51 protein-coding genes, 2 pseudogenes and 1 riboswitch (1 of these 54 running past the window's edge) are annotated in these 57671 nt (G+C 70.5%); of the genes and pseudogenes, 39 read left to right on the top strand and 14 right to left on the bottom strand.

The genetic code is table 11. From position 1 onward, the window contains the following. The 3 genes from DVH02_RS15660 to DVH02_RS15650 form a co-directional block, all read left to right on the top strand. Positions 1-202 carry the 3' portion of a polysaccharide deacetylase family protein gene (locus DVH02_RS15660; RefSeq protein ID WP_114624426.1) on the top strand. Its footprint begins 605 nt before the window's first position, so only the last 202 of its 807 coding nucleotides appear in the window; the start codon falls outside the window, past its left edge; the stop codon is at positions 200-202. An 8-nt stretch (positions 203-210) separates the two neighbouring features. Next, a complete protein-coding gene (locus DVH02_RS15655) occupies positions 211-1443 on the top strand; it encodes a YncE family protein (protein WP_114624441.1) in 1233 nt (410 codons plus the stop codon). Positions 1444-1540: 97 nt separating this feature from the next. Continuing rightward, positions 1541-2200 (top strand): ADP-ribosyltransferase, encoded by a 660-nt coding sequence (locus DVH02_RS15650; protein ID WP_158575894.1) that lies wholly within the window; start codon positions 1541-1543, stop codon positions 2198-2200. A 275-nt stretch (positions 2201-2475) separates the two neighbouring features. Here DVH02_RS15650 and DVH02_RS15645 read toward each other — a convergent pair whose 3' ends face one another. After that, entirely contained in the window at positions 2476-3609 is a 1134-nt protein-coding gene (locus DVH02_RS15645) for a glycosyltransferase (RefSeq protein ID WP_114624424.1), read from the bottom strand. 221 nt (positions 3610-3830) lie between these two features. On the opposite strand from DVH02_RS15645, the gene DVH02_RS15640 reads away from it, so the two are divergent. Next, complete coding sequence (locus DVH02_RS15640) at positions 3831-4745, top strand: CopD family protein (RefSeq protein WP_114624423.1); 915 nt, start codon at positions 3831-3833, stop codon at positions 4743-4745. A gap of 30 nt (positions 4746-4775) precedes the next feature. Here DVH02_RS15640 and DVH02_RS15635 read toward each other — a convergent pair whose 3' ends face one another. Beyond that, entirely contained in the window at positions 4776-5237 is a 462-nt protein-coding gene (locus DVH02_RS15635) for a MarR family winged helix-turn-helix transcriptional regulator (RefSeq protein WP_233518248.1), read from the bottom strand. Between the two features lie 109 nt (positions 5238-5346). Between DVH02_RS15635 and DVH02_RS15630 the strand changes: the two genes are divergently transcribed. The 4 genes from DVH02_RS15630 (at position 5347) to DVH02_RS37125 (ending at position 11201) form a co-directional block, all read left to right on the top strand. Continuing rightward, complete coding sequence (locus DVH02_RS15630) at positions 5347-6213, top strand: NAD(P)H-binding protein (protein WP_114624421.1); 867 nt, start codon at positions 5347-5349, stop codon at positions 6211-6213. Between the two features lie 67 nt (positions 6214-6280). After that, on the top strand, positions 6281-7234 hold the full coding sequence (locus DVH02_RS15625) for an alpha/beta fold hydrolase (RefSeq protein ID WP_114624420.1): 954 nt from the start codon (positions 6281-6283) through the stop codon (positions 7232-7234). Between the two features lie 53 nt (positions 7235-7287). Then, the gene (locus DVH02_RS15620) at positions 7288-7608 is read left to right on the top strand and encodes a CU044_2847 family protein (protein ID WP_114624419.1); all 321 of its coding nucleotides are present in this window, start codon (positions 7288-7290) and stop codon (positions 7606-7608) included. A gap of 5 nt (positions 7609-7613) precedes the next feature. Then, the gene (locus DVH02_RS37125; RefSeq protein WP_158575893.1) at positions 7614-11201 is read left to right on the top strand and encodes an nSTAND1 domain-containing NTPase; all 3588 of its coding nucleotides are present in this window, start codon (positions 7614-7616) and stop codon (positions 11199-11201) included. Between the two features lie 26 nt (positions 11202-11227). Here DVH02_RS37125 and DVH02_RS15595 read toward each other — a convergent pair whose 3' ends face one another. The 4 genes from DVH02_RS15595 to gcvT form a co-directional block, all read right to left on the bottom strand. Then, positions 11228-12625, bottom strand: coding sequence for an L-serine ammonia-lyase (locus DVH02_RS15595; protein ID WP_114624418.1), 1398 nt, complete (start codon positions 12623-12625; stop codon positions 11228-11230). A gap of 138 nt (positions 12626-12763) precedes the next feature. Beyond that, the gene (gene glyA / locus DVH02_RS15590) at positions 12764-14032 is read right to left on the bottom strand and encodes a serine hydroxymethyltransferase (RefSeq protein WP_114624417.1); all 1269 of its coding nucleotides are present in this window, start codon (positions 14030-14032) and stop codon (positions 12764-12766) included. 15 nt (positions 14033-14047) lie between these two features. Next, positions 14048-14422, bottom strand: coding sequence for a glycine cleavage system protein GcvH (gcvH, locus tag DVH02_RS15585; protein WP_114624416.1), 375 nt, complete (start codon positions 14420-14422; stop codon positions 14048-14050). Positions 14423-14504: 82 nt separating this feature from the next. Further along, positions 14505-15662, bottom strand: coding sequence for a glycine cleavage system aminomethyltransferase GcvT (gcvT, locus tag DVH02_RS15580; RefSeq protein WP_114624415.1), 1158 nt, complete (start codon positions 15660-15662; stop codon positions 14505-14507). Between the two features lie 158 nt (positions 15663-15820). Then, a riboswitch (glycine riboswitch) is annotated at positions 15821-15918 on the bottom strand. Positions 15919-16108: 190 nt separating this feature from the next. Here gcvT and DVH02_RS15575 point away from each other — a divergent pair. The 11 genes from DVH02_RS15575 to DVH02_RS15525 all read left to right on the top strand — a co-directional run bounded on the left by DVH02_RS15575 (position 16109) and on the right by DVH02_RS15525 (position 28557). Then, positions 16109-16921, top strand: coding sequence for an AAA family ATPase (locus DVH02_RS15575; RefSeq protein ID WP_233518247.1), 813 nt, complete (start codon positions 16109-16111; stop codon positions 16919-16921). Between the two features lie 37 nt (positions 16922-16958). Beyond that, positions 16959-17693: an enhanced serine sensitivity protein SseB gene (locus tag DVH02_RS15570; RefSeq protein ID WP_233518246.1), complete on the top strand. Its 735-nt coding sequence runs from the start codon at positions 16959-16961 to the stop codon at positions 17691-17693. Between the two features lie 257 nt (positions 17694-17950). After that, positions 17951-18745: an enhanced serine sensitivity protein SseB C-terminal domain-containing protein gene (locus DVH02_RS15565; protein WP_114624413.1), complete on the top strand. Its 795-nt coding sequence runs from the start codon at positions 17951-17953 to the stop codon at positions 18743-18745. A 457-nt stretch (positions 18746-19202) separates the two neighbouring features. Further along, positions 19203-20195 (top strand): ABC transporter permease, encoded by a 993-nt coding sequence (locus DVH02_RS15560; protein ID WP_114624412.1) that lies wholly within the window; start codon positions 19203-19205, stop codon positions 20193-20195. Positions 20196-20239: 44 nt separating this feature from the next. Next, a complete protein-coding gene (locus tag DVH02_RS15555; protein WP_114624411.1) occupies positions 20240-22000 on the top strand; it encodes an ABC transporter substrate-binding protein in 1761 nt (586 codons plus the stop codon). A 154-nt stretch (positions 22001-22154) separates the two neighbouring features. Next, positions 22155-23165 carry an ABC transporter permease gene (locus DVH02_RS15550; protein ID WP_114624410.1) on the top strand — a complete coding sequence of 337 codons (1011 nt, stop codon included), beginning with the start codon at positions 22155-22157 and terminating at the stop codon, positions 23163-23165. Beyond that, positions 23162-24196 carry an ABC transporter ATP-binding protein gene (locus DVH02_RS15545; protein WP_114624409.1) on the top strand — a complete coding sequence of 345 codons (1035 nt, stop codon included), beginning with the start codon at positions 23162-23164 and terminating at the stop codon, positions 24194-24196. The genes DVH02_RS15550 and DVH02_RS15545 overlap by 4 nt, the downstream gene beginning before the upstream one ends. Continuing rightward, positions 24193-25434, top strand: a complete 1242-nt coding sequence (locus DVH02_RS15540) for an ABC transporter ATP-binding protein (RefSeq protein WP_407697627.1) — start codon at positions 24193-24195, stop codon at positions 25432-25434. Before DVH02_RS15545 ends, DVH02_RS15540 begins: the two co-directional genes overlap by 4 nt. 117 nt (positions 25435-25551) lie before the next feature. Next, on the top strand, positions 25552-26223 hold the full coding sequence (locus DVH02_RS15535; RefSeq protein ID WP_114624408.1) for a trimeric intracellular cation channel family protein: 672 nt from the start codon (positions 25552-25554) through the stop codon (positions 26221-26223). A gap of 71 nt (positions 26224-26294) precedes the next feature. Next, a complete protein-coding gene (locus tag DVH02_RS15530; protein WP_114624407.1) occupies positions 26295-27128 on the top strand; it encodes a thioesterase family protein in 834 nt (277 codons plus the stop codon). A 265-nt stretch (positions 27129-27393) separates the two neighbouring features. Then, positions 27394-28557, top strand: coding sequence for a cysteine desulfurase family protein (locus DVH02_RS15525; RefSeq protein ID WP_114624406.1), 1164 nt, complete (start codon positions 27394-27396; stop codon positions 28555-28557). A 147-nt stretch (positions 28558-28704) separates the two neighbouring features. On the opposite strand, the gene DVH02_RS15520 is transcribed toward DVH02_RS15525, so the two are convergent. Then, the gene (locus DVH02_RS15520) at positions 28705-29421 is read right to left on the bottom strand and encodes an N-acetylmuramoyl-L-alanine amidase (protein ID WP_114624405.1); all 717 of its coding nucleotides are present in this window, start codon (positions 29419-29421) and stop codon (positions 28705-28707) included. A gap of 61 nt (positions 29422-29482) precedes the next feature. On the opposite strand from DVH02_RS15520, the gene mnmA reads away from it, so the two are divergent. Beyond that, a complete protein-coding gene (gene mnmA / locus DVH02_RS15515) occupies positions 29483-30622 on the top strand; it encodes a tRNA 2-thiouridine(34) synthase MnmA (RefSeq protein WP_114624404.1) in 1140 nt (379 codons plus the stop codon). Between the two features lie 271 nt (positions 30623-30893). Then, on the top strand, positions 30894-31583 hold the full coding sequence (locus tag DVH02_RS15510) for a pentapeptide repeat-containing protein (protein WP_114624403.1): 690 nt from the start codon (positions 30894-30896) through the stop codon (positions 31581-31583). Positions 31584-31587: 4 nt separating this feature from the next. On the opposite strand, the gene DVH02_RS15505 is transcribed toward DVH02_RS15510, so the two are convergent. From DVH02_RS15505 to DVH02_RS37120, 3 genes and pseudogenes are all read right to left on the bottom strand, one after another. Beyond that, positions 31588-32445, bottom strand: a complete 858-nt coding sequence (locus DVH02_RS15505) for an aKG-HExxH-type peptide beta-hydroxylase (protein WP_233518249.1) — start codon at positions 32443-32445, stop codon at positions 31588-31590. A gap of 99 nt (positions 32446-32544) precedes the next feature. After that, positions 32545-32706 carry a hypothetical protein gene (locus DVH02_RS35165; protein ID WP_158575892.1) on the bottom strand — a complete coding sequence of 54 codons (162 nt, stop codon included), beginning with the start codon at positions 32704-32706 and terminating at the stop codon, positions 32545-32547. A 189-nt stretch (positions 32707-32895) separates the two neighbouring features. Beyond that, a pseudogene (locus DVH02_RS37120) lies at positions 32896-33076 on the bottom strand (hypothetical protein); the annotation flags it as partial. A 173-nt stretch (positions 33077-33249) separates the two neighbouring features. Here DVH02_RS37120 and DVH02_RS15495 point away from each other — a divergent pair. Then, positions 33250-34002, top strand: a complete 753-nt coding sequence (locus tag DVH02_RS15495) for a DUF6879 family protein (protein WP_114624400.1) — start codon at positions 33250-33252, stop codon at positions 34000-34002. A gap of 12 nt (positions 34003-34014) precedes the next feature. Beyond that, a complete protein-coding gene (locus DVH02_RS15490) occupies positions 34015-34863 on the top strand; it encodes a helix-turn-helix domain-containing protein (protein WP_114624399.1) in 849 nt (282 codons plus the stop codon). Here the strand turns inward: DVH02_RS15490 and DVH02_RS15485 are convergent. The 4 genes and pseudogenes from DVH02_RS15485 to DVH02_RS15465 form a co-directional block, all read right to left on the bottom strand. Continuing rightward, positions 34860-35033: pseudogene (locus DVH02_RS15485) on the bottom strand (DUF397 domain-containing protein); the annotation flags it as partial. The gene DVH02_RS15490 and the pseudogene DVH02_RS15485 overlap by 4 nt on opposite strands. A gap of 58 nt (positions 35034-35091) precedes the next feature. After that, the gene (locus DVH02_RS36135; RefSeq protein WP_233518245.1) at positions 35092-35886 is read right to left on the bottom strand and encodes a DUF5753 domain-containing protein; all 795 of its coding nucleotides are present in this window, start codon (positions 35884-35886) and stop codon (positions 35092-35094) included. A gap of 96 nt (positions 35887-35982) precedes the next feature. Next, positions 35983-36759, bottom strand: coding sequence for an alpha/beta fold hydrolase (locus DVH02_RS15470; protein ID WP_407697629.1), 777 nt, complete (start codon positions 36757-36759; stop codon positions 35983-35985). An 87-nt stretch (positions 36760-36846) separates the two neighbouring features. Further along, complete coding sequence (locus DVH02_RS15465) at positions 36847-37182, bottom strand: DUF427 domain-containing protein (protein WP_114624435.1); 336 nt, start codon at positions 37180-37182, stop codon at positions 36847-36849. Between the two features lie 113 nt (positions 37183-37295). On the opposite strand from DVH02_RS15465, the gene DVH02_RS15460 reads away from it, so the two are divergent. The 16 genes from DVH02_RS15460 (at position 37296) to DVH02_RS15385 (ending at position 57537) form a co-directional block, all read left to right on the top strand. Continuing rightward, on the top strand, positions 37296-37835 hold the full coding sequence (locus DVH02_RS15460) for an LOG family protein (protein ID WP_114624395.1): 540 nt from the start codon (positions 37296-37298) through the stop codon (positions 37833-37835). 41 nt (positions 37836-37876) lie between these two features. Further along, positions 37877-38566, top strand: coding sequence for an SDR family oxidoreductase (locus tag DVH02_RS15455; protein WP_114624394.1), 690 nt, complete (start codon positions 37877-37879; stop codon positions 38564-38566). Positions 38567-38571: 5 nt separating this feature from the next. Beyond that, complete coding sequence (locus tag DVH02_RS15450) at positions 38572-39558, top strand: methionine synthase (RefSeq protein WP_199566291.1); 987 nt, start codon at positions 38572-38574, stop codon at positions 39556-39558. 86 nt (positions 39559-39644) lie between these two features. Continuing rightward, positions 39645-41939: an NAD-dependent DNA ligase LigA gene (ligA, locus tag DVH02_RS15445; protein WP_114624434.1), complete on the top strand. Its 2295-nt coding sequence runs from the start codon at positions 39645-39647 to the stop codon at positions 41937-41939. A gap of 262 nt (positions 41940-42201) precedes the next feature. Beyond that, the gene (locus DVH02_RS15440) at positions 42202-44343 is read left to right on the top strand and encodes a putative bifunctional diguanylate cyclase/phosphodiesterase (protein ID WP_114624392.1); all 2142 of its coding nucleotides are present in this window, start codon (positions 42202-42204) and stop codon (positions 44341-44343) included. 283 nt (positions 44344-44626) lie between these two features. Further along, the gene (gene gatC / locus DVH02_RS15435; RefSeq protein ID WP_014153935.1) at positions 44627-44923 is read left to right on the top strand and encodes an Asp-tRNA(Asn)/Glu-tRNA(Gln) amidotransferase subunit GatC; all 297 of its coding nucleotides are present in this window, start codon (positions 44627-44629) and stop codon (positions 44921-44923) included. Positions 44924-44929: 6 nt separating this feature from the next. After that, positions 44930-46483, top strand: a complete 1554-nt coding sequence (gene gatA, locus DVH02_RS15430; protein ID WP_233518244.1) for an Asp-tRNA(Asn)/Glu-tRNA(Gln) amidotransferase subunit GatA — start codon at positions 44930-44932, stop codon at positions 46481-46483. Beyond that, on the top strand, positions 46480-46722 hold the full coding sequence (locus DVH02_RS15425) for a hypothetical protein (protein ID WP_114624391.1): 243 nt from the start codon (positions 46480-46482) through the stop codon (positions 46720-46722). Before gatA ends, DVH02_RS15425 begins: the two co-directional genes overlap by 4 nt. Positions 46723-46800: 78 nt before the next feature. Beyond that, positions 46801-47988 (top strand): AAA family ATPase, encoded by a 1188-nt coding sequence (locus tag DVH02_RS15420; RefSeq protein WP_114624390.1) that lies wholly within the window; start codon positions 46801-46803, stop codon positions 47986-47988. Beyond that, positions 47985-48578, top strand: a complete 594-nt coding sequence (locus DVH02_RS15415; protein ID WP_158575891.1) for a DUF4276 family protein — start codon at positions 47985-47987, stop codon at positions 48576-48578. Before DVH02_RS15420 ends, DVH02_RS15415 begins: the two co-directional genes overlap by 4 nt. 8 nt (positions 48579-48586) lie before the next feature. Next, positions 48587-50086, top strand: coding sequence for an Asp-tRNA(Asn)/Glu-tRNA(Gln) amidotransferase subunit GatB (gene gatB / locus DVH02_RS15410; RefSeq protein ID WP_199566292.1), 1500 nt, complete (start codon positions 48587-48589; stop codon positions 50084-50086). Between the two features lie 96 nt (positions 50087-50182). Further along, entirely contained in the window at positions 50183-51436 is a 1254-nt protein-coding gene (locus DVH02_RS15405) for an SLC13 family permease (protein ID WP_114624388.1), read from the top strand. Positions 51437-51557: 121 nt separating this feature from the next. Then, entirely contained in the window at positions 51558-52001 is a 444-nt protein-coding gene (locus DVH02_RS15400; protein ID WP_114624431.1) for a universal stress protein, read from the top strand. A gap of 256 nt (positions 52002-52257) precedes the next feature. Beyond that, on the top strand, positions 52258-54420 hold the full coding sequence (locus DVH02_RS15395; RefSeq protein WP_114624387.1) for a phosphocholine-specific phospholipase C: 2163 nt from the start codon (positions 52258-52260) through the stop codon (positions 54418-54420). A gap of 170 nt (positions 54421-54590) precedes the next feature. Next, on the top strand, positions 54591-56822 hold the full coding sequence (locus tag DVH02_RS15390; protein ID WP_114624430.1) for an MMPL family transporter: 2232 nt from the start codon (positions 54591-54593) through the stop codon (positions 56820-56822). 76 nt (positions 56823-56898) lie between these two features. Beyond that, positions 56899-57537, top strand: a complete 639-nt coding sequence (locus tag DVH02_RS15385) for a hypothetical protein (protein WP_325051370.1) — start codon at positions 56899-56901, stop codon at positions 57535-57537. The last annotated feature ends 134 nt before the right edge of the window (positions 57538-57671 follow it).

Raw genomic sequence — 57671 nt, 5'->3', positions numbered from 1 at the left:
CTCGTACGACGTCGACTCCCTCGACTTCACCTCGCCGGGCGCCACCGCCGTCACGCGCGCCGTCACCGACGAGATCCGCAACGGCTCGGTGGTGAGCCTGCACTTCGGCTACGCGGACACGGTCGCCGCGCTGCCCGCCCTCCTCGACGCACTGAAACGCCGCGGCATGCGCGCGGTGACGACCACGGAGCTGTTGACCTGATGCACCGGATGCCTCCCCCCACCGCCCGGCCCGCGCGCCGCGCCCCCCGTACCGCGCGCGCCTTTCCCGCCACCCGTACCACCGCGCTCGCCCTGACCGCCACCCTCGCGCTCCTCGCGGGCTGCGGCGGCGCCGACGACGGCGCGCGTACGGAGACGGCCGCGACCAAGGCCGCCGCCCGCCCGGCCGTTCCCCGGGTGACGGCGCCCCCGGGACTGCCCGGGATGCCGCCGGTGCAGGACCCCAAGGACATCTACGCCGCCGACCGGCCGGGGATGCTGTCCCCCGTCGTCAAGGGCTTCCCCGCACGGGTCTACGTCCCGAACACCAACTCCGACACCGTCTCCGTCATCGACCCGGCGACGTACCAGGTCATCGACACCATCGACGTCGGCCGCCAGCCGCAGCACGTCGTCCCGTCCTGGGACCTCAAGACCCTCTGGGTCAACAACAACCGCGGCCACACGCTCACCCCGATCAACCCCGCCACCGGCGAGGCGGGCGAGCCCGTCGACGTACACGACCCGTACAACCTGTACTTCACGCCCAACGGCAAGTACGCGATCGTCATGGCCTCGCTCGACCGCGAACTGGTCTTCCGGGACCCGCACACCATGGAGATCAAGAAGACGTTGCCGGTCACCTGTGCGGGCGTCAACCACGCGGACTTCTCCGCCGACGGCCGCTACTTCATCGTCTCGTGCGAGTTCTCCGGTGAACTCCTCAAGGTCGACACGGAGAAGATGAAGGTCATCGGACAGCAGGAGCTGCCCTTCGACGGCGCCATGCCGCAGGACGTGAAGATCTCGCCCGACGGCAGGACGTTCTACATCGCCGACATGATGGCGCACGGCATGTGGGTGCTGAACGGCGACACGTTCACCACCCCCAAGCTGCTGCCCACCGGTGAGGGCTGCCACGGGCTGTACGTCAGCCGCGACTCCAAGGAGATGTACATCTCCAACCGGGGCGAGGGCACCATCTCGATCTTCGACTTCCCCAAGAACCGGCTCACCAAGAAGTGGCACCTGCCCGAGGGCGGCAGCCCCGACATGGGCGGCGTCTCGGCCGACGGCAAGGTCCTGTGGCTGGCCGGGCGCTACGACTCCGAGGTGTACGCGATCGACACCGTCACCGGTAAGCAGCTCGCCCGGATCCCGGTCGGCGGCGGACCGCACGGACTGGCGGTCTACCCGCAGCCCGGCCGCTACTCGCTGGGCCACACGGGAGTCTTCCGCTGACCCAACTCGCCGTGCCCCGGGCAGCGTTCCGCCCGACACGCCCCCGAACGGGTGGCGGTCCACGGCCCGCCGCCGTACGACGTGGAGGGTGCATCCCATGATCGCCTCACGCAACCGGCGGCGGGCCGCCGCGCTCGCCCTGTCCGTCAGCGCCGTACTCCTGACGGCCTCCGCCTCCGCCTCCGCCATCGACACCGCCCCGGACCCGACGGCGGACCCCACGCCCGCCTCCGGCACCTCCGGCACGTCCGAGGCCCCCCGGCCCACCGACCTGTGCCCGTCCGTCACCGACCCGCTGTTCGCCGCGGCGGACCGCGGCGTCGAGGCGGACCGCATCAGCCCGGCACCGGTCTGGCGCGCCGACTGCAAGCAGCTCTACCGCGCGGAGAGCCGGGCGCCCGAGATCGTCTTCGAGCAGGGCTTCCTGCCGAAGGCGCCGCTCACCGGCGCGTACGACGTGACGCAGCACGTCCTGGCGGGCCAGGACTCGCCGTACGTCTCGGCGACCTACGACCACGACCTCTACAAGCAGGGGGCCCCGGTCGGCTTCAACTACTACATCGACGCGCCCGGCGGCATCGATGTGAACAGGACGATCGGCGCCACCCACAAGGCGGCCCACCGTGAGGAGGTCGCCTTCCCCGGCGGTGTCTCGCGTGAGCTGATCGTCGGGGTCTGCCCGGTCGACAAGGCGAAGAAGACCGAGATCATGGCCGAGTGCCAGGACAACCCGCACTACAAGCCCTGGCGTGGTTAGGGACTTTCGTTTGGATCAGGCCGGATGAGGGAGCGGGGTCCGGTGCCGTGGATCGCAAGGCGGAGGAGGGAGCCCACGCGGAGCGTAGGCCGACGGACGACAACGCGGCGAGGCGCGGTGCCAGGGCTCGCGAGCCCGGCATGATCCAAACGAGAGGCCCTGAGGCTTCCGGCAACCAGGGCGCCTGAGCGGGATGTCTCCCTTCAGGCGCCCTTCAGGCGCCCTTCGGACGCCCCGTCACGAGCACGGCTCGGACGGGGCGGCCCAGCACCCCGCTACGGACGCGTGATCTCCGCGATCACCGTGGCCGCCGGGGGAAGCGTGGCGATCTCGGCCGCGATCTCCTGGGCCCGGTGGCGGTACTCGCCCCGCTCCAGCACCGCGGCCACGGCCGGAGAGATACCGGCTGCCGAGTCGACGGTGATCGACGTCCCCGACGCGGCGGCGCGTGCGGCGTTGATGGGCTGGTCGGCTCCTTGGGGCCAGAGCACCATCGGGAGGCCGTGCGCGAGGGTGCCGACGACCGAGCCGACACCTCCGGCGCCGACCACCAGGTCGACCTTTTCGAGCAACTGGCCCAGCGGAACGAAGGGGACGTAGCGCACACCCGCCGAGTCGGCTCGGTCCGCCTGGTCCGCGGTGGCGTGCCTCAGCGACGAACCCAGCGTGGCGATCACCTGGGCGCCGGTGTCCGCGACCGCCGCCACGGCCGCGGAGAGGGTGTCCGGGTCGGAGAAGATCGTGCCCAGCGTGACGAGCACCGTCGGCTTGTCGTGGTCGCCGAAGTCGGGCAGGTCGAGCGTGACGTCCTTCGGCCGGCGGTGCGCCTGCGGCCGGACCGCCCGCACCGGTCCGACGGGGGACCACTCCGGGTCCTGCAGCTGCCGCGGGCACGGGTCGAGGTAGCTCAGGGCCGCGACCGGGGAGAGGCTCAGCCGGTCGTACCGGGCCGAGGCCACGCGGTCGATCTCGTCGGTGATCACCGCGGGCAGCGCGGGGCCGATGCCCGCCCTGTGCCAACCGACACCGAGCCGAGCGGCGACGAGCGGGCCGACCGCGTCGAACGGCTCGGCGATCACCAGGTCCGGAGCCCATCGGGTGGCCTGATCCACGCTCTCCTCGACAGCGAGATCGACACGGGAGCCGCCGAAGATCTCACCGATGGTCGTGGGCGTCGGATGGAAGACGTCGGCGCCGGTGCGGACGGCCGCGTCCTCGGAGAACACCTCCGGCATCACCCCCGCGTCGAGGAACTCCACCTCCGGGGGAAGCTCCTCGGCGACCGCGGCCCGGAACCCCGCGCTCGACAGCAGCCCTACGGCATGGCCGTCGTCGACCGCCGCCTGCATGAGCGGGACCAGGGGAAGTATGTGACCAAAGGCGGGGGTTGCGCTGAACAGCAGCTTCATGGACGTCCTCACGCTCTCGTAACTCACTATAGCGACCGTGCTTTACGTACGTTATACCCTGTCACTTTCCGGGTGTCCGGGGGCTCCGGTCTCCTCCGGGCCCGCGTACGGCATTCGCCGTACTCACGTTGCCGAGTGTCCTTTCGGGATATGAGGATCCACGGGTGACAGTCCAGGACCAGTCCGTTGAGGACGCCGGTCGCTCCGTACCCCGCGGGGGCATGCGTGCGGCGGGTCTCGCCGCCGGGGCCGCCCTGCTCGCGCTCCTCGTCGCGCTGTTCGGCGCGGGTCTCGCCGCGCGGGGCACCGGAGAGCTGCGGATACCCGGGGCGGGTGCGACGACCGTCCTGCGCGTCGCCGTCTTCGCCGCCCTCGCGCTCCACCTCGGGGAGCTGACAGGCGTCGCGGTGGCGCGCGGCGGCCCTCTCCCGCGCGGCGGCCCTCTCCCGCGCGGTGGGGCGCTGGCCGCCGCGCTCACCGGAGCGGGCGCCTGCGCCGGACAGATCGTGCTGCTGGCCGCCGTCAGCGGACTCGACCTGACCGAGGTGTACGGCACGGTCGAGGGCCGCCTCCTGCTCGCCATGGCCAACGCCTTCCTGCTGGCCGCCGGATGCGTGGCGCTGAACCGCCCGGCGTGGGCCGTGCTGCCGCTCGCCGTGGTGGTCGGCGCCGAGGCGCTGCGGGCGCACCCCGAGCCGTACACGCCCCTGTTCGGCGCCGCGCTCACCGTCGTCCACCTCGGCGCCGCCGCCGTGTGGACCGGCGGGCTGGCGCACGCCTTGCGCACCATGTGGCTGCGGCGCGCGGACCCGGCCGGTGCGCGGCGGGTGCTGGCGCGTTACGCCCGGCTCGCGGGCCGCCTCTTCGCCGCGCTCGTCGTCACCGGCACGCTCTCCACGCTGCGCAGGCTGCCGGTGGACGTGGTCCTCGGCACGGCCTACGGCCGCGTCCTGATCGCCAAGCTCCTGCTGGTCGCGGTGGTCGCCGGTCTCGCCCTGGCGGCCAGGGCCCGGCTGCGCGGCGGGGCGGACGCCACCGGCCCCGCGCGCGTCGAGCTGGCCGTACTCGTACTGGTCCTGCTGGTCTCCGCGATCCTGACGGTCGTTCCCGACCCGCACTGGCTCAGCGCGCGGTGAACCCCCTGCTCCCGCCGCCGCCGGGGCCCGTCAGCCGCCGGTCAGCCCTTCGGCGGCGTCGCGCCCGGCGTCGGCGATGCGGCGGAGGAAGACGGCGAGCCGCTCCAGCTCGGCGTCGTCGTAGTCGGCGCAGATGCGCTCCACCGAGGAGTTCATCCCGGCGAACAGCTCCAGCAGCTCGGCGTTGCGCTCGCGCAGGGCCCGCACCAGAAAGGCCCTGCGGTCCGCCGGGTCGCGTTCGCGGGCCACCCAACCGGCGCGTTCGAGCCGGTCGAGCACTCCGGTCGTCGTGGCCGCGTGCAGCCCGGCCCGTCGCGCCAGGGCGGTCGGGCTCAGTGGGCCGTGGGCGTTGATGAGGTCGAGGCAGTCCAGGTCGATGTCCTTGAGCCCGAGGCGGGTGCCGACCCGGCGGTTGAGCAGGGCCAGCTCGGCACCCAGCTCACGCAGTCCCTGCTTGACCTCGACCGTGGCCCGCCGTCGCCGCCGCGCCACGTCATCAGGTTCTACGGGAATCATAATGTACGCCTCTCGAATTATTATGCTACGGTTCTCGTATATTACGGCAACGGAATCACCGGGGCCGGAGTGGAAGGGTGTCGGCATGTTCGTGGTGATCGGAGCGACCGGGATCGTCGGACGTGAAGCGCTGGACCTGTTGCTGGCGGCGGGCCACGAGGTGGCGGCGGTCACCCGCGACCCGGGCGCCGCCCTGCCCGGTGGGGTGCGGATCGTGCACGGGGATCCGCGCGCCACCGGGCAGGGCGGCCTCACGGCATTGCCGAACGGGGTTGAGGCCGTCCTGCTCAGCACGCGCGCCGTCGGCGGAGCCGCCGCCGAGGTACTGGCGCTGGCCGAGGCGCGCGGCGCCCGGCGGGTGGTGGTGCTGTCGTCCGCGACAGTGGAGCACCCCGCCGGGCACCGGCGGTTCGCCGACGAGTTCCGGGCGGTGGAGGGGGCCGTCCGGGACTCCGGCCTGCGGTGGACGTTCCTGCGCTGCGCCGACTTCGCCGCCAACGCGCTGGCCTGGGCTCCGCAGATCCGTGCGACCGGTGTCGTACGCGGTGCCCACGGCGCCGCGGTGACCTCGCCGATCCACCAGCGCGACATCGCGGAGGTGGCCGTACGGGCGCTGGTGGACCGCGAGGGCGCGGCGCACGCGGGGCGCGCGCATCTGCTCACCGGACCGCGGCCGCTCGACCAGCGGGACAAGGTCCGCCTGATCGGCGAAGCCGTCGGCCGGGACCTCTCCTTCCAGGAGCTGGATCCCGAACAGGTCCGCCGGGCCATGCTCGCCCAGGGTCTGCCCGAGGACGTTCCCGAGCGGCTCCTCGGCTCCCTGGCCGACTACGCGCGCACGCCGGGCCCGGCCACGGACACCGTGGAGAAGCTCCTCGGCCGCCCCGCCCGCACCTTCGCCGCGTGGGCCGCGGAGAACGCCGCCGCCTTCACGGCCCCGGCCCGCTCATGAGCGCCGGAGGATTCCCCACCGCGCCAACGGGCCCGGGGCCGCGCCAACGGACCTGAGGGAGCTGGACATGAGAGAGATCGAACTGTCCGCCGGGACACTCGCGTACGAGGACACCGGCGGCGACGGCCCCGCGGTCGTGTTGCTGCACGGGCTGATGATGGACGCCTCGCTGTGGGAAGGACCGGTCGCCGACCTCCGCGCCGACCACCGGTGCGTGGCACCGACGCTGCCGCTCGGTGCGCACCCTCACGCGATGCGCGCCGATGCCGACCTGTCGCTGCCCGGGGTGGCACGGCTGGTCACGGAGTTCCTCGACCGCCTCGGCCTCCACGACGTCACCCTCGTCGGCAACGACACCGGCGGAGCACTCGTCCAACTGCTCATGTGCGAGGGCGCCGCCCGCGTGGGACGGGTCGTGCTCGTCTCGTGCGACGCGTTCGACAACGTTCCGCCGGGGCTGACAGGCCGGACGCTCGTGCTCACCGGCAAGCTCCCGCCCCGGATGTTCGGGCTGTTCATGCGGCAGATGCGGCTGCGCCCGCTCCGCCGCCTCCCGATCGCGTTCGGGTGGCTGACCCTGCGCGGGGACGCGGCCACCGCCCGGTGGGCGGAACCGGTCATCAAGCGGCCCGGGATCCGCCGGGACGCCGTCCGCACACTGCGAGCCGTGGCGGCGGACACCGGCCTGCTGCTCGCCGCGGCCGAACACCTGCCGCGCTTCACCCGCCCCGCCCTCGTGGTGTGGGCACGCGGAGACCGCGTGATGCCGCCCGAGCACGGCCGACGCCTCGCCGGACTCCTGCCCCGCGGTCGGCTGGTCGAGGTGGCGGACAGCAACACCCTCGTACCCCTGGACCGACCGGCGGAACTCGCGCGACTCATACGGGAGTTCACCCACGCGTCGGACGCGGCTGCGGATCTCGGCCGTCTGCTCCGTACCGCACGGCGTGACAGCGGCTCGGTACCTCCGGAATGTCTCCTGGATTCACCTGAAATGCCACGACGGGATGGCACAAGATAGGGGGCATTGTCGCTGGCCCCGTGAACGGGGCCTGCCGGGCGCAAGGGGGCACTGTGTCGGAACTCGTCATGATGACGGTGGACGGTGACGGCGAAGGCACCGCCGTCTTCGAAGTCGACAGTGGCTTGGCAGGCTCGGACCTGGAACTCGCGGCGGGCGACGGCATGGTGGCCCGAGCCGAGACCTCTCTCCGTGAAGCGCTCGACCGGGTGAGACCGGCTCTGGCGCAGGTCTCCGAAACGGTCCGGGAGCTGAGGCCGGACGAGACGGAGATCCAGTTCGGGCTGAAGATCGGTGGCGAGAGCGGCGTGATCATCGCCAAGGGGACGGCAGAGGTGAACTTCGCCGTCCGAGTGGTCTGGAAGCGTGACTGATCCACATGCACGCTCGGCGGGAAGGGTTCATCGTCAAGATCCGGTCAGCGGCCTCGGGCGCTCCTGTCGGCCTCGGGTTCGTGGCCGGAGACCGGCACATCGTCACCTGTGCGCATGTCGTCAACGCGGCGCTCGGACATGACAAGCGCCATCGCGAACGCCCCCCTGACGACGCGCGCGTCCAGGTGGAGTTCGTGTTGCTCGGCGGCGTCGACGGTGCACCGCTGCGGGTATGCCGCGTGGCGGCGTGGGATCCGCCCGCGGGACCGGGCGGCCCTGGACGTGATGTGGCCGGCCTGGTCGTTGTGGGTGGAGACACACTGCCCGTCGGGGCCGGGGCGGCGCGACTGGTCGATGCGCGTATCGGCCTGATCCCCGATGCGCAGGTATCGGTGTTCGGCTATCCGAGTACCCCTGACCGAAAGGACAAGGGAGCCTGGACCAGTTGCTCCATACGAGGAGCAGTCGGTGGTGGTTTGATCCAGCTCGACGCCCGCGCCGAGGCCGCCCTGCGAACTCAGCCCGGTTACAGCGGCGCGCCCGTTGTGGCGACGGACCGCTGGGGCGACGCGGCCGTGGGAATGCTCGCGATCGCCGCCAAAGGGGGAGCGGCGCACGATGCGTATGCGGTGCCTCTGTCGGAGGTAGCGGCCGTATGGCCCGAGGCTCTGGGCCGGTCGATACTGCCGCCCTGTCCGTACCGAGGACTCCAGGCGTTCACGGCCGCGGACGCGCAGGCGGGTGTGTTCGTGGGGCGCGAGCGCGAGGTCAAACGGCTCCGGGAGATGGTGCGGGCGCAGCCGCTCGTTGTCGTCACCGGCCCTTCCGGAGTCGGCAAGTCGTCCATCGTCGCGGCCGGTCTGCGGCCCGCTCTCGCGGCCGACGGCTGGATGGTGGCTTCCTTCCGTCCAGGTGTGACCCCTCATGAGTCAGTTGCCCGCGCCCTGCTTGATCTTGAGCATCCAGGAGCGAGCCACTCCCTCGAACAACTGGACCATCGAGCACAGGCGCTGCGCGACGACGGATTCTGGCCGGTGGCCTCGCGGGTCGCGCTGCTGACCGGCAGACGTCTGGCTCTCATCGGGGACCAGTTCGAGGAGGTGCTCAGCGGGAGTTCGGACGCGGAGAAGGCCCTGGAGTTCCTCCAGCATCTGTTGCCGCCGCCGGACACGGTGCAGGACACGAACGTACGTCTGGTCTGCACACTGCGCGCCGACTTCCTTCCCGACCTGCTGGAACTGCCCGATATCGGTTCCCGGCTCCAGGATCGGCAGTTGAACGTCTCCCCACTGGACGAGGCGGCACTGACACGGGTGATCGTGGAACCGGCCCAGCTGGCCGGCGTGGCCTTCAGCCCCGGGCTGGCGGAGAAGATCGCGGGTGAGGCGTCCAGGGCGGCGGGCAGTCTGCCCCTCCTGGAGTTCACCCTGACCGAACTGTGGCCCTTGCAGCGTGAACGCCAGATCAGTTTTGACAGCTATCACGGCCTGGGAGGCGTCGCCGGAGCCCTGAACCAGCATGCCGAGAAGGCCTACTACTGGCTGCACGACCAGCTCCGACTGGATGAGCAACGCATCCGCCGCGCGCTGCTCTCCATGATCCGCGCCCGCGGTGGGGCGGCCAGCGCCGTCCGCGTCACCGCCGACCGTTCTCATCTCGGGAGTGACTGGTACATCGGCCAATTGCTGGCCGAACCAGATCGCCGCCTGGTCATCCTGGGCTCTGACGGGCCCGAGACGGCCGAGATCGCACATGAGGCATTGATCCGGGAATGGGGCAGGCTCTCCGCCTGGGTCGAGGAGGACGCCGATTTCCAGCAGTGGCTGACCGTCATGGAGGAACGCGCCCGCGACGAGGACCTGCTCTCCGCCGCCCGGGTGGCGGAGGCACAGAGCTGGCTGGGGGAACGGCTCCCCGATATCCCTCAGAAAGTCGCCCATCTGATCCAGCTCAGCAGCGAGGCAATCCTGGAACAACAGCAAACTCAGCAACTGTTGAGTCAGTCTCAGAGAATTGCCGAGCAATTACGCTACCAAACAAGGCAGTTGGAGGAGCGGCAAGGTGCTCTCCAGGCGTCCAACGCCCAACTGGAGAAGAGGGCCGAGCTGCTGGCCGAACGGAACCGCGACATCGAGATCAAGAGCGCCGAGACCGAGGAGGCCCGGCAGGTCCTGGAGGAGCGCGCCGAGCACCTCGGGCTCTCCATGCGTTACAAGACCGAGTTCCTGGCGAACATGTCGCATGAGCTGCGCACGCCGCTCAACTCGCTGCTGATCCTGGCCAAGCTGCTTGCCGACAATGCGGAAAAGAACCTCTCCCCGCGGCAGGTCGAGTTCGCCGAGACCATCCACGGCGCCGGCTCCGACCTGCTTCAGCTGATCAACGACATTCTCGACCTGTCGGAGGTCGAGGCGGGCAGGATGGCCGTCTTCGCCACCCCTGCCGCGCTCGTACCGCTCGCCGACTATGTGGAGGCCCTCTTCAGGCCGTTGGCAGCGGAAAAAGGGCTCGATCTCTCCGTACGCGTGTCGCCCGAACTGCCTCCCACGCTGTTCACAGACGAACAGCGGCTGCTGCAAGTGCTGCGCAACCTGCTGTCCAACGCGCTCAAGTTCACCGACTCGGGAGAGGTCGAGCTGTACATTCACCGCGCCGGCATGGAGGTGCCGTCGGCCGTCCGGCTGCAACTTCTCGGAGCCGGGGCGCCGCCGGATCCGGCGGCCGACGTCATCGCGTTCGCCGTGGCGGACACCGGGATCGGTATCGAGGCCGGCAAGATGGGAGGCATCTTCGAGGCGTTCAGGCAAGGGGAATGGGTCACGAGCCGCAAGTACGGCGGTACGGGCCTCGGACTCAGTATTTCGCGAGAGATCGCGCGGCTGCTCGGCGGTGAGATCCATGCGCGGAGCGAATCAGGGCACGGCTCGACATTCACGCTGTACCTGCCACTGCGTCCCAGCGAGTCATCGCAGGACGACGAGAGGGCGGCAAAGGAGCGGGATGAACTCGCCGCGCCCTTCGGCCGCCCCCACGGAGCCGCACCCCTGCCTCAGCCGCGGAACGCCCTGCCCGGTCTGCCCGGTGCCCAGGCGCAGCCGGCGAACGCGGATCCGTACCGGGCGTCGGCGGAATCAGAACGCGGCACCCGCTTCGTCGGCGAGAAGGTGCTGCTCGTCGATGACGACATCCGCAGCGCCTTCGCGCTCACCAGCGTCTTGGAACGGCACGGTCTGGACGTGTGTTACGCCGAGAACGGCGACGAGGCCATCGATATTCTGGAGCGCCGTGACGACATCGAGGTCCTCGTGATCGACGTCATGCTGCCGGCGGCGGAGGGCCCTACGACCATCGCGCGGATTCGCAGGACGTCCAAGTGCGGTGCGGTGCCCATCATCGCCCTGGTTCCGCCGGGTGTGCTCGGCAGCCGGCAGCTGGCTGCCGAGGCGGGCGCGTCCGACTGTGTGACCAAGCCCGTCAACCCTGATGTCCTGCTGCCGTTGCTGCGCCGATGGATCGAGGAATCCGCGGACGCCCCGGGCACTTTCCAGGGACAGTCCGTGGACGGGAAAGGCCGCGACAGCGTTGAAAGATGAGAACTACCCGGTCGGAGCAGGTCTCCTCAGCACTCGATGATGTTCACCGCGAGCCCGCCGCGGGCCGTCTCCTTGTACTTCACGGACATGTCCGCGCCGGTCTCCTTCATCGTCTTGATGACCTTGTCGAGGGAGACCTTGTGGCTGCCGTCGCCGCGCAGCGCCATCTTCGCCGCCGTGACCGCCTTGACCGCCGCCATGCCGTTGCGTTCGATGCAGGGGATCTGGACGAGGCCGCCGACCGGGTCGCAGGTGAGGCCGAGGTTGTGTTCCATGCCGATCTCGGCGGCGTTCTCGACCTGTTCCGCCGAGCCGCCGAGGACCTCGGCGAGGGCGCCGGCGGCCATGGAGCAGGCGGAGCCCACCTCGCCCTGGCAGCCGACCTCGGCGCCGGAGATGGAGGCGTTCTCCTTGAAGAGCATGCCGATGGCGCCGGCCGCGAGGAGGAAGCGGACGACGTTGTCGTCCTTCTCGGTCTCGGTGGCGCCGCCCGCCGCGAAGTTCATGTAGTAGTGCAGGACGGCCGGGATGATGCCGGCCGCGCCGTTGGTGGGGGCCGTGACGACCCGGCCGCCCGCCGCGTTCTCCTCGTTGACGGCCATCGCGTAGAGCGTGATCCACTCCATGGCGTGGGCCTGCTGGTCGCCCTCCGCGCGCAGCTGGCGGGCCGAGTGGGCGGCGCGGCGGCGGACCTTGAGGCCGCCGGGCAGGATGCCCTCGCGGGACATGCCGCGCGTGACGCACTCCCGCATGACGCGCCAGATCTCCAGCAGCCCGGCGCGGATCTCCTCCTCCGTGCGCCACGCCTTCTCGTTCTCCAGCATCAGCGCGGAGATCGAAAGACCGGTGTCGGAGGAGAGCCGCAGCAGCTCGTCACCGGTCCGGAAGGGGTGCCTCAGCACGGTGTCGTCGGGCACGATGCGGTCCTTGGCCGAGCCGTCCGCGTCGAGCACGGTCTCGTCCACGACGAAACCGCCGCCCACCGAGTAGTACGTCTTCTCCAGGAGCGCTCCGCCATCCGCGTCGTACGCGGCGAGCGTCATACCGTTCGCGTGGTACGGCAGGGCCTTGCGGCGGTGCAGGACCAGGTCCTCGTCCGCGTCGAAGGCGATCTCGTGCATGCCGAGCAGCTGGAGCCGGCCGCTGGTGCGGATACGTTCCGCCTCGGCGTCGGCGTTCTCCACGTCGACCGTGCGCGGGGAGTGGCCCTCCAGGCCCAGCAGGACGGCCTTGGGGGTGCCGTGGCCGTGGCCGGTCGCGCCGAGGGAGCCGTACAGCTCGGCCCGGACCGAGGCCGTGTGGGCGATCAGCCCCTCGTTCTTGAGGCGGCGGGCGAACATCCCGGCCGCGCGCATCGGGCCGACCGTGTGCGAGCTGGACGGGCCGATACCGATCGAGAACAGGTCGAAGACCGAGATGGCCACGGTGGGACTCCTTGTCGCCGGTTGGCGGACGCCGTTGTCCGCCGGGGTGGTGCGCAGAGGACGGAAGACACGGGGCGGGGCACCGCGCGCACTGTTCCAGTCTGCGCGGTGCCCCGGTCACGCGGGTGGTACGGGTGATTACAGGCCCGGGTACAGCGGGTGCCGCGCGGCCAGCGCGGAGACCCGGCCCGCCAGCTCCTCGCGGTCGAAGCCGGGCTTCAGCGCCGCCGCGATGATCTCCGCGACCTCGGTGAAGTCCTCGGTCGTGAAGCCGCGGGTGGCCAGCGCCGGGGTGCCGATGCGCAGACCCGAGGTGACCATCGGGGGGCGCGGGTCGTTCGGGACGGCGTTGCGGTTGACCGTGATGCCGACCTCGTGCAGCCGGTCCTCGGCCTGCTGGCCGTCCAGCTCGGAGTCGCGCAGGTCGACCAGGACCAGATGGACGTCCGTACCGCCGGAGAGCACGGAGACACCGGCCTCGGCGACGTCCGGCAGGCTCAGCCGCTCGGCGAGGATCCGGGCGCCGTCGAGGGTGCGCTGCTGGCGCTCCTTGAACTCCTCGGTGGCCGCGACCTTGAAGGAGACCGCCTTGCCCGCGATCACATGCTCCAGCGGGCCACCCTGCTGACCGGGGAAGACCGCCGAGTTGATCTTCTTCGCCAGTTCCTTGGTGGAGAGGATCACCCCGCCGCGCGGACCGCCGAGGGTCTTGTGCGTGGTGGTGGTCACGACATGGGCGTGCGGCACCGGGTTGGGGTGCAGCCCCGCGGCGACCAGACCGGCGAAGTGCGCCATGTCGACCATCAGGTACGCGCCGACCTCGTCGGCGATCCGGCGGAACGCGGCGAAGTCCAGCTGCCGGGGGTAGGCGGACCAGCCGGCCACGATCAGCTTCGGCCGGGACTCCTTGGCCAGCCGCTCGACCTCGCCCATGTCGATCTGTCCGGTCGCGTCGTCCACGTGGTACGCGACGACGTTGTAGAGCTTGCCGGAGAAGTTGATCTTCATGCCGTGGGTCAGGTGCCCGCCGTGGGCGAGGTTCAGACCCATGATCGTGTCGCCGGGGGAGAGCAGCGCGAACATCGCGGCGGCGTTCGCCTGGGCGCCCGAGTGCGGCTGTACGTTCGCGTGCTCGGCGCCGAAGAGGGCCTTCACCCGGTCGATGGCGATCTGCTCGATCACGTCGACGTGCTCACAGCCGCCGTAGTAGCGGCGGCCCGGGTAGCCCTCGGCGTACTTGTTGGTCAGTACCGAGCCCTGCGCCTCCATCACCGCGACCGGAGCGAAGTTCTCCGAGGCGATCATTTCGAGGGTGGACTGCTGACGGTGGAGTTCGGCGTCGACCGCGGCGGCGACGTCGGGGTCGAGTTCGTGGAGCGAGGCGTTCAGAAGCGGATTCGAAGACATCACAGTCCCTGGGTGTCAGTTGCCGGAGAACTCTTTGTACTCGTCGGCGGAGAGCAGTTCGTCCTCCGCCTCGACGCGCACCTTGAACAGCCAGCCGCCCTCGTAGGGGGCGGAGTTCACCAACGAGGGGTCGTCCACGACGTCCTGGTTCGTCTCGGTGACCTCGCCGGTCACAGGGGAGTAGAGGTCGCTGACGGACTTGGTGGACTCCAGCTCTCCACAGGTCTCGCCCGCGGTCACGGTCTCACCGACCTCGGGGAGCTGGGCGAACACGACGTCGCCGAGGGCGTTCGCCGCGTACTCCGTGATGCCCACCGTCGACACACCGTTGTCGGCGGCCGACAGCCACTCGTGTTCCTTGCTGTACCGCAGCTGCTGGGGGTAGCTCATGACCTGAATTCTCCTGTACGCGGGGGTGTGGTGTGGAACAAGCGTCTTACGGACCGAGACGGGCGTCGCCGGTCCGTCCGGATTACTTCTGGCGCTTGTAGAACGGGAGCGCCACGACCTCGTACGGCTCGTGTGAGCCCCGGATGTCCACGCCGACGCCCGCGGCGCCCGGTTCGGCGTGGACCGCGTCGACGTACGCCATCGCGATCGGCCGGCCCAGGGTCGGTGACGGGGCGCCCGAGGTGACCTCGCCCACCGTCGTCCCTCCGGCGACCACCGGGTATCCGGCGCGCGGCACCCGGCGGCCCTCGGCGATCAGGCCGACCAGCCTGCGCGGCGGGGCGCTCGCGGCGCGCTCGGCCGCCGCCTCCAGCGCCGTACGCCCGACGAAGTCGCCGTCGTTCGACGTCTTCTCGAACTTCACGACCCGGCCGAGGCCCGCGTCGAACGGGGTGAGAGCGGTGGACAGCTCGTGCCCGTACAGCGGCATGCCCGCCTCCAGGCGCAGCGTGTCGCGGCAGGACAGCCCGCAGGGCACCAGGCCGACGCCCTCGCCCGCCTCGGTCAGCGCCTGCCACAGCCGCTCGGCGTACCGGGGTTCGACGAACAGCTCGAAGCCGTCCTCGCCCGTGTAGCCGGTGCGGGCGATCAGCGCGGGGACCCCGGCGACCGTGCCCGGCAGCCCCGCGTAGTACTTGAGCCCGTCCAGATCGGCGTCCGTCACGGCCTTCAGGACGCCGGCGGCCTCCGGGCCCTGGACGGCCAGCAGCGCGTACGCGTCACGGTCGTCGCGCACATCGGCGTCGAACCCCTCGGAGCGCACGTTCAGCGCGTCCAGCACCACCTGGGCGTTGGAGGCGTTGGCGACGATCATGTACTCGTCGTCCTGGAGGCGGTAGACGATCAGGTCGTCGAGGATCCCGCCGTCCTCCCGGCAGATCATGGTGTAGCGGGCCCGGCCCACGGCGAGCGCGCCGATGTTGCCGACCAGCGCGTAGTCCAGGAGCGCCCCCGCGGCCGGGCCTGACACGGTGATCTCGCCCATGTGGGAGAGGTCGAAGAGACCGACCCCGGTCCGTACGGCCTGGTGCTCGTCGCGCTCGCTGCCGTAGCGCAGCGGCATGTCCCAGCCCGCGAAGTCGGTCATGGTCGCGCCGAGCGCGCGGTGCACCGCGTCGAGGGCGGTGGTACGGGGGCCGACGGGCGCGGCGGAGGTGCTGCTCGGGGGGACAGGGCTCATCGGTGTGGCTCCCAGGGCATGACGGCGAGGACGGTCCTCCCCATCTGTCATCGGAACCTGAGAGGTTCACCACGGCCACCCGTACGCACGCGTACGGCGGGCCATGACTTGCACCTTGGGTGGAGCCGCTGTCGGTGCGGCCCGCTTTTCAGATCTGCCTCATCCACGCGGTACGGGGCCTGAGAGATTCAAGGGAGGAACTTGCTCCTTCGGCGCCCGGCGCACACGGTGGCCGGGACTCTCCCGCGCGGATTCAAACGGCCGGTATGCAGTTGGCGGGCACATCATCGCACGCATCGGCCCGGATCGGGGCCGCGGGTCCCCGACTCGCCCGCTCGGGTGACAAGCTTGTGCGACATTGCCATTTCTTTACACTTCTTGGGCAAGGGTCGTGCACACGTACAGGGACCAGGCCCTGTAGGGGCGGGCTGACAGGGGGACGTCGGATGATGTCGCAGGGATCCGGAACATGTCCGGCGGCCGGCGCGACGGCGCGCGTGCCCGCCCAGCAGGGAGCACCGGCCGGTGGCGCGCTCGCGGCAGCGGGCCCGGGAGACGCGGGCCCGGGAGGGGCCGGTCCCGGAGACGCGGGCCCGGGTGCGGGTACGGGGCCGGGGCCGGGGCCGGGCGTACGGGACTTACGCGGCCGGCCCGGCCTGGTGCCGCACACCCTCGGCTTCGCCGCCGGGGACGTGGTGGTCGTCTCCGGGCTGCCCGGCAGCGGCAAGTCCACCCTCATCCGGCGCACCGCGCGGGGCGCCGGGATCGACTCCCAGGACGCCAGGGAGCGCTGGGCGCGGCTGCTGCCGCCCTCGCTCCCCTATCCGCTCTACCGCCCGCTCGTCCGGCTCACCCACTACGCAGGCGTGTGGCGCGCGCTGCGCTCCGGCACGGGCATCGTCGTCCACGACTGCGGCACGCAGCGCTGGGTGCGGAGCTGGCTGGCCCACGAGAGCGGCCGACGCGGCCGGCTGCTCCACCTCCTCCTGCTGGACGTGGCGCCCGAGACCGCCCGCGCCGGACAGCGCGAACGGGGGCGAGGCGTCTCCCGGTACGCCTTCGCCCGGCACCGCCGAGCGGTCGGCCGCCTCCTCGCCGCGGCCGAGAGCGGGCTGCTCCCCGCCGGGTGCGCCTCCGCGGTGCTCCTGGACCGGGAGGCCGCCGGGGCACTGGAGCGGATCGCGTTCTCGGCCGTCATGACCGGGACCGGCGTCACCGGGGCCGTCATGACCGGGACCGGCGCGGCCGTCACGCCGTAAGGTGCTGCCGCAGGGTCGAGGCGGAGGAATGAGGACAGTGAACACAGCATGGCCGGGCAATGAGCTGGAAGAGGCGCTCGCCGCCTCGCTCGGTGTCGAGGGGGCGGGCGCGCGGCTGATCGAGGTGCTCGGGCGCAGCGAGGTCTGGGTGCCCCTGCCCAACGGCGGCGGACCCGACAGCCCCGCGCTCGATCTGCCGACGATGGAGATCGAGGGCGGCGCCTACGTCCCGGTGTTCAGCTCGGCGGAACAGTTCCGCAGCTGCGTCGGCGCCCACATGGCCTTCACGGTCGCCCCCGCCCGCGACTTCGCCAGGGGGCTGCCGCCGCAGCTCGGCGTGGTGGTCAACCCGGGCGGGCTGGTCGGCATGCCGCTGCCGCCGCTCGCCGTCGCCGAGCTGTGCCGGACGGGCCGTACCCCGCTCGACGGTCCGGCCAGCGGCGGCCGGGCCCGGCTCTTCGAGCCGGACTGGCAGGAGGACCCGGTGGACTTCCTCACCGCCGCGGCGGCCGAGTTCGAGGCCGCGGGCGTCGTCCTGTCCGCCCGCCGCGCGCTCGCCAGCGTCGAGGGCGAGCCGCCGGTGCTCTTCATAGGCGTCCAGCTCTCGTCCTGGGAGGCCGCGGAACGCAACGCCCCGATGGACGCGTTGGGCCGGGCGCTGGGCCGGGTACAGGTCGGCTGGCCGGTCAACCTGCTGCTGCTGGACGTGGCCCAGGACCCGGTCGCCGACTGGCTGCTGGCGAAGGTGCGCCCGTTCTACCAGCGTGGTTGACGTACGTCCCTTCCAACGAAATCCACCGACATCCACCGGCTTCCACATACATCCACCGGCTTCCACCGACATCCACCGGCACGGACAACGCCGTCGGCGGCCACCTCGGTGGCCGTCGCGGAAGCGTGTCCTTTCGGCCAGGCGGGATATTCACCACACCGCCTAAGCTGTTTCCCGGCCGCGCCGTCGCACCGCGCGCCCGAACAGTGCCCGGGGGAGCTGGGCGAATGGTGGATCGACGAGGGGCGGAACCCACAGTGAGCGCGTCAGGCACCGCGGCGGCCGGACAGGTCGAGCACATGCTGCGTCAGGTGACGCCCGGACGGTACGACGCGTACGAGGCGCTCCTGCAGGCCCTGGCCGACGACAGCGTCTGGATGCTGCTCTGGCACGGCGGGGCCGGATCGCCCGACGCCCAGTACGGGAACATGGAGATCGACGGGCTCGGCTACGCCCCCTGCGTCACCTCCGCCCAGGAGCTGGCCGTCAGCGGCTGGACCCGGGCCCACGAGGTGGTCACCGGCCGGGACGTCGCCCGTGCCCTCTACCCCGACCGCTGGGGAATCTGGCTCAATCCGCACGCTCCCGGCGGCGGTGTCGGCATCCCCTGGCTCGATCTGCGCCGCATCGCCACCGGCCTGGACCGGATGCCCGCCGGACCGCTGCGCCTGTCCGAACCGGCCGTACCGCTGCCGCAGTTCTACGCCCTGCTCACGCAGAACGCGCACCGCACGCCCGCCGTCCGCTCGCTGCGCCGCACCTGGGTACAGCCCGCGGTCGGGGTGCCGTACCTCGCGATCGGCCTCGATCTGTACGACACGAGCCCGGCTTCCGTCGAATCCGTACACACGATGATGCGCCAGTCGATCGCCGCCGTACCGGACGGGCTGCCGGTCTCCACCGTCGCGATGTCCGACGAATACGACCCGGTAACAATGTGGCTGCGCTCCAACTCCCGCCCGTTCTACGACCGGGAGGCGCACGCGGCGCCCGCGGGACCGGGCCCCGCGCCCGGATACGGCTACCCGCCTCCCGCGCCCGGCGGCTACTGAGCGGAGCGCGCGCGGGACGGGCGGGGCGCGGCGACCCGGCCGCGCACAAGGTCTGGACCTGCGGTCTTGCCGGGTGTCGAACACCGGGTGGACACGGGCTCCCCGGCAGCCGGATCGGTTAGTTCCGCAGGACATGCGGGTAGTTGGGCGGCATGACCGATCTGACGGTTTAGTGACCCACATCGTCCGTTGACCCGAAATCCATGTCCGGATAACGGTAACCCTCTTATCGCATCACGGTTGAGCAACCATTCCCCGTGAGGGCTGGCGGGTGATCGCTTCGTGGTTGAAGACTCCGTGCAGCAGGTGGCCTCGGCACGTACTAGTGTGCGATGCGCTCCAAGAAGCAGTCCCCCGGGATCTCCAGGGGGACCAGTGTGCGAAATCTGAAGTGAACGAGCCGCTACAGCGGCGGTCATGGGCCGGCCACCGTCGGCCGAGAGGGGTCTCCAGCGCAATGACGGCACCTATCGAGACCACCGGGTCGGCGGCGCCGCCGGAAGCGGTCCTGGAGGGCGCCGGGGGCAAGCAGATCGAGGGCCGCTCGCTCGGCCGGATCGCGTGGACGCGTTTCAAGCGGGACAAAGTCGCCGTGGTCGGCGCGATCGTCGTGATCCTTCTGGTCCTTGTCGCCGTACTGTCCAAGCCGCTTCAGTCGGTCTTCGGGCTCGACCCCAACGCCTTCAACCAGGACCTGGTGGACCCCACCCTGCTGGCGCCCAAGGGCAGCTTCGGCGGGATCAGCTGGGACCACCCGCTCGGTGTCGAGCCGCAGACCGGACGCGACATCCTGGCCCGCATCATCGAGGGCTCCTGGGTCTCCCTGGTCGTCGCGGCCGGATCCACGATGCTCTCCGTCGTCATCGGCGTCGTGATGGGCGTGGTGGCGGGCTTCTACGGCGGCTGGGTCGACGGCGTGATCAGCCGCATGATGGACACCTTCCTCGCCTTCCCGCTGCTCCTCTTCGCGATCTCCATCTCGGCGTCGCTCCAGGGCACCGTCTTCGGGCTGGAGGGCCTGTCGCTCCGGATCGCCGTACTGATCTTCGTCATCGGCTTCTTCAGCTGGCCGTACATCGGACGCATCGTGCGGGCGCAGACCATGAGCCTGCGGGAACGGGAGTTCGTGGAGGCGGCCAGATCGCTCGGCGCCCGCGGCCCGTTCATCCTCTTCCGGGAGCTGCTGCCGAACCTGATCGCGCCGATCCTCGTCTACGCGACGCTGCTGATCCCGACCAACATCCTCTTCGAGGCTTCCCTGAGCTTCCTCGGCGTGGGCATCGCCCCGCCGCAGTCCTCATGGGGCGGCATGCTGTCCACCGCGGTCGACCTCTACCAGGTCGACCCGATGTTCATGATCATTCCTGGCATGGCGATCTTCATCACCGTGCTGGCCTTCAATCTGCTGGGGGACGGGCTGCGTGACGCACTCGACCCCCGTGGCAAGTAATCGCGGCCCTGCCGCACCGGTCAATCGAGGGGGCTTTCCTCAGGATGAACAGCAGAAAGACAGCTTCGGCCATCGCGGTCACGCTGGCGGTGGCGCTGGGTGCGACCGCTTGCGGCAGCAGCGACAGCAAGGACGGTGAAGGCAAGGGGGGCGGCAACGCGAAGGCCGACGCCGGGCTGAGCAGCATCGTCAACGCCAGCACCAAGAAGGGGGGGACGGTCACGTACGAGCACGCCAGTGGTCCTGACTCCCTGGACCCGGGCAACACGTACTACGGCTGGGTGCAGAACTTCTCCCGCCTGTACGGCCGTTCGCTCGTGACGTTCAAGCCGGCCGCCGGCAAGGAGGGCCTCACGGTCGTTCCCGACCTGGCCACCTCCCTCGGCAAGGCCAGCGCGGACGCCAAGACCTGGACCTACACGCTCCGCAAGGGCATCAAGTTCCAGGACGGCACCGAGATCACCTCCGCGGACGTCAAGTACGCCGTCGAGCGCTCCAACTTCGCGCCCGAGGCCATCTCCAACGGCCCGACGTACTTCAAGTCGTACCTGGAGGGCGGTGAGAAGTACAAGGGTCCGTACAAGGACAAGTCCAAGGACGGCCTCAAGTCCATCGAGACGCCGGACAAGTACACGATCACCTTCAAGCTGAACAAGCCGTTCGCGGACATGGACTACCTGGCCGCGTTCTCGCAGACGGCTCCGGTCCCGCAGAAGGCCGACACGGGCGCCGACTACGTCCAGAAGATCGTGTCCTCGGGCCCGTACAAGTTCGACTCGTACAGCGAGAGCCGCGGCGCGACCCTGGTCCGCAACCCCGAGTGGGACCCGGCGACCGACCCGATCCGCAAGGCGCTGCCCGACAAGATCGAGCTGAAGTTCAACATCAACGCCTCGACGATCGACGAGCACCTGCTCAGCGACTCGATCACCGCCGGTATCGAGGGCACGGGACTGCAGTCCAAGACGCAGCCGAAGGTGCTCGTCAAGGCCGCCGAGAAGGCCAAGACGGACAACCCCTACGCGGGCGCGCTCCAGTACCTGGCGATCAACGTCAACGTGAAGCCGTTCGACAACATCGAGTGCCGCAAGGCCGTGCAGTACGCGGTGAACAAGGCCGGAGTGGTCGACTCCATCGGCGGCTCGGTCAAGGGTGAGCCCGCCTCCACGATGATCCCGCCGTCGGTCGCCGGGTACAAGAAGTTCGACCTGTACCCGACCGAGGGCAGCAAGGGCGACGCCGACAAGGCGAAGGAGGCCCTGACCGCGTGCAAGCAGCCGAAGGGCTTCAAGACCTCGCTGACCGCGCGCTCCGACCGTCCCGACGAGGTTCTGGCCGCGACGCAGATCCAGCAGAGCCTGAAGACCATCGGCATCACCGCCGAGATCAAGCAGTTCCCGGCCGACAAGTACTTCACCGACTTCGCGGGCTCCCCCAAGTGGGTCCACGACAACAAGGCCGGCCTCATGATGATGGCCTGGGGTGCTGACTGGCCGACCGGCTACGGCTTCCTCGACCAGATCGTGAACGGTTCGGCCATCAAGCCGTCCGGTGGCACGAACCTGATGGAGCTGAACGACCCGAAGATCAACAAGGCGCTCACCGACGGCATCGGCACCCTCGACACCGCCGCCCGCGGCGAGAAGTGGGCCGAGGTCGACAAGCTCGTCATGGAGAACGCCTCCGCGGTGCCGCTCTTCTACCGCAAGAACCTGCTCTACCGCCCGGAGTCGGCGACCAACGTCACGGTCGCCGAGGCATACCTCGGCATGTACGACTACACGCTGATGGGCTCGTCGAAGTAGCAGGCAACGCCTCGGGGCCCCGCTCCTCGGGGCCTCGTAACACCTCGTAACGCCTCGTAACACCTGTACATCAAAACAGCACCCCCCGAAAGGCAGGTGAAGGTGCCGGGTCGTACGGGCGCACCCCGCCCGTACGACCCGGCACCGCACGGCTGTGGCTGCGTACATCATCCGACGCGTCTTCGCCGCGGTGTTGCTGCTGCTGGTGGTCAGCGCAGTCACGTTCGCGATCTTCTTCCTGGTGCCCCGCCTCGGCGGGCAGACGACCGACTCGCTGGCCGCCCAGTACGTCGGTAAGGGGGCCGACCCCGCCGCAGTCGCCGCGATCAAGGCGAACCTGGGGCTGGACGATCCCATCTACCTCCAGTACTGGCACTTCATCAAGGCCATCGTGGTCGGCGCCGAGTACAACTTCGGCCCCAACCCCTCGGTCTGCAACGCGCCGTGCTTCGGCTACTCCTTCAAGACCCATGTCGAGGTCTGGCCCGAGATCCTCCAGCGCATCCCGGTCACCTTCTCGCTGGCCATCGGCGCGGCGGTCATCTGGGTCATCTCCGGTGTCGCCATCGGCGTGCTCTCCGCGCTCAAGCGGGGCTCGATCTTCGACCGGCTGACGATGGGCATCGCCCTCGCCGGCGTCTCCCTGCCGATGTTCTTCACCGGCCTGGTCTCCCTCGCGCTGTTCAGCTTCCACTGGACGATCTGGGAAGACCTCCAGTTCGTGCCCTTCACCGACAACCCGGGTGAATGGGCGTGGAACCTGGTCCTTCCCTGGTGCACCCTCGCCTTCCTGTACTCCGCCCTCTACGCGCGGCTCACCCGCGCCGGAATGCTGGAGACCATGGGCGAGGACTACATCAGAACCGCGCGGGCCAAGGGCCTGCGGGAGCGCAACGTGGTCGTCAAGCACGGTCTGCGCGCCGCGCTCACCCCGCTCGTCACCATCTTCGGCATGGACTTCGCCCTGCTGCTGGGCGGCGCGGTCATCACCGAGCGCGTCTTCTCCTTCCAGGGCATGGGCGCGTACGCCATCCAGGGTGTGACCAAGAGCGACCTGCCCGTCGTGATGGGCGTGACACTGGTGGCCGCCTTCTTCATCGTCTTCTGCAATCTGCTGGTGGACCTCGTGTACGCCGCGATCGACCCCCGGGTGAGGCTCTCATGAGCGACGTGAGCAAGAAGTTCCTCTCCGTACGGGACCTGCGCATCCACTTCGACACCGACGACGGCCTGGTCAAGTCCGTCGACGGCGTCAGCTTCGACCTCGAAGCGGGCAAGACCCTCGGCATCGTCGGCGAGTCCGGCTCCGGCAAGTCCGTGACCTCGCTCGGGATCATGGGCCTGCACAACTCCGAGCGGGCCAGGATCTCCGGTGAGATCTGGCTGGACGGCGAGGAGCTGATCGGCGCCGGGCCCGAGCGGGTGCGCCGGCTGCGCGGCCACAAGATGTCGATGATCTTCCAGGACCCGCTGTCCGCGCTGCACCCGTACTACAGCATCGGCGCGCAGATCGTGGAGGCGTACCGCGTCCACAACAAGGTCGACAAGAAGACCGCCAAGAAGCGCGCCGTCGAGATGCTGGACCGGGTCGGCATCCCCGAGCCGGCGCGGCGCTACAACGACTACCCGCACCAGTTCTCCGGCGGTATGCGCCAGCGCGCGATGATCGCGATGTCCCTGGTCAACAACCCCGAGCTGCTGATCGCCGACGAGCCGACGACCGCGCTGGACGTGACCGTCCAGGCGCAGATCCTCGACCTCATCCGGGACCTCCAGAAGGAGTTCCACTCGGCGGTCGTCATCATCACCCACGACCTGGGCGTCGTCGCCGAGATCGCGGACGAGCTGCTGGTGATGTACGCGGGCCGCTGCATCGAGCGGGGCAGCGCCCAGAAGGTCTTCTACCAGCCGCAGCACCCCTACACCTGGGGCCTGCTCGGCTCGATGCCCCGGATCGACCGCGAGCAGACCGAGCGGCTCATTCCGGTCAAGGGAACCCCGCCCAGTCTGATCAACGTCCCGTCCGGCTGCGCCTTCCATCCGCGCTGCCCGTACGCCGACGTCCCCAAGGACGACCTCACCCGTACCGAGCGTCCCCATCTGCGGGAGATCACCGACGGGCACTTCTCCGCCTGCCACATGTCGAAGGCGGAGCGGGAACAGATCTGGACCGAAGAGATTGCGCCGAAGCTGTGACTGAGCTGACGAAGAAGATTCCGGAGCAGGTCGCGACGGGTGGGGCCGCGGCGGGCGGTGCGTCGGACGGGCCCGAGCCGATCCTCAAGGTCACCGGCCTGGTGAAGCACTTCCCGATCACCAAAGGGGTGCTGAAACGCAAGGTCGGCGCCGTCCAGGCGGTCGACGGGCTGTCCTTCGACGTCCGCCCGGGGGAGACCCTCGGTGTGGTGGGTGAGTCGGGCTGCGGCAAGTCGACCATGGGCCGGCTGATCACCCGGCTGCTCGAACCGACCGGTGGCAAGGTCGAGTTCGAGGGCAAGGACATCACCCACATGTCCGCAGGGGCGCTGCGTCCGCTGCGGCGCGACATCCAGATGATCTTCCAGGACCCGTACGGGTCGCTGAACCCGCGCCACACCATCGGCGGGATCGTCTCCACCCCCTTCAAGCTCCAGGGCATCGAGCCCGAGGGCGGCCTGAAGAAGGAGGTGCAGCGGCTGCTGGAGCTGGTGGGCCTCAGCCCCGAGCACTACAACCGCTACCCGCACGAGTTCTCCGGCGGTCAGCGCCAGCGCATCGGCATCGCGCGGGCGCTGGCGCTCAACCCGAAGCTGGTCGTCGCGGACGAGCCGGTCTCGGCGCTGGACGTGTCGATCCAGGCGCAGGTGGTGAACCTGCTGGACGACCTCCAGGACGAGCTGGGCCTGACGTACGTGATCATCGCGCACGACCTGTCGGTCATCCGCCATGTCTCGGACCGGATCGCCGTGATGTACCTCGGCAAGATCGTCGAGCTGGCCGACCGGAAGTCGCTGTACGAGTCGCCCAAGCACCCGTACACGAAGGCGCTGCTGTCGGCGGTGCCGGTGCCCGACCCGAGCCGGCGCGGCGGCAAGAGCGACCGGATCCTGCTCAAGGGCGATGTGCCGTCGCCGATCTCGCCGCCGAGCGGCTGCCGGTTCCACACCCGGTGCTGGAAGGCGACGGAGATCTGCAAGACGACCGACCCGCCGCTGATCCAGCTCGCGCCCGGTCACCAGGCGGCCTGCCACCACCCGGAGAACGCGCCGGACCAGCGTCCCCAGGACACGGTCTCGGTGGCGTCGCGCGAGACGGTGGAGCTGGCCGAGCCGGGCGCGGGTGCCGGCGCGGGCGCCGGTGCGGGCGCCGGTGCCGGTGCCGGGAAGCAGGAGGCTCCGGAGACCGGCGCCGCGCGGTCCGTTGCCCCGGATGCCGAGGCCCCCGGCAAGGAGTAGCCGCTCCGACGTACGGAATCACGGGACCAGGGACGCACGAGACCGGCCGCGCAGGCCGATCTCGTGCGTCCCTGGTCCCGTTCTGCGCCGTCCGGGGCGCGCCTGCACAATGTCCGGGTGTTCCACGACTTTTTCACCCCCTCCGTCCAGCACGCGCTCGACCTCGTCGGCATCTTCGTCTTCGCGATCTCCGGTGCGCTGCTCGCCGTACGCAAGAACTTCGACGTCTTCGGCATGGCGGTGCTGGCCGAGATCACGGCGCTGGGCGGAGGGCTGCTGCGGGATCTGATCATCGGCGCGGTGCCGCCCGCCGCCTTCACCGACCTCGGCTACTTCTCCATGCCGCTGGTGGCGACGGCCCTGGTCTTCTTCCTGCATCCGCACGTCGAACGGATCCAGGGCGCGGTCAACGTCTTCGACGCCGCCGGGCTCGGCCTCTTCTGTGTCACGGGCACGACCAAGGCGTACGAGTACGGTCTCGGCCTCACCTCCTCCGCCGTCCTCGGTCTGGCCACGGCGGTGGGCGGCGGAGTCCTGCGCGACGTGTTCGCCAACGAGGTGCCCTCGCTGCTGCGTTGGGACCGGGATCTGTACGCCGTACCGGCCATCGTCGGTGCCTCGATGGTGGCGCTCTGCCTGCGCTTCGACTCCCTGAACGCGCTGACCAGCACCCTCGCCGTACTCACCGCGTTCGTTCTGCGGCTGCTCGCGATGCGGTTCCACTGGCGGGCGCCGCGGGCCTGGAACCGGCGCTCGGCGGCGGCCGAGGAGGAGGGGGCGGGAGCGTGAGCGACGGTGAGCCGCTGCTGGGCGCCCACTAAGTTACCGATAGGTAGTGGCGTGTTGTAGCGTGACGTCCCATGGCACAGGTATCCATCGGAGACAGCGAGTTCGACCGGGAAACCGCCGTCGTCCCCCGTGAACCGGGCGTCTACGACGTCACCCTCTCGCCCGGCTGGACGGTGATGCGGGTCGTCAACGGCGGCTATCTGCTCGCGGTCGTCGGCCGCGCACTCGGGGACGCGCTGCCGCACCCCGACCCCATCGCGGTCTCGGCGCACTACCTGAGCCCGTCGGTGCCGGGCCCGGCCGTGATCCGCACCGAGACCGTACGGTCCGGCCGTACGCTCTCCACCGGGCAGGCGTCCGTCTTCCAGCCCGCCGAGGACGGCGGCGAGGTGGAGCGGATCCGGGTCCTCGCCTCGTACGGAGACCTGGACGCGCTGCCCGACGACACGCGCACCACGGCCAAGCCGCCCGCGATTCCGCCCCGGGAGAGGTGCCTCGATGCGGCCGAGGGGCCGGTGCCGCCCGGTGACTTCTCGCTGATGGACCGGCTCGACCTGCGGATGGACCCGGACACGGTCGGCTGGGCCGTCGGCGAGCCCTCGGGGCGGGGCTCGATGCGCGCCTGGTTCGACCTCGCGGACGGGCGCGCCGCCGATCCGCTCTCGCTGCTGCTCACGGTGGACGCGCTGCCGCCGGCCGCGTTCGACCTCGGGCTCACGGGGTGGACGCCGACGGTCGAGCTGACCGCGCACGTCCGCTGCCGCCCGGCACCGGGTCCGCTGCGGGTCGCCCTCGCCACCCGTAACCTGGCGGGCGGCTTCCTGGAGGAGGACGCGGAGGTCTGGGACAGCGCCGACCGCCTCGTCGCCCAGTCCCGCCAACTGGCCCGCGCGCCGCGCGGCTGAAATCCCGCGTGGCTGAAACGGGGCGCGGCGGGGGCATGGGTGGCCGGGGCATGGGTGGCAGGGGCGCGTGCGGTCGGGTCGTGCGCGGCGGGGACATGCGCGGTCGGGTCGTGCGTGGTCAGGTCACGTGCGGTCGGGGCATGCGCGGCGGGGGCATACGCGGGGCGATCGGCCGCGGCGGGCCGCGGCCGTCGTCGTCCGCTCTCGGCCGCCGCGGGGCCTGCTGCGAGTGATCCGGGTCCGCGCTCGTAGAATCGTGCGCACCATGGCTTATCTCGACCACGCCGCGACCACTCCGATGCTGCCGGAGGCGATCGAGGCGATGACCGCCCAGCTCCGCCTCACCGGCAACGCCTCCTCGCTGCACGCCGCCGGGCGCCGGGCGCGCCGTACCGTCGAGGAGGCCCGTGAGACCCTCGCGGAGGCCCTCGGCGCGCGGCCCAGCGAGGTGGTCCTCACCTCGGGCGGCACGGAGGCCGACAACCTCGCCGTGAAGGGCCTGTACTGGGCCCGACGCGCCGCCGACCCCGCCAGGACCAGGGTGCTGGCCAGCCCCGTGGAGCACCACGCCGTCCTCGACGCCGTGCACTGGCTCGCCGAGCACGAGGGCGCGAACGTCGAATACCTGCCGGTCGACGCGTACGGCAGGGTGGCGCCCGAGGCGCTGCGGGCGGCCGTCGAGCGCGATCCCGGTGATGTCGCCCTCGCCACCGTCATGTGGGCCAACAACGAGATCGGCACGATCCTGCCGATCGGGGAACTCGCGGAGGTGGCGGCGGAGTTCCGCATTCCGCTGCACTCCGACGCCGTTCAGGCGTTCGGGCAGACGGAGCTGGACTTCGGCGCGTCCGGGCTCGCCGCGATGACCGTCAGCAGCCACAAGATCGGCGGCCCCTACGGGATCGGCGCCCTGCTGCTGGGCCGCGAGTACACCCCCGTACCCGTCCTGCACGGCGGCGGCCAGGAGCGCCAGGTGCGCTCGGGCACGCTCGACGTGCCCGCGGTCGCCGCCTTCGCGGTCGCCGGACGGCTCGCCGCCGAGCGGCGCGAGGAGTTCGCGCGGGAGGTCGGCGCGCTGCGGGACCAGCTGGTGGCCGCCGTACGGGACGCGGTGCCCGACGCGGTGCTGGGCGGTGACCCGGACCACCGGCTGCCCGCCAACGCGCACTTCAGCTTCCCCGGCTGCGAGGGCGACTCGCTGCTCCTGCTGCTCGACGCCCAGGGCATCGAGTGCTCCACGGGCTCCGCGTGCACGGCGGGCGTGGCGCAGCCCAGCCATGTCCTGCTGGCCACCGGCAGCGACCCCGAGCTGGCCAGGGGCACCCTGCGGTTCTCCCTCGGCCACACCTCCACGCGGGCGGACGTCGAGGCGGTCGCGAAGGCGATCGGCCCGGCGGTTGCGCGCGCCAGGAGCGCGGGGCTGAGCTAGCGCCTTTCGTCCGGATCGTGCGGGACCATGCCAGACCGGGCCGGATCGTGCCGGATCAGGCTGGATCGAGCCGGATCGGGACGGATCATGCCTGATCATGCCGGATCGGGCCGGGCCCGGCGTCGTGGGGGCGCGGCGGCGCGGCGGTCACTCCGCCCGTGCCCGTGCCGTCTTCTGCCGTGCGGACTCCTCCCGTACGAACCTCATGTACCGGTCCCAGTTCCAGTTCTTCCCCGGGTCCGTGTGGTCCGTGCCCGGGACCTCGACATGGCCGACGATGTGCTCACGGTCCACCGGTATCCCGTACCGGTGGCATATGTCGGCGGTGAGCCGCGCGGAGGAGCGGTACATCGTGTCCGTGAAATCCTCCGGTTTCTCCACGAACCCCTCGTGCTCGATGCCGATCGACCGCTCGTTGTACCCGCGGTTGCCCGCGTGGTACGCCACGTCCAGCTCGCGGATCATCTGCGCCACATGACCGTCCTTGCGCACCACGTAGTGCGCGGCGGCGCCGTGGCCCGGGTCCTTGAAGACCTGGAGCGCCACCGCGTAGCTCCCCTGGACGACATGGATCACGACGCGGTCGATCCGGTAGTCGTCGGGGCGGTCGGCCATCCGCCAGTTCGCCGACGAGGCGGCCACCCACTGGGCGGGCAGGTAGTCCAGCTCACCGTCCTTGCGCGGCTTGTGCCCCACGGACACCTTCCGCCACACCCACGACAGCTCCTCGCGCGCCAGCACACCGCCGCCGAGCACCGCGGCGGCGCCGCCGATCAGCACCGCCCTGCGGGTGGCCTTCGGGCCGTCGGCGGACGCGCTCCCGTGCGCGCCGCCGCCGCCCGTACCCCGTGATTTCTCGCCCATATGATCGTCAACGCATTCTCGCGCGCATGTGGTTCCCCCCGGGCCGTACCCTGGTTGGGCTATGACTCAGAATTCCCAGCACACCCGCCCGCTCCGCGTCCTCGCCGCCATGTCCGGCGGCGTCGACTCCGCCGTCGCCGCCGCCCGCGCGGCCGAGGCGGGCCACGACGTCACCGGAGTGCATCTGGCGCTCTCCGCGAATCCGCAGTCCTTCCGCACCGGCGCGCGCGGCTGCTGCACCATCGAGGACTCCCGCGACGCGCGCCGGGCCGCCGATGTGATCGGCATCCCGTTCTACGTGTGGGATCTCGCCGAGCGGTTCCGCGAGGACGTCGTCGAGGACTTCGTCGCGGAGTACGAGGCGGGCCGTACGCCCAACCCGTGTCTGCGCTGCAACGAGAAGATCAAGTTCGCCGCGCTGCTCGACAAGGCCCTCGCCCTCGGCTTCGACGCGGTGTGCACGGGCCACTACGCCACGGTCGTCACGGCCCCCGACGGCAGCCGCGAGCTGCACCGGGCCAGCGACATGGCCAAGGACCAGTCCTACGTCCTCGGCGTGCTGGACGAGCGCCAGCTCGCCCACGCGATGTTCCCCCTGGGCGACACCCTGACCACCAAGGACGAGATCCGGGCCGAGGCCGAGCGCCGGGGCCTGGCCGTGGCGAAGAAGCCCGACAGCCACGACATCTGCTTCATCGCCGACGGCGACACCCAGGGCTTCCTGGCGAACCGCCTCGGCGGCCCGGCCGAGGGCGACATCCTCGACGAGTCCGGTACGAAGCTGGGCACCCACGACGGCGCCTTCGGCTTCACCATCGGCCAGCGCAAGGGCCTGCGCATCGGCCATCCGGCCGCCGACGGCAAGCCGCGCTACGTGCTGGACATCTCGCCCGTCGACAACACCGTCACGGTCGGCCCCGCCGCCGCCCTCGACGTCACCGCCCTGACGGCGCTCAAGCCGCGCTGGTGCGGTACCGCCCCGGCCGGCCCCGGCGGCTACACCGCCCAGCTGCGCGCCCACGGCGACGAGACCCCGGTCACCGCCGAACTCACCGACGGCACCCTCCACGTCCGCTTCGACGAGCCGGTCCGCGGCGTCGCCCCCGGCCAGGCGATCGTCCTGTACGACGGCACGCGCGTCGTCGGCTCGGCGACGATCGCGACGACCCGACGGCGCACAGACGCGCTCGCGGCGGGCTGACACCCGCCGGTGGGCGTCAGCCCGCCGCGCGAGGGCATTACGCCGACCACGAGGCGGCCCTCCCCGTGGTCGACGTCTTCGCCCAGTGGCTCGGGGCCACACGGGAGGCTCAACGGTTGCGCAGCGGCAGAACGGGGCCGATGCCCACGAGCCAGATCCGTATTTCTGAGCAATGATTCATTCACCCCGAAGTGGTTTGACTGGCAAGGGAGAACAGTCATTTCCCCTAGACTGATCCACCTCTCAGGAACCCCGAGAATGGATTAACCGAATGGCTCGGATCGCTTCACAGCAGGGCACGAGGAATGCGCGAATCAAGAACCCCGCACCGCCCAAGTTGTCGGCGAATCTGCGATTGGCGGAGATGCCTCATGACAACTTCGAACACGACGCGGTCATCAGAGGGGTGCGGTACGACGGGGCCAGCTTCGCCGGCCTCTCGGTCGAAGCCCTCGAAGCCGACGGATGCAGCTTCGAGAGCGTGCGCTTCACCGGTACTGACCTGCGGCAAGCCCAGTTCAGCGACTCACGGTTCGAGACCTGCGACTTCGCTCAACTGGTTACGCAGGATGTCTCACTCATTCGCTGTCACGTCACTGGCAGCCGCATCACCGGGGCTTCATGGAAATCTGGAACATTCCGCGATGTGCGCATCGAAGAAAGTCAAAGCAGCCCGGCAATGTACCGGCACATGAAGCTCTACAGTGTCGTATTCAGCGATTGCAGAATGATCGGCGCCGACTTTCAGGCAGCAGAAATGCACAACGTGCGATTCGAGAACTGCGACCTCACCGGAGCCCAGTTCGCAAACGCTGTGATGGGTGTCGTCCGGTTCGAGAATTGCACCCTCATCGATGTGGGCGGCGCCGTCGGCCTCAAGGGGGCCACGGTGCAAGGGCCAGGGTCGATGGAGCTGGCCCTGAGCCTTGCCCGAGAAGCGGGAATCCTGTTCGAGCCGTAGACCGTCAGACGGCGACCGGAACGTAGCCCGCGTACTCCCTGCCGGAGGTCGCGCGGGCTACCGAGTCGAAGTTGATGCTCTCACCGAAGGCACATAGCTCGTCGAGCAACATCCGCCCGTACGCGGTGAAGTGCTCGCGCTGCTTCTTCAAGTCCGCGCACGCTTGGCGGAGCGAGACCGTGTAGAGGTCGACGAGGGTTGTCTTGCCCTGGTGGTGCTCCATGAACATCAGAGGTACGGTCACGACGGCGGCATGGAACGCCTTGTCAAGTGGCCGCCGTCGGCCGATCTTCACCGCCGACAGGGCGCGGTACCGGTCCGCGCCGAGTTCGCGAGAGGACAGGGTGAAGGTCCCGTAGACCGTGTCGCCGACGAAGAGGTTCAGGTGCATTGCCTCGTGGACGAGACACATCGCGTAGTCGAGGACGCCCCACTTCGCGCCAGGGCTCATGACCACGACGCCGGGGAGTCGCGAAGCCGAGCCGCCACCGTCCGCCCCGCTGTTGAGGATGATGAGGTCTGTGACGAGCAGATCGACCATCAGACGGAGACCGGGGTTGATCTCCTGGATCAGGGTGAGGGCTTCGGCGACTCTGCTGTCCCATGCCTCCCGGCTCGGCCCGTTTGTGGGGCCGGCCCCCTTGAAAATGTGCTCGAAGACGCCATTGGTCGTGCAGAACTCTGCCCAGGCCCCGTCCTCGTACGTGATGTCGAGACCTGCGGAGGCGGCTGCCATGGGGCGCATAGTCGGGTTGGAGATGGCCGCCCGGTAGGCCCCGGACATGCCCTTGGCGGTGGGGTACTTCCCCGTCTGCGCGTGGACGAGCCGGGCCATGTTCTCGTAGGTGTGGCCGATATTCATGAAGTGCACGAGGATCGCTCCTTCTTCGCGTCCGGCGTGGGCCCGGAGCGAGGCGCTCCGGGCCCACTGAGAGGGAACTGCTTCGGCGCGTCAGGAGAGTCAGGCGGTCCAGCCGCCCATCATGCAGCTGTTCTCGTCCTCCTGAGACCGCTGGACGTTCGCCGCCACGGTGGCTACGACTGCCGGCGAGTCCTGGGCGACCGCGGCGACCACTCCGTTGAGTACGCGCGGGTTGGCGATCTGGTCATCCGGCTTGATCATGGTGCTCCTCCATCTTCTGGGCTGGTGTGCACTTGCTGACCGGTCCGTCTGCCGAACGTGTCAGGTTGGGCAGACGAACGGGGGCTGAGGGGCGCGGTCAACCGCGCAGATCCAGGAAGCAGGACCTGGTCGTTGCCGTCGGAACGACCGCTGTGGTTCCTCTGGCCGCGTCACTCGCGGCCTTCTTGCTTGCAGTGCTCGCGCCAGTTGGTTGGCCACGTCGGCGCACACGCCCCAGCTCAATGAGCCGCAGCTGAGGGGATGCGGGGTCGCGCCTCAGGGACGGCAACACGATTCCGACCTCGGCCAGTGCTGCTCTCAGGGACTCCGCAGCCGTGTGCGGATCGACATCCAGTCTCTTCGAAGTCACGAACGGGACACTAGGAGCCGCGGGTTGGCGGGCGATATGCTGATTTCTCGAATTTGCTCGACCAGTGATTCGGATTGCTGGTGTTTTCTCATATGCCCTGCCTCACCCCGTAGTGCCGAGGTGGAGCCCCGTGCATGCTGATTGGATCGACATGCTTGGAAGGGAGAACGTCTATGGCTCGTCAGTTGCGCTTCACGGGGACGGACAGCAAGGTTGACGGTTGCCCCGCACTGCACGCGGACGAGGGCACCGGGGAGATCATCGTTCAGGGCACACCCGTCACCGACCCCGAAGACCTCGACCAGCTTCAGCACTTCGGGCCGAACGAAGCCGCGGTGGCCGTGCCGCGCGAGCTGCTTGTGAACTGGGGACCGAAAGAGATGGAGCGGGTGCCGGAACTGGTCGACCGGGGAACCTTTCGGCGTCTCTTCGAGAACTTCAAGCACACCGCCTGGCGACTGGAGACGCGTCGGGGTTACGCGTCGGACCGACAGGACCCCGACTTTCAGGCATTCCTGGCCACCGGCTCGTCGCCTTGCGACCCCAACGAGCCCTGGTTCGTGAACATCCGGGCCCGGACGAACGCCGGCAAGACGGTCAGCCGCGTCCGCATCACTGACAACCCGCCCACCAAGGAACAGCTGTTCCTGCTCGACTACGCCCGGCACAACGCGTCCGTCGGCGAGGACATCCGCTACATGTGGCGCGAGGATGCCGACCGGGGGGCTCTGCCCGCCGAAGACTTCTGGATCTTCGACTCGCGGCTTGTGGCCCTGCTGCACTTCGACGACGAGGACAACCTGCTCAACATCGAACTGGTCACTGAACCCGCGGAGGTCGTGCGGTACGCGGTCGCGCGTGACGCGGCAATGTACGACGCCTTGCCGTTCGACCAGTTCGCCGCGCAGGTGTGTGCGACCGAATAGCGCACGCGACCGGTGAGCACTGACTATCAACAGGCACGGGCGGCATTGGGGACGCGGCTGCGTGAACTCCGCTTCTCGTGCCCCGGTGGTCGGCTCACCGGTCAGCAACTCGCGCATCGGCTCGGCTGGCCGGGCTCCAAGGTCAGCAAGCTGGAGAACGGTAGGCAGACAGCCAGCCCAGAGGATCTGAGGGCATGGGCCGACGCGACCGAGCAGCCGGACGCGTATCCCGAACTCGCCGCCCGGCTTTCGGGGTTCGAGTCCCACATCAAGTCTTGGCGCAGGGCCCTGGCGAACGGCTTCAAGCCGCTGCACGAGGGACTGAGCGCGGAGATCGAGCACACCTCGGAGATATGGGTCTGGGAAGAGTCGGTCATCCCCGGGCTGCTACAGACACCCGGGTACGCCCGGCACGTCATCCAGCGCTATTCGGAGCTGCTGGGCGGAGTCCGCGACGTCGAGGACGCCGTGCGGTCCCGGATGCGGCGGCAAGAGTGGTTGTACCGGCCAGGTCGCAAGCTGCACGTGCTGATGTGGGAAGCCGCGTTGCGGTCGCTGATCTGCCCTCCCTCGGTGCTGGCCGCGCAGTTCGACCGCCTGGCCGGCGTGATCGGGATGGACACGGTCGAGCTTGGCGTCATCCCCTTCACCGCCTCGGTGAAAATCGTGCCTGCCAACGGCTTCTGGGTCCTTGATGACCGGAAGGTCGTCGCCGAGGACTGGCACGCCGAGCTGTGGCTGGACGACGCCGACAACATCGCCTTGTACGTGAAGGTCTGGAAGACCCTTCGCGAGTCGGCCGTGTACGGGGCCGATGCCCACAACGTCATCAACGCGGCCAGGCGCGCGCTGAACTCCTAAGATCCCAGGTCGTCGAACTCGCCTGCTTTGGCGCCCTTGAGCCAGGCCGCCCTCTCGATGCGCGTGAAGAAGACCGTGCCCGCTTCGGGGTGGTTGCTGTTGCGTACGGCTATCCGGCCGTCCTGTAGTGGGGCGGCCTCCACGCAAGCACCTTGGTCTCCGCTGAAACTGGACTTGCGCCAGGGGCGGAGTCGAGTTCAGCCTGGTGGGGGGCGTGCTCAGGGCTGGTCATGTGTACTCCTCGGCGATGTCGCGCACCATCTTGACCGACTCGTCCGGACTCAGGGCGAGTGCCACCAGGTGCTCGAAGGCCACGGTATGTGCCTCGATCTCGTGGGGAGCTTCGAGGTAGAAGGCTCCCGCGCGGTGTTCAACGTAAGCCACACCAGGATCCGCCGGCCACGGGAAGCCGAGGATCTGGAAGGGGCCTGCGGCCATGCCCGGATGCGCGCCGTTGGCGTAGGGGAGTACCTGGACGGTGATTTTTGGGTGGCGCGCCATCTCGGCCATGTGCAGAAGCTGGTTCTTCATAATGGCTGGGTCGCCGACGACCCGGCAGAGTACCGCTTCGTTGAGAACTGTCCACAGGCGGAGCGGGGCGGTGGCGCGGCTGAGGGCGTCCTGTCGAGTCAGGCGTAGCTTGATCTGACGCTCGATCTCGGCTTCTGCGCGCTCGGCGGTTCCTCGGCGAGTGATGGCGTCGGTGTAGGAAGTCGGTTCGGAGCGTGGCCCGTTGCTCCCGTTGGGGCATGACGAGTACGCGGCCCTGCTGGCGGAGGTGGTGGCGGACTCCGCGCCTCGGCTCTTCGCTGTGGTGCAGGAAGTAGGAGACCGGGAAGACGGGTGGGTGGCCGCCTGGGGCCTGGCCTTTGAGGGGCGAGCCGAGGTGGTCGCGGGCGGGGGAGACGTTCGTATGAGCCTGTCGTCGGCAGAGGGCGCGCTCCGGTACTTCGGGCGGGGCGAAGAGGCCAGGGCGAGTCTGTACTGGGTCGGTTCCTGACGCCGACGGTCGGTTCCTGGCACCGGCAGTCGGTCCCGGACAGCGCCTGCGGTCCGGCGGCAAGCCCGCCGGACCCGGCGTTCGTTCGCGTTGTGTGTGCGGGGCACCGGTAAGACCCCTCACGCCGCGAAGAACTCCTCCAGCACCGGCGCCAGCACATGCGGCGCCACCTCGTGCGTCTGGCCCGTCAGGGTGCGGTGGCGCCCCCGGGGCAGGGACTTCGCCGTCGCGCGGGCCGCGTCGCGCAGCGCGGCCGGGGAGGCGCCGCCGTCCACGACCATCGCGCGGGTCCGCACCGCCGACAGCCGCTTCGCCGGGACCGCTCCCCGGCCCAGCACGGCGTCGTCGTACGCCAGGGTGTGGGCCACCGCCGTCAGCCCCGGCCACATCGGCGAGCGCCGCATCGCGGCGATCATCGCGGGCGTCGCGTCCACCGCCGACAGGAACAGCTCGACCGCCTCGTCCCGCAGCCCCAGCTCCAGCAGCCGGGCCAGCCGCTCACGGTAGGCCGCCGTACCGCGCGGATCGGCGGGGCCGGTGACGTACGGCGGCTCGTACAGGGCCAGTTGAGTGATCGGCAGCCCGGCGATCGCCGCCTCCAGCACCAGCGCGGCGCCCGAGGCCATGCCGTACACCGAGGCGTTTCCGCCCGCCTCCTCAAGGAGGACGGCGAGATCCTCGATCTCCCGCTCCACCGCGTACGGAGCGGTGTCCCCGCTGGCACCCCGCCCGCGCCGGTCGTACGTGATGACGCTGAAGACCGGAGAGAGCAGCCTCGCCAACGGAGCCTCCGACTCCGCCGTACTGAACGCCCCACCCACCAGAATGACCGGCGGCCCCTCGCCCGACCGCCGGTACGCGATCGGGGTGGCGTCCCCCGACTTCACCATGCACACGTTGTCCATGGAGAGTCAGACCCCGCCGCCCCGGCCAACTCATCGCTCGGCGAAGAAGTTTTCCGCGTCTTCTTACAGAAGGCCCCGTCAGTCGGTGACGACCTCCGTGTCGTAGAAGCAGAAGTGGTCCTTGACCTGCGCGACCTCCTCCTTCGGCGCCGGGTACGCCCAGACGAGATCGGGCGCGTCCGGCAGCGACCAGTAGGACGCGTCGCCCTTGAACGGGCAGTGCGTGGTGGTCTCCGAGGACGTCAGCAGCTCGGTGCGCACGTCGCCCGGCGGAAGGTAGTAGCGCACCGGGCAGCCGGTCTCCCGCAGCAGCAGCGGACTGCGGCTCTCCGCGAGGAGCTGTCCGTCGCGTACGACGCGCACGTGCTCGGTGCCCTGTTCGATGGTGATGCGATGTCCCGTGGCCATCGTGATCGTTTCCTTTCGACCGGTGTGGATGTCTCTCGGTACCGCGACCGTACTCACGTCAGCAACAAGGAGCGGCGCGCTCTTCCCTCGGCCTTCCCTCGGCGCTCTACCGTGGTCCCATGAATATCTGTGTCTTCCTCTCCGCCGCCGACCTCGACGAGCGCTACACCCGCCCCGCACGAGAATTCGCCGAGCTGATCGGCAAGGGCGGCCACACCCTCGTCTGGGGCGGCTCGGACAAGGGGCTGATGAAGGTCGTCGCCGACGGCGTACAGCAGGGCGGCGGCCGGCTGGTCGGGATCTCGGTGGACTTCCTCCAGGCCGTGGCCAGGCCGAACGCCGACGAGATGGTCATCGCCAAGGACCTCGCGGAGCGCAAGGCGCTGCTGCTCGCCAAGTCCGACGCCGTCGTCATCATGGTCGGCGGCACCGGCACCCTGGACGAGGCCACCGAGATCCTGGAGCTGAAGAAGCACGCCCTCCACACCAAGCCCGTGGTGCTGCTCAACACGGCGGGCTTCTACGACGGTCTCAAGCAGCAGTTCCACCGCATGGAGCAGGAGGGATTCCTGCCGCTGCCCCTCGCCGACCTGGTGTTCTTCGCCGAGGACGGCGTGGGCGCCCTCGCCTACCTGGAGGAGTCGCTCGGCGTACGGTGACGGTGTCATGACCGGCCCGGGGGTGATGCGACGATGACCGCATGGCTACCCATCTGATCACCGGTGCAGGCTCCGGCATCGGCGCCGCCGTCGCGCGCCGGCTCCACGAGCGCGGCGACGACCTGGTTCTCTTCGCCCGTGACGCCGCCCGCGCCAAGGAACTCGCCGCGGACTTCCCCGGCGCCCGCACCCTCGTCGGCGACCTCTCCACCCCCGACCGGCTCTCCTGGGCCCTCGGCCAGCAGTCCCCGCCCGACCGGCTGGACTCGCTCCTGCACATCGCGGGCGTCGTGGAGCTGGGACCGGTCGGGGAGCTGACCCCCAAGGCATGGCACGGCCAGCTCGCGGTGAACCTCGTGGCACCGGCTGAGCTGACCCGGCTGCTGCTGCCCCAACTGCGCGTCGCCCGCGGCCAGGTGATCTTCGTCAACTCGGGCGCCGGGCTCGGCGCGCACGCCGAGTGGAGCGCGTACGCCGCCTCCAAACACGGCCTGAAGGCACTGGCCGACGCCCTGCGCGAGGAGGAGCGCCCCAACGGGCTGCGGGTCACCTCCGTCTACCCCGGCCGTACGGCGAGCCCCATGCAGGCCAAAGTCCACCGGCAGGAGGGCAAGGAGTACGACCCGGCCCGCTGGATCGCCCCCGAATCCGTGGCCACCACGATCCTCGCCGCGCTCGATCTGCCGCGCGACGCCCGGATCGACGACGTCACCGTCAAGCCGGGCCGGTGAGCGCGATGACCTACGGACCCGCCACGGGCGTCGGCTCCATGCCGGGCGGCGACGCGCGGGAGACCGCCAAGGCCGTCACCGGCACCTTCGAAGAACTCCCGTACCTGCCGGAACTGCCCGCGCGCGGGCCCGGCGCCGACATGATCGGCCGCACGGCCGGACTCCTCGCCGAGGTCTACGCGCGCGTGGAGCCCAGCGGCTGGCGGATCAGCGACCGGCCCGGCCGGGACACCAGACGGGCCAGGTCCTGGCTGGGGGAGGACCTGGACGCGCTGGAGGAGTTCACCCAGGGATACGAGGGGCCGCTCAAGATCCAGGTCGTCGGCCCCTGGACCCTCGCCGCCGCGCTGGAGCTGCGCGGCGGCGAGGCGGCGCTCAGCGACCCCGGAGCCTGCCGGGACCTGACCGCGTCGCTGGTGGAGGGGGTCACCGAGCACCTAGCCGAGGTACGGCGCCGGGTGCCGGGAGCCGTACCGGTGCTCCAGATCGACGAGCCCTCCCTCACCGCCGTCCTGCGCGGACACGTCAGATCCGCCAGCGGCTACCGCACCCACCGCGCGATCGACCGCCAAGTCGTCGAGAGCGCGCTGCGGGAGGTGACCGCGCTCGGCGCCGGGAGAGCGGTGGTGCACTCGTGCGCGCCGGACGTGCCCTTCGCGCTGCTGCGCCGGGCCGGAGCCGCGGCCGTTTCGTTCGATTTCGCTCTGCTCACCGAGCGTGATGAGGAGACGATCGGGGAGGCGGTGGAGGGCGGTACGAAACTCTTCGCCGGAATCGTGCCGGGTACCGACGGCCCATTGTCAGACCCTGCCGGTAGCGTCAGTGGGGTCAGAACGCTGTGGCGCAGGCTGGGGCTGAATCCGGGGACTCTCGCGGAGTCCGTGGTGCTCACTCCCGCGTGCGGGCTCGCGGGTGCCTCACCCGCGTACGCGCACGCCGCGCAGGCCCACTGCGTCAGGGCCGCGAGATCCCTCGCGGACAACCCTGAGTGACGATCCCGGCGACGGGTGACGGCCGGATCATGGTGAATCGGGAGGACGAGACGGTGGCAGGCGAACAGCGGGACGTGGTGTCTGCGATGCCCGAGGTGCCCACGGAGGCGCGGGAGCGGCACGCCCTGCTCGCGGAGCAGATCGAGGAGCACCGCTTCCGGTACTACGTGAAGGACCAGCCGGTCGTCAGCGACGGCGAGTTCGACCGACTGCTGAGGTCGCTGGAGGAGCTGGAGGAGACCCATCCGGAGCTGCGCACCCCGGACTCCCCGACCCAGAAGGTCGCCGGTCAGTACGAGACGGAGTTCACCGCGGTCCTGCACCGCGAGCGGATGCTCTCCCTTGACAACGCCTTCGACGACGAGGAGCTGGCGGCCTGGGCGGAGCGCGTCGCCAAGGACGTGGGCACCCCCGACCACCACTTCCTGTGCGAGCTGAAGGTGGACGGACTCGCCGTCAACCTCACCTACGAGCACGGCCTGCTGACCCGCGCGGCGACCCGGGGCGACGGCCGTACCGGCGAGGACATCACGCCCAACGTCCGTACGATCGCCGAGATCCCGCACCGGCTGCGCGGCGAGCGCGTCCCGGATCTCGTCGAGATCCGCGGCGAGGTCTACTTCCCCATGGAGGCGTTCCAGGAGCTGAACGCGCGTCTGGTGGAGGCCGGTGACAAGCCCTTCGCCAACCCGCGCAACGCGGCGGCGGGTTCGCTGCGCCAGAAGGACCCCAAGGTCACCGCGACCCGCCCGCTGCACATGGTGGTGCACGGCATCGGGGCGCGCGAGGGCTTCGACATCGACTGCCTCTCGCACGCCTACGAGCTGCTGCGCGCATGGGGCCTGCCCACCGCCCAGCACAACAAGGTGGTCGGATCCGTCCAGGAGGTGCGGGAGTTCATCGCCCACTTCGGGGAGAACCGGCACTCCGTCGAGCACGAGATCGACGGAGTCGTCGTCAAGCTCGACGAGATCCCGCTCCAGGGACGGCTGGGCTCCACCTCGCGGGCGCCGCGCTGGGCGATCGCCTGGAAGTACGCGCCGGAGGAGGTCAACACCAAGCTGGTCAACATCCGGGTGGGCGTCGGCCGCACCGGGCGGGTCACCCCGTACGCGCAGGTGGAGCCGGTGACGGTGGCCGGCTCCGAGGTCGAGTTCGCCACCCTGCACAACCAGGAGGTGGTGAAGGCCAAGGGCGTGTGGATCGGGGACACGGTCGTGCTGCGCAAGGCGGGCGATGTCATCCCGGAGATCCTCGGCCCGGTCGTCGATCTGCGGCCGGAGGACGCGTACGAGTTCGTGATGCCGGAGCGCTGCCCCGAGTGCGGGACGCCGCTGCGCGCGATGAAGGAGGGCGACATCGACCTCCGCTGCCCCAACGCGCGCAGCTGCCCGGCCCAGTTGCGGGAGCGGCTGTTCTACCTCGCGGGCCGCAAGTGCCTGGACATCGAGAACTTCGGCTATGTCGCCGCCGCGGCCCTGACCAAGCCGCTGGAGCCCGACACCCCGCCGCTGACGGACGAGGGCGACCTCTTCGACCTCACCATCGAGCGGCTGCTGCCCATCAAGGCGTATGTCCTGGACCAGGACAGCGGACTGCCCAAGCGCGACCCGAAGACGGGTGAGGACAAGAAGGCGATGGTCTTCGCCACCAAGGAGGGCGAGCCCAAGCGGAACGCCGAGAAGATGCTGGAGAACATCGCGAAGGCCAAGGACCGTCCGCTGGCCCGCATCATCACCGGCCTCTCCGTCCGTCATGTGGGACCGGTCGCCGCCGAGGCGCTGGCCAGGGAGTTCCGCTCCATCGACCGGATCGAGGAGGCCACCGAGGAGGAGCTGGCGGCCGTCGAGGGCGTCGGCCCGGTCATCGCGGCCTCGCTCAAGGAGTGGTTCGCGGACGAGTGGCACCGCGAGATCCTGCGCAAGTGGCGGGCGGCCGGGGTCCGTACGGAGGACGAGCGCGCGGGCGAGGACGAGGGCCCGCGCCCGCTGGAGGGCCTCACGGTGGTGGTCACCGGCACGCTGGAGCGGTACACGAGAGATGGCGCGAAAGAGGCGCTTCAGTCGCGTGGCGCCAAGGTGACCGGCTCCGTGTCGAAGAAGACCGCCTTCGTCGTGGTCGGCGAGAACCCCGGCTCGAAGCACGACAAGGCCCTGCAGCTGAAGGTGCCCGTGCTCGACGAAGCGGGCTTCACCGTCCTGCTGGAGCAGGGGCCGGACGCGGCCAGGGCGGTGGCCACCGGCCCCGAGGAGCCCCCGGCGGCCGCCGCGGAAGGCGCGGACGCGCCGGAGAGTGCGACGGATCCGGCCGAGAAGGGCACGCCGACGGGTAGGACGGGCGAGGAGATGGGTAAGGAGACGGAAATCACTCCCCAGGAGTAATCGCGGTCAACGCCCTGAAGAGCAGGGCCCGCACCGTCGAATTCGGGCCGCCAAGGTCACCCGTTCGGCGCATACCAGACGGATACGGATGGGCGGGTCGCATTCGGGCAACAGCTGTAGAGCGCTGCCCGTTGGGGCCTTCGGCGGCCTACTGTTGGGATGTGCGCCTGTCGTGCACGGCTGAGGAGTCGATTCCAGCCGTGTTGGCATGACAACGTGCCATCGCGTGGCATCGGCTCCGCCGGCTGTGAGAGGGACGGGAATGAAACCGACCGAGAGCGCCGCCCCGGCCTCACCCCCGCGCGGAATCGCGGGGTTTGTGGCGGGACGCGCCGGTATCGCGGCCTGGACCCCCGCTCTTGTGGTGGGACTCGCCGTGGCCGTCCTGGCGACGGGACTGGTCCGCAGGCTGCTGGACGGGCTCGCGCTCTTCCCCGGCTCCACGGCCGGCTGGGCGCTGGCCGTGCTCACCGGCATCATCGTCGGACACCTGGTCGCGCTCGGCCGCGACCGCTGGTGGGGCGGTACGGGCTCCGGCGCGGCCCTCACCCTGGCGGTGCTGCTGCTCTACGGCTGGGTGGCGGCCGGGCTGGTCAGTCTGGCCGTCGTCGTCCTGGTCGGCGTGGCCCGCCGGCACCGCTGGCGGCAGGGCGTCCTGCACGGGGCGGCCGACATGCTGGGCATCGGCGCCGCCGCGCTCGTCCTCGCCTTGTTCGGCGTGGTCCCGACGGTCGAGCGGCCCTGGCAGCCGCTCGACTGGTCGATCGGCAGCGTCCCGCAGATCGTGCTCGCCGCCGCCGCCCATCTCGCCGTCACCCGGCTGCTGTTGTGGTACGCGCTGTCCCCGCAGCACAGCGGGGAGCCGGCCGGCGCCCGTACCGCCCTCTACCGACAGGGGCTGGTCGCGGTCGCGCTGCTCGGCATCGCCCCGCTGATCTGTGTCGTCGCGGTCTCCCTGCCGGTGCTCCTGCCCCTGTTCGCCATTCCGCTGATCGCTCTCGACTCGACGCTCTGGATCGCCAGGGCGCGGGCCGAGGAGCAGCTGCGCGACCCGCTGACCAAGCTGCCCAACAGGCAGTGGCTGCTGGAGCGCACCTGGTCGGCGCTGGAGGAGGCGGAGGGCATGGGGGCCAGGTCCGCCCTGGTCCTGATCGATCTCGACCGTTTCCGTTCCGTCAATGACACCCTCGGCCACCTGGCGGGGGACCGGCTGCTGCTGCAGATAGCCGACCGGCTCAGGCTGGCGCTGCCGCGCGGCGCCGAGGTCGCCCGGCTCGGCGGCGACGAGTTCGCGGTGCTGCTGCCGACCTGCGACTCCACCACCAGCGCCCAGCGCGTCGCCCGCCATCTGGTGGCCGAGCTGTCCTCGCCGCTGGATCTCGACGGCCTCACGCTCGTCCTGGAGGCGAGCGCGGGAGTGGCGGTCTACCCCGAGCACGCGACGGACGCGGAGGGTCTGCTGCGGCGCGCGGACGTCGCGATGTACCAGGCGAAGCGGGACCGCACGGGCGTCGAGGTGTACGAGTCCAAGCGTGACTCCAACACCCCCGACCGGCTCGGGCTGCTGGGAGACCTGCGGCGCGCGCTGGACGCGGGCGAGGTGGAGCTGCACTACCAGCCGAAGGTCCGCTTCGACGGGCAGGTGGCCGGGCTGGAGGCGCTGGTGCGCTGGGTGCACCCGGAGCGCGGCCGGGTGCCTCCCGACGACTTCATCGCCATCGCCGAGTCCTCCGGTCTCATGCCTCACCTCACCGAATACGTACTGGAGAAGGCTCTCGCTCAAGTCGCGCGCTGGCGATCCCAGGGACTGATGGTCCCGGTCGCCGTCAACGTCTCGCCGCGCGATGTGCACACCCCCGGATTCGCCGGTGCGGTGGCCGCGCGACTGGCGCGGCACGGCGTCCCGGCCGGCTCCCTCCAGCTGGAGATAACCGAACACGTCCTGCTGGAGGACCCCCAGCGCGCGGCCGACACCCTCGCGGGACTGACCGGCCACGGAGTGAAGATGTCCCTGGACGACTTCGGCACCGGATACTCCTCGCTGGTGCATCTGCGCCGCCTGCCGGTCAGCGAGCTGAAGATCGACCGCTCCTTCGTGGCCAGGCTCGCGGTCGACGCGGAGGACGCGGAGATCGTGCGCTGCACGGTCGACCTGGCGCACTCTCTTGGCCTGCTGGTCGTCGCGGAGGGCGTCGAGGACGACGAGACCTGGGAGCGGCTGCGCGACCTGGGCTGCGACGCGGTACAGGGCTGGCTGGTGGCCGCCGCGATGCCGCCGCACGAGGCGACGGCCTGGCTGCTGGCCAGGGGCGAGCGCGGCTGGCAGCGCCCGGCCGAGCTGGAGGCGGCGCGCGCCCAGGAGGGCACGCAGGTGGTGCAGCAGTCGGACCACGTCGTGCGCTAGCCGAGTAAGTCCGAAGTAGCGTCGTCCGCCCCTCGGGCGGCGCTGTTCGTCGGACAGGGACTGGCGACGGTCATGTGCCGAGACGCGCGGGCGCCAGCACTCCAGGACGTCAGCACTCCAGGGGGCGGCCGGGCGCCAGGGTGCCAGGGGGGCACGATGTCCTGCTGACGCCTCGCCCGATGTCCGTCCGTGAGGATCCGAGGGGCAAGCGTTTCGTGGCGGTGGGACCGGGCCCATAGGATTGGGGCCACAATCCATCACACTCACCCCAGAGGATCGCTGCATGCCTGGCATCACGCGCGAGGAGGTCGCCCACCTCGCCCGGCTGGCGCGTCTGGAGCTGAAGGGCGAAGAGCTAGAGCACTTCGCCGGACAGCTCGACGACATCATCGGCGCGGTCGCCCGCGTATCCGAGGTAGCCGACCAAGACGTACCGCCGACCTCCCACCCGCTGCCGCTGACCAATGTCATGCGCGCGGACGAGGTCCGTCCGTCGCTCACCCCCGAGCAGGCGCTCTCCGGCGCCCCGGCCCAGGAGCAGCAGCGTTTCAAGGTGCCGCAGATCCTGGGGGAGGACTAAACAGTTATGACGGACCACAGCAAGTCGGACCACAGCGCGTCGGACCACAGCGCGTCGGACATCAGCACGTCGGACATCACCAGGCTCACCGCCGCCGGGATCGCCGAGCGGATCGCCTCCGGCGACCTCACGGCCGTCGAGGTCACCGAGGCCCATCTCGCCCGGATCGAGGCCGTCGACGAGAAGATCAACGCGTTCCTGCACGTCGACCGCGAGGGGGCGCTCGCCCAGGCCCGCGCCGTGGACGAGAAGCGGGCGGCGGGTGAGCCGCTCGGACCGCTGGCCGGTGTGCCCGTCGCGCTCAAGGACATCTTCACCACCGAGGGCGTGCCGACCACCGTCGGCTCCAAGATCCTCGAAGGCTGGCTGCCGCCCTACGACGCGACGCTCACCAAGAGGCTCAAGGCCGCCGACGTCGTCATCCTCGGCAAGACCAACATGGACGAGTTCGCCATGGGGTCCTCCACCGAGAACAGCGCGTACGGCCCCACCGCCAACCCCTGGGACCTGACCCGGGTTCCCGGCGGCTCCGGCGGCGGCTCGTCCGCCTCCCTCGCCTCGTACCAGGCGCCGCTGGCCATCGGCACGGACACCGGCGGTTCCATCCGCCAGCCCGCCGCGCTCACCGGCACCGTCGGCGTCAAGCCCACCTACGGCGGCGTCTCCCGCTACGGCATGGTCGCCTTCTCGTCCTCCCTCGACCAGGGCGGCCCCTGCGCCCGTACGGTCCTGGACGCGGCCCTGCTGCACGAGGCGATCGCCGGGCACGACCCGCTCGACTCGACGTCCATCGACGCCCCGGTCCCGCCGGTCGTCGAGGCGGCCCGCAACGGCTCGGTCGCCGGGATGCGGGTCGGCGTCGTCAAGCAGTTCCGCGGCGAGGGCTACCAGGCCGGTGTCGTGCAGCGCTTCGACGAGTCGGTCGAGCTGCTGCGCGGGCTCGGCGCCGAGATCGTCGAGCTGGACTGCCCGTCCTTCGACCTCGGCCTGGCCGCGTACTACCTGATCGCGCCGTCCGAGTGCTCCTCGAACCTCGCCCGCTTCGACGCCATGCGCTACGGCCTGCGCGTCGGCGACGACGGCACGAGGTCCGCCGAGGACGTCACGGCGCTCACCCGCGAGGCGGGCTTCGGCGACGAGGTCAAGCGCCGGATCATCCTCGGCACGTACGCGCTCAGCTCCGGCTACTACGACGCGTACTACGGCTCGGCGCAGAAGGTCCGCACCCTCATCACCCGGGACTTCGAGAAGGCGTTCGAGCAGGTCGACGTGATCGTCTCCCCGACGACCCCGACCACCGCCTTCCCGATCGGCGAGCGCGCCGACGACCCGATGGCGATGTACCTCGCGGACCTGTGCACCATCCCCACCAACCTGGCGGGCAACGCCGCGATGTCGCTGCCCTGCGGCCTCGCGCCCGAGGACGGCCTCCCGGTCGGACTCCAGATCATCGCCCCGGCCATGAAGGACGACCGGCTGTACAAGGTCGGTGCCGCTGTCGAAGCGGCCTTCGTGGAAAAGTGGGGCCACCCGTTGCTGGAGGAGGCACCGTCGCTATGAGTAATGCGCTGAGCAAGGCCAAGGGCTTCAAGAAGTCCAAGGCAGGGACGTACCTGTCGATCGGGAGCACCGCTCTCGGCGCCCTGAGCGTCGCCAAGCAGGCCAAGCTGGCCCGCCAGGAGCACGACACGCTCCGGCTGGTCGACGCCGCGGTCTCCGCCGTGGCGATCGTGACGGGCCTGGCGATCCTGTACCGCGAGCTGAAGCGGCTGGGCGACGACGACGTCCTGCTGGGCTGACGCCCATGTCCGGGGCCGTCCGCACGGCCCCGGACCGTTCGCCCATCCGACCGCACACCTGCGAAGGGAGTGACACGAATGATCACCCGCATTGAGCTGGAAGGGTTCCGATCCTTCCGCGACTGCGCCGTCGACCTGTCCCCCTTCACGGTGCTCGTCGGGCAGAACGGGTCGGGCAAGACCAATCTGCTAGAGGCCGTGGACCTTGCCGCGCAGCTGATCGGCGAGACGGTCGTGCAACTTCGGCGAGTGTCGGACACCGCGGTCCGGTGGGTCATGCCGCTGGGGCCCGGCGGCGACCGGAGGGGCCGCACCATCGACCTCTTCCACCGTTTCGGTGACGGCACGGCCGGCAACCGGATCCATATCGCCGTGTGCTTCCTGCACTCCGATCCGCGGCGGGGAATGTCCCATCTACGGCTCGACCTGGACATCACCCGCAAGCAGGCGACGGACCGGCCCTTGGCCGACGTGAGACTGTCCACGGCTCCGGAAGTTCTCGGCCGATGGGCACTGAACGAAAAGCAGCAAGCGGAGATCCGGGAGAACACCGAGATCATGGCTTGTTTCGAGCACTCCAACCCCGGTGCCCGGTGGTACCGCCTCGTTCCGAACGCCGATGCCGCCCGTCAGGACACGGATCTCCACGACGACCAGAGCATGGCCCGGGACGCGCACAACCTCTCCGCCGTGCTCGGCCGGTTGCTCGGCTCGGGAGAGGCGGTCCACCCGGGCGCCCTGCTACTGAAGGCCGACGCCGTCGCCGTACTCCCCGGGCTGACCGATGTGCGCTCGGCCGCCGACGCGGACAGGGGCGTCTGGGAGCTGGACCTCGTCTACAGGGACGCGGCCCCGACCCCTGCCCGGCTGGCCTCGGATGGAACTCTGCACGTCCTGTCCGTACTGACCGCGGCCCACGACAGAGACGGCCGCGGCTGCTCCACCCTGATGGTCGAGGATGTCGAGAACGGTCTGCATCCCGGTCAGGTCAAGGAGTTGGTACGGCGGCTGCGCCGCTGTACAGGGCCCGAGACCCGCCAGCAGATCATCGTCACCACGCACTCACCGGTCGTGCTCGCCGCCGTCTATCCCGCGCACCCCGGAGACGTACTCTTCGTCGACACCGTGACCCGTGTCGGCGGCGGCGAACGTCCTTCCCGGCACAGCAGGGTCCGCCCGCTGGCCGAATCGGGGGAGCGGGGCACCTACGTCCCTGCCCGGGAGGCGCGCCAGTATCTGGAGACCGTCCAGGCAGGCAGTCGTTGAGCCGGTATCTGACGGTCGGTCTGCTCGCGGAGGGCCCGGAGGACGAGATCTTCCTGAGCGCCGTCGCTGTACGCCAGCTCAAGGAACTCGCCGCCCGGCACCCGGAGCCGTTCGATGTGGGCGACACCCCGCTGCGGGGTCGGTGCAGTACCGCGCGCACCGCGCACGGACCGCTCTGCGCGGAAGCGGTCGACCTCGCCTCTGACTGTGACCTGCTCCTGATCCACAATGACCACCGGGAGCGGAACAAGATCGAGAAGATCTGCCAGGACATCGCGCTGCCGTCCCATTGCCGTATCGTCGGAGTGGTCCCCGTACGGGAGACGGAGGCGTGGCTGCTTGCCGACGGTCCACTGCTCGGCTCGCTGCCGGGAGCGGTGTCCGCACTCATTCCGTCCAGCCCGCGGGATGTGGAGAGGACGGCCGACCCCAAGGCCCTGCTCTCCCGCATCCTGCCCGGCGGCGACACCCGTGAACTGGCCGAATTTCTCGGCGAACGTGTTGATCTGGACCGCCTCCGAAACCTCCCCGCGTACCAGCTGTGGTGCGCCGAACTGACAGCTGCCTTGAAGGAGTTGCGTTTTCTGTGACCGCCACGATGAGCTTGGTGCCCTTTGAGGACGCCCTCGCGACCTACGACCCCGTCATGGGCCTGGAAGTCCATGTCGAGCTGGGTACCAAGACCAAGATGTTCTGCGGCTGCTCGACCGAGCTGGGCGCCGAGCCCAACTCGCAGACCTGCCCGACCTGTCTTGGCATGCCGGGATCGCTGCCCGTCGTCAACGCGATCGGCGTCGAGTCGGCGATCAAGATCGGGCTCGCGCTGAACTGCGAGATCGCCGAGTGGTGCCGCTTCGCCCGGAAGAACTACTTCTATCCGGACATGCCGAAGAACTTCCAGACCTCCCAGTACGACGAGCCGATCGCCTTCAACGGCCATCTGGACGTCCAGATGGAGGACGGCGAGATCTTCCGCGTGGAGATCGAGCGCGCCCACATGGAGGAGGACACCGGCAAGTCGCTGCACGTCGGCGGCGCCACCGGGCGGATCCACGGGGCGTCCCACTCGCTGCTGGACTACAACCGCGCCGGCATCCCGCTCATCGAGATCGTCACCAAGCCCATCGAGGGAGCCGGTGCGCGCGCCCCCGAGGTCGCCAAGGCGTACGTCGCCGAGCTGCGCGAGCTGATCAAGGCACTGGGCGTCTCCGAGGCCCGGATGGAGATGGGCCAGATGCGGTGCGACGTGAACCTGTCGCTGCGCCCGCACGGCCGCGCCGAGTTCGGGACGCGCTCCGAGACGAAGAACGTCAACTCGCTGCGCAGTGTGGAGCGCGCCGCGCGCTTCGAGATCCAGCGCCACGCGGCGGTGCTCGACGGCGGGGGCACGATCCTCCAGGAGACCCGGCACTTCCACGAGGAGGACGGCTCCACGACCTCCGGCCGGATCAAGGACAACGCCGAGGACTACCGGTACTTCCCGGAGCCCGACCTCGTGCCCGTCGCCCCGGCGCGCGAGTGGGTCGAGGAGCTGCGGGCCGGGCTTCCCGAGCTGCCGCGGGTGCGCCGCAACCGGCTCCGCGAGGAGTGGGGCGTCTCCGAGCACGACATGCAGTCGATCCTCAACGCGGGCGCGATCGACCTCATCGTCGCCACGATCGAGGCCGGTGCCCCGGCCGACCAGGCCCGCAAGTGGTGGATGGGCGAGCTGGCCCGGCACGCCAACGAGTCCGGCCGCGCGCTGGACGAGCAGCCGATCACCCCGGCGCAGGTCGCCAGGATCGCCGCGCTCGTCGCCGCCGGTGACCTCAACGACAAGCTGGCCCGGCAGGTCATCGAGGGCGTGCTCGCGGGCGAGGGCGACCCCGACACCGTCGTGGACAAGCGCGGTCTCAAGGTCGTCTCCGACGAGGGCGCGCTCGGCACCGCCGTGGACGAGGCCATCGCGGCCAACGCGGCCGTCGCCGACAAGATCCGCGCGGGCAAGGTCGCCGCGGCCGGCGCGCTCGTCGGCGCGGTCATGAAGGCCACGCGCGGGCAGGCCGACGCGGCGCGGGTGCGCGAGCTGATCCTGGAGAAGCTGGGCGCCGAGGGCTGACGCGGGCGGCGCGAACGATGTGTTTCGGGGGCGGCGTGCCGGTGGGCGCGCCGCCCCCGGCTCGTCCGGCCCGGCGGAGGCTGATATTCCTGTCGAGTGAATACCATCGCCGCCGAGATCGTCTCCGTCGGGCTGCTGCTCGGCGTGCTGGCGTTCGCGGTCGTCAGGCCGCGCGGCCTGCCCGAGGCCGTCGCCGCCGTACCCGCCGCGCTGCTGGTCATCGTCCTCGGCGCGGTCTCGCCCGCCGACGCCTGGGAGCAGACCCGCACGCTGCTGCCGGTCGTCGTCTTCCTGGCGGCCGTGCTGGTGCTGGCGCAGCTCTGCGCCGAGGAGGGGCTGTTCGACGCCGCCGGTGACCTGGTGGCCCGGGTCTGCGGCGGCAGACCCCGCACGCTGCTCGGCGGGGTGTTCGCGGTCGCCGCCGCCATCACCGCCGTGCTGAGCCTGGACGCCACGGTCGTGCTGCTCACCCCGGTGGTCTTCGCGACCGCCGCCCGGGTGGGCGCGCGGCCCCGGCCGCACGTCTACGCCTGTACGCACCTGGCGAACTCGGCGTCCCTGCTGCTGCCCGTCTCCAACCTCACCAATCTGCTGGCGTTCACCGCGAGCGGGCTCACCTTCACCCGGTTCGCCGCGCTGATGGCGCTGCCGTGGCTGGCGGCGATCGCCGTCGAGTACGTCGTCTTCCGCCGGTTCTTCGCCGCGGATCTGGCGGCCGGCGCGCACCCGCCGCGGACGGCGGAGCGGCGACCGCTGCCCCTGTTCACGCTCGTCGTGCTCGCGCTGACCCTGGTGGGGTTCGCGGTCACCTCGTTCGCCGGGATCGAGCCGCTGTGGGCGGCCGTCGCCGGGGCCGCCGTCCTGGCCGCGCGGGCGCTGCGCCGACGCCGTACGACCGTCAAGGGGCTGGTCCTGGCCACCTCCCCGCTGTTCTGCCTGTTCGTCCTGGCGCTCGGCGTCGTCGTCAAGGCGGTCGTCGACAACGGTCTGGACACCGCGATCGGGCGGGTGCTGCCGGAGGGCTCCTCGCTGCTCTCCCTGCTGGCGATCGCCGCGATCGCCGCCGTGCTGGCCAACGTGATCAACAACCTCCCGGCGATCCTGGCGCTGCTGCCGGTGGTCGCCCCGGCCGGTCCAGGACCGGTGCTCGCGGCGCTGATCGGCGTCAACCTCGGCCCCAACCTGACCTACGTCGGCTCGCTGGCCACCCTGCTGTGGCGGCGCATCCTCCACGAGCACGACAGCGAGGCCGAACTCGGCCACTTCACCCGGCTCGGCCTGCTGACCGTGCCCGCCACCCTGGTCATGTCTACGGTGGCCCTGTGGGGCACGCTGCGACTCATGGGATGACGACCGGAGGCTGATCGCCGTGACCGTACCCGTACCCGTACCACCGCCGAGCGCCGGGCCGCCCGGCCGGGAGCCCGCGGGCCGGGAGCCGGCCGGGCACGAGTCCGGCGCGCGGCCGACGGTGGTCGTGTGGATCACCGAATCCACCTGGCCGGCCTGCGTGGACGCGGCCCGCGCCCGCGCCCCGCACGACGACGTGGTGCTCCTCCACGTCGGCGACGAGGAGGTCGTCGCCGCCGCGCACCGCGCGTACGCCGGGCTCCTCGGCCGGGGGCACCGCCCGGACCGCGACCCCGGCGCGCGCCTCGAAGCGCTCGCGGGTCCGGCCGCCGCCGATCTGCTGGAGGCCGCCGCGCATCGGCTGGGACGCCCCTGCGAACTCCTCGAACACCACGGCCGCGCCGAGCACGAGGTGGTACGGGCCGCGGCCGGCGCCGACCTGCTGATCTGCGCCCGCGACGGCGAACCCGACCGCCCCGGGCCGCACAGCCTCGGCCGGGCCACCCGCTTCGTGGTGGACCATGCCGCGTGTCCGGTGCTGCTGGTGTGGCCGTACGGCGGGTAGTCCTCCCAGCGGTGTGGCCGTGCGGCGGGTGGTCCGCCAGTGGTGGGGCGTACGGCGGGTGGTCCGCCAGCGGTGTGGCCGTGCGGCGAGTGGCCCTCCAGCGGTGGGGCGTGCGGCGGGTGGTCCGCCATCCGTGCGGCCGTGCGGCGGGTGGTCCGCCGCGCGGCTCCGCGCCCTCGTTCCCTCCGGGGGCGTTCACCCGCCCGACGTCCGGGGGCCTTCCCTCTGCCACCCGCCGTCACTACCGTCCCGAGACATGTCACCGGAGATTTCGCGCAGAAGAATGCTCGCCCTCGGCTCTGGGGCCCTGGGAGCGGCGGCGATGGGGTCGGTACTGCCCCCGTCCCTGCGGACGGCGCTCGCCGCCGAACCCGCGCCCGCGCCCGGTGGGATGGACGCGATCCGGCACGTGGTGATCCTCATGCAGGAGAACCGTTCGTTCGACCACTACTTCGGCACCCTGCGCGGCGTACGCGGCTTCGGTGACCGCAACGCCGTCGAACTGCCCACGGGGAGGCCCGTCTTCGCCCAGCCGGGCCCGTCCGCCCCCGTCCTGCCCTTTCCCGTACGGGACGCCGCCGAGGCGCAGCGCAAGGACCTGCAGTACATCGGGGCGCTCGACCACTCCTGGGACGGCGGCGCCGCGGCCTGGCACGACGGGTGGATGGACGGCTGGATCTCCGCCAAGACCGCCGCGACCATGGCCTACTACGACCGGCGCGATCTCCCGCTGCACTACGAACTGGCCGACACGTTCACGGTCTGTGACGCGTACCACTCGTCCACGCACACCTCGACGAGCCCCAACCGCAACCACCTGTGGAGCGGCTGGACCGGCTTCGAGGCCGACGGGCGCCGGGCCGTGGGCAACGACGCGTACGAGGAGGACACCCATCCGGGCTACCCCTGGCCGACCTACGCCGAGCGGCTGGAGAAGGCCGGCCGGAGCTGGCGGACGTACACCGAGTGGGAGAACTTCACCGACAACAACATCGAGTTCTTCACCGCCTTCAAGGACATCGCCCGCAAGGCCCTCGCCATGGCGCGCGAGCTGCCGGGTCAGCCCGGGGCCGCCGGATTCACCTACATGGAGGCGTTCTACGCCGCCGTGCGCGACACCGGCGACCGCCAGGCGCGCGAGCGGCTGCTGGCCGCGCTGGAGGAGGGCGTCGCCACGCTGACCGCGTACGAGCGCTCCCTCTTCGAGCGCGGGCTGCGGCGCGTCGAGAGCGGCACGCTGGCCGAGCGGTTCCGGGCCGACGTGGCGGCGGGGACGCTGCCCGAGGTGTCGTACCTGGTGCCCCCGGCGGTCGACTCGGAGCACCCCGGCTCCTCGTCGCCGGTGGCCAGCGCCGGTCTCGTCTACAAGGTGCTCGACGCGCTCGGCGCCCACCCGGAGGTCTGGCGGCACACCGTCGTGCTGATCAACTACGACGAGAACGACGGTTTCTTCGACCATGTGCCGCCGCCCGTTCCGCCCGTGGACGACCCCGACGAGCGCTGGGAGGGCCGCCCGACCGGGCTGGGCATGCGGGTCCCGCTGCTGGTCGTCTCGCCCTGGACGGTCGGCGGCCACGTCTGCTCGCAGGTCTTCGACCACACCTCGGTCATCCGCTTTCTGGAGAAGTGGACGGGGGTGGCCGAACCGAACATCACCCGGTGGCGGCGGACCGTCACCGGCGATCTGACCTCCGCGTTCGACTTCACCGGCGGCCGGTCCCAGCCCGAGGTGGAACAGCCCGGAGACGTGCCGCCGTTCACCGGCCGCTGGGCGCCCGTCCCCCCGGCCGAGCAGCGGATGCCCGTACAGGAGCCCGGCGTGCGCCCGGCCCGACCACTGCCGTACCAGACCGACGCGTACGGCCGGATCGGCGCCGACGGCCGCGCCTTCGAGGTCGTGCTCAGCAATACGGGGCGCGCGAGCGCGCACTTCGCGCTCTACCCGTACGCCGCGGAGTTCGAGATTCCGCAGCACCGCGATGTAAGGGGCACGGCGCAATGGACGGTGCCCCTTACCGGCCGGGGCGGGGCACGGCGCGACGCCTACCGCTTCACCGTCACCGGGCCGAACGGTTTCCGCCGTGAGTTCGCCGGGCCCGCGACCGGCCGCGGCGCCGAGGTCACCTCCGCGATCGACCACCATGACCGCGATCTGTACCTCACCCTGCGCAACCGGGGCGAGCGGCCCCTCACCTTCACCGTGCGCCCCCTCGGCTACGTGGACGAGGCCGATCTGGACGGCTGGACCCGGCGGATCACGGTGAAGCCCGGCCGCCGCCGCGATGTCGTGCACTCGGCAGCCGACGCGCACGGCTGGTACGACATCGAGGTCACGGTGGACGGAGCCGAAGGCGCCGACGCCTTCCGCCGCCGACTCATGGGGCACATCGAGAACGGACGGGTGAGCGTCTCCGGCTGACGGCGGCTCCGTTATTCCGGTATTCCGGAGCGCCCCTGTGAGTAACCCCACGAAGCGGACAAAGGATCATTATATGCTGCGACAGTAGCTCTCCGTAGGTCACGCGATCTTCGCGGGCTCCTCCCGACGGGCTGTTCCCGATGAAGACCCACGATCCAGGGAGCGGTGTGCTGGCAGCCCTCGCACGATGGTGCGTCCACCACCGGCTCCTCGCCGTGCTCCTCTGGCTGTTCGCGCTCGGCGGCGTCTCGGCGGCCGCCCTGGCGTCAGGGTCCTCGTACTCCAGCGACTACGAGGTGCCGGGCACCGAATCGGGCGAGGCCACCGAGCTTCTCGACAGCGGATTCCCCGGACTCGGCGGGGACGGCGACACCATCGTCTGGCACACCGGCGAGGGTGACACGCCCGGGAGCAGGCCGTACGCCTCCGTGCGCGCGACCGAGGTCGAGCTGCGGACCGGGGAGATGCTCGGCAAGGTGGCGAAGCTGCCGGGCGTCGTCTCCGTCGTCAGTCCGTACTCCGCCGAGGGCCAGGCACAGATCAGCGCGGACGGGCGGACGGCCTACGCCCGCGTGACGTTCGACCGGCCGGCCGACGCCGTTCCCGCGGCGAGCGCCCGCGCGCTGGTCGACACCGCGAAGGCAGCGGGCACGCCCGGCCTCGACATCGAACTCGGCGGCAGCGCCGTCGCGCTCACCGAGTCCACCACCACGCACACGGCGGAGATCGTCGGTGTCGCCGTCGCCGCCGTCGTGCTCTTCCTCGCCTTCGGCTCGTTCGCCGCCAGCCTGCTGCCCCTCGCGACCGCTCTGGTCTCGGTCGGCACTGCGTACGCGGGCATCGTGCTGCTCGGCCGGGTGATGACGGTCGCCGACTTCGCGCCGATGCTCGGCCTGCTGATCGGGCTCGGTGTCGGCATCGACTACGCGCTGTTCATCGTCACCCGGCACCGCAAGGGCCTCAGCCGCGGCCTGAGCGTCCGCGAGGCCGCCACCGACGCCGTCGCGACCACCGGCAGAGCCGTCGTGTTCGCCGGGGCCACGGTCTGTATCGCCCTGCTCGGCATGCTGATACTGCGGCTGAACTTCCTCAACGGCGTCGCGGTCGCCGCCTCGCTCACGGTCGTCCTCACCGTCGCCGCCTCCGTCACCCTGCTGCCTGCCCTGCTGTCGTTCATCGGCACGCGCGCGCTGAGCCGCCGCCAGCGTGCGCGGCTCGCGGCGCACGGTCCCGTCACCGACCAGCCGGCCGGCTTCGCGGCCCGCTGGTCGCTCCTGGTCGAACGCCGCCCACGACTCCTCGGCGCCGTCGCCGTCGTCGTGATGCTCGTGCTGGCCCTGCCCGCGTTCTCGCTCCGGCTCGGCACCTCCGACCAGGGCAACAACCCGTCGACGGCCACCACCCGCAAGGCGTACGACCTGCTCGCCGACGGCTTCGGCCCCGGCGTCAACGGGCCCCTCACGCTGGTCGCGCGGCTGGACGGCGCGGGCGACCGGCTCGCCATGGACCAGCTGCCCGACACCCTGCGCGGCACCGAGGGCGTCGCCTCGGTCGGCCCGATCATGTTCAACGGCAGCGGCGACCGGGCGCTGCTGACCGTCGTACCGGACTCGGCGCCCCAGGCGCGGCGCACCAGCGAGCTGGTCGACCGCCTCCGTACGGAGGTGCTGCCCCGCGGCGGCAGCGGCACCACACTGAAGGTGTACGTCGGCGGCGTCACCGCGAGCTACGACGACTTCGCCGCGATCATCGTCGGCAAACTCCCGCTCTTCGTCGGCGTGGTCATCGCGCTGGGCTGTCTGCTCCTGCTGCTCGCCTTCCGGTCCGTGGGCATTCCGCTGAAGGCCGCGCTGATGAATGTGGCGGCCGTGGCCTCCTCCTTCGGCATCGTGGTCGCGGTCTTCCAGTGGGGCTGGGGGAGCGAGCTGCTGGGACTGGGCAGCGCGGGCCCCATCGAGCCCTTCCTGCCGGTGATCATGGTCTCGGTCCTCTTCGGGCTCTCCATGGACTACCAGGTCTTCCTGGTCAGCCGGATGTACGAGGAGTGGCTGGCGACGGGCGACAACCGGCGGGCGGTACGGGTCGGGCTCGCCGAGACCGGCCGGGTGATCAACTCGGCTGCGGTCATCATGATCTCCGTCTTCCTCGCGTTCGTGCTCAGCGGCGACCGGGTCATCGCGATGTTCGGCGTCGGGCTGGCGGCGGCCGTGGCGCTGGACGCCTTCGTGCTCCGTACGCTCCTGGTCCCCGCCCTGATGCATCTGCTCGGCGGCGCCAACTGGTGGCTGCCGCGCCGGGTGGACCGCTGGCTGCCGAGGATCAGCGTGGAGGGACCCGAGTGCCGGGGTCCTGTCGCGATTCCCGAGGCGCGCGAGCGCGCGCGGACCCCCCTCGTACGGTGAGGGCGCGCGGCCGGGGGCGGTGCGGGGTGACGGCGTTCTCAGGAAGCTCTCAGACGCGGCCCCTAGCGTGCGCCGTATGAACCCCACACCCGAGACCGAGACCCCCGAACAGACGACGGCCGCCGCGAACGACGCGAAGCCTCCGGCCAAGGACCTGTCCAAGGAGGCGGCCGACGGGACGGCCGAGGACACGGCCACCAAGGACACCGCCACCGAGGATGTGGCCCCGACCGCCGAGGCCGCCGACGGCTCCGCCGCCGCCCACGCGGTCGACGACGAGGACGAGGACGACGCCGCGTACGACGACGACGCGACGGCCGCCGCCACCGGCTCCTCCGGCGGCCTCGGCACCGCCGCGGCGGCCGTCCTCGCGGTCTGCCTCGGCGTCGTCGCCCTCACCGGCACCTGGAGCAGCCGGGTCCTCGGCGAGCGCCAGGGGCTTGTCGGTCAGCTCAAGACCGGTCAGTCCGCCACCGCCGAGCAGCAGATCTCCGCGATCTACGGCGACGCCTGGCACCTCACCGCCCTCGTCAACGGCGGCTTCGCCCTGGTGGCGCTGATCATCGGTGCGATCGCCCTCGCGCTGCCCCGTCCCCGTACCGCCTGGGTGCGTCCCTTCGCGCTGGCCGGTGCCGTCCTCGGCCTCCTCGGACTGCTGATGTCGCTCGGCATGTACTTCGACCTCTTCGCGGCCCTGCCGAGCACGGCCTCCTGAACGAGCCGCCCTCCTGAGGAGGCGGTCTCCTGAAGCGGCACCCCTCCTGAGGAGGCGGTCTCCTGAAGCGGCACCCCTGAGCCCGCCGGGCCTTAGGGCCTCTCGTTGGGATCAGGCAGGGCTCGCGAGCCCTG

This window comes from Streptomyces corynorhini (assembly GCF_003346515.1).
GTDB classification, from domain to species: Bacteria; Actinomycetota; Actinomycetes; order Streptomycetales; family Streptomycetaceae; genus Streptomyces; species Streptomyces corynorhini.
Note: the sequence above shows the minus strand (reverse complement) of the source record. Positions and strands in the feature narration are given on the sequence as shown.

Bases quoted from the DNA above. Each gene is read 5' to 3' on its own strand.
- DVH02_RS15655 (WP_114624441.1), top strand. From the start codon at position 211: ATGCCTCCCCCCACCGCCCGGCCCGCGCGCCGCGCCCCCCGTACCGCG.
- DVH02_RS15650 (WP_158575894.1), top strand. From the start codon at position 1,541: ATGATCGCCTCACGCAACCGGCGGCGGGCCGCCGCGCTCGCCCTGTCC.
- DVH02_RS15645 (WP_114624424.1), bottom strand. From the start codon at position 3,609: ATGAAGCTGCTGTTCAGCGCAACCCCCGCCTTTGGTCACATACTTCCC.
- DVH02_RS15640 (WP_114624423.1), top strand. From the start codon at position 3,831: ATGCGTGCGGCGGGTCTCGCCGCCGGGGCCGCCCTGCTCGCGCTCCTC.
- DVH02_RS15630 (WP_114624421.1), top strand. From the start codon at position 5,347: ATGTTCGTGGTGATCGGAGCGACCGGGATCGTCGGACGTGAAGCGCTG.
- DVH02_RS15625 (WP_114624420.1), top strand. From the start codon at position 6,281: ATGAGAGAGATCGAACTGTCCGCCGGGACACTCGCGTACGAGGACACC.
- DVH02_RS37125 (WP_158575893.1), top strand. From the start codon at position 7,614: ATGCACGCTCGGCGGGAAGGGTTCATCGTCAAGATCCGGTCAGCGGCC.
- glyA (WP_114624417.1), bottom strand. From the start codon at position 14,032: ATGTCTTCGAATCCGCTTCTGAACGCCTCGCTCCACGAACTCGACCCC.
- gcvH (WP_114624416.1), bottom strand. From the start codon at position 14,422: ATGAGCTACCCCCAGCAGCTGCGGTACAGCAAGGAACACGAGTGGCTG.
- gcvT (WP_114624415.1), bottom strand. From the start codon at position 15,662: ATGAGCCCTGTCCCCCCGAGCAGCACCTCCGCCGCGCCCGTCGGCCCC.
- DVH02_RS15575 (WP_233518247.1), top strand. From the start codon at position 16,109: ATGATGTCGCAGGGATCCGGAACATGTCCGGCGGCCGGCGCGACGGCG.
- DVH02_RS15560 (WP_114624412.1), top strand. From the start codon at position 19,203: ATGACGGCACCTATCGAGACCACCGGGTCGGCGGCGCCGCCGGAAGCG.
- DVH02_RS15555 (WP_114624411.1), top strand. From the start codon at position 20,240: ATGAACAGCAGAAAGACAGCTTCGGCCATCGCGGTCACGCTGGCGGTG.
- DVH02_RS15545 (WP_114624409.1), top strand. From the start codon at position 23,162: ATGAGCGACGTGAGCAAGAAGTTCCTCTCCGTACGGGACCTGCGCATC.
- DVH02_RS15530 (WP_114624407.1), top strand. From the start codon at position 26,295: ATGGCACAGGTATCCATCGGAGACAGCGAGTTCGACCGGGAAACCGCC.
- DVH02_RS15525 (WP_114624406.1), top strand. From the start codon at position 27,394: ATGGCTTATCTCGACCACGCCGCGACCACTCCGATGCTGCCGGAGGCG.
- DVH02_RS15520 (WP_114624405.1), bottom strand. From the start codon at position 29,421: ATGGGCGAGAAATCACGGGGTACGGGCGGCGGCGGCGCGCACGGGAGC.
- mnmA (WP_114624404.1), top strand. From the start codon at position 29,483: ATGACTCAGAATTCCCAGCACACCCGCCCGCTCCGCGTCCTCGCCGCC.
- DVH02_RS15510 (WP_114624403.1), top strand. From the start codon at position 30,894: ATGGCTCGGATCGCTTCACAGCAGGGCACGAGGAATGCGCGAATCAAG.
- DVH02_RS15505 (WP_233518249.1), bottom strand. From the start codon at position 32,445: ATGAATATCGGCCACACCTACGAGAACATGGCCCGGCTCGTCCACGCG.
- DVH02_RS35165 (WP_158575892.1), bottom strand. From the start codon at position 32,706: ATGATCAAGCCGGATGACCAGATCGCCAACCCGCGCGTACTCAACGGA.
- DVH02_RS15495 (WP_114624400.1), top strand. From the start codon at position 33,250: ATGGCTCGTCAGTTGCGCTTCACGGGGACGGACAGCAAGGTTGACGGT.
- DVH02_RS15460 (WP_114624395.1), top strand. From the start codon at position 37,296: ATGAATATCTGTGTCTTCCTCTCCGCCGCCGACCTCGACGAGCGCTAC.
- DVH02_RS15455 (WP_114624394.1), top strand. From the start codon at position 37,877: ATGGCTACCCATCTGATCACCGGTGCAGGCTCCGGCATCGGCGCCGCC.
- DVH02_RS15450 (WP_199566291.1), top strand. From the start codon at position 38,572: ATGACCTACGGACCCGCCACGGGCGTCGGCTCCATGCCGGGCGGCGAC.
- ligA (WP_114624434.1), top strand. From the start codon at position 39,645: ATGCCCGAGGTGCCCACGGAGGCGCGGGAGCGGCACGCCCTGCTCGCG.
- DVH02_RS15440 (WP_114624392.1), top strand. From the start codon at position 42,202: ATGAAACCGACCGAGAGCGCCGCCCCGGCCTCACCCCCGCGCGGAATC.
- gatC (WP_014153935.1), top strand. From the start codon at position 44,627: ATGCCTGGCATCACGCGCGAGGAGGTCGCCCACCTCGCCCGGCTGGCG.
- gatA (WP_233518244.1), top strand. From the start codon at position 44,930: ATGACGGACCACAGCAAGTCGGACCACAGCGCGTCGGACCACAGCGCG.
- DVH02_RS15425 (WP_114624391.1), top strand. From the start codon at position 46,480: ATGAGTAATGCGCTGAGCAAGGCCAAGGGCTTCAAGAAGTCCAAGGCA.
- DVH02_RS15420 (WP_114624390.1), top strand. From the start codon at position 46,801: ATGATCACCCGCATTGAGCTGGAAGGGTTCCGATCCTTCCGCGACTGC.
- gatB (WP_199566292.1), top strand. From the start codon at position 48,587: ATGAGCTTGGTGCCCTTTGAGGACGCCCTCGCGACCTACGACCCCGTC.
- DVH02_RS15395 (WP_114624387.1), top strand. From the start codon at position 52,258: ATGTCACCGGAGATTTCGCGCAGAAGAATGCTCGCCCTCGGCTCTGGG.
- DVH02_RS15385 (WP_325051370.1), top strand. From the start codon at position 56,899: ATGAACCCCACACCCGAGACCGAGACCCCCGAACAGACGACGGCCGCC.